Source organism: Escherichia sp. KTE52, assembly GCF_000408325.1.
Taxonomy (GTDB): Bacteria; Pseudomonadota; Gammaproteobacteria; order Enterobacterales; family Enterobacteriaceae; genus Escherichia; species Escherichia marmotae.
The window spans coordinates 753,465-807,409 of the sequence record NZ_KE138677.1 but is presented as its reverse complement, the minus strand read 5'-3'; the positions used below and the strand labels follow the sequence as shown (position 1 = coordinate 807,409).

Sequence of the window (53,945 nt, the reverse complement as noted above, 5' to 3'; positions counted from 1 at the left end):
GGGTATGGAAGGCGGTAATGAGGGGGAGATATGGTGTCCCCTGCAGGCATCTACTTGGCGCGGCAGGGGATTGATAGGAATGGTGTTTTTTTGATGTGAAAAGTATTTTACCCGCTATTTTACCCATTGGCGCGGCTTAAGAGCTTATTTTTGAATTCACAATGGTCACGATATAACCATCTTGCTCGACCGTGGATAACTTTGGCTTTTGGCAGGTCGCCGGACTTAATCCGGTCGTAGATGAAGGTTTTACCAAAGCCAGTATCGGCCATGATGAATTTCAAATCAACCAGTGAATCAGGCTGTAGTTCGTGTTGCATGAGTGCTATCTCCGAATATGGAATCGAACCTGCAAATCAGGCAATAAAAAGCCGCATTGATGCAGCAATGGTAGGTCTGGATATCTTGAGAAATGAACAGGCCTCATCGAGTGTGAGACTGTGGTTAGTCCTTGCGTAGCTCGCTGATTCTTCTGTAAGTCTCTGGTGCTTTGTTTCCGTGTATCTTCATTTCAGACTTCAACAGAGCAACGAGAGAATCCCATTCGTTGAGGATGCCTTTGAATGCCGGAACGCGCTTTGCAACCTTGTCGAATGAATCTCTGATTTCTGGAATCTGCTCAACAAGTGCAACGCATCGCCGGAAATCGGCTGCGTCATGTGGAGCACCGAAGCTATGACCATAGATATTCTTTTTCAGTCCACATGCGATTGAGGCAAGAGTTGCGCTACTGATGCCGACATCGCCAGTCGATTGCCATTTCAAAACCTTCATAGCCAAATCTGACATTTCTTGTCTACAATAAAAAACCGCCATCAGGCGGCATGGTGTTCTTTCAGTTCTTCAATTCGAATATTGGTTACGTCTGCATGCGCTATCTGCGCCCATATCATCCAGTGGTTATAGCAGTCGTTGATGTTCTCTGCTTCGATAACCCTGTTGAATGGCTCTCCATTCCATTCACCTGTGACTCGGAAGTGCATTTATCATCTCCATAAAACAAAACTCGCCGTAGCGAGTTCAGATATAATTTCCACCAAAGGCAGTAGTTGCTTGATGCTAAGAATTATTCAATATCTATTCCTGTAATATCTTTTATCTTTTTCCTTGCAAAGCCTTTTGCTAGTGATTTTGAAACACTCATAAGTGTACTAATTCCCTCATCCTTAAAGTTTGTTTTTATAGCTTGCCAGACATCCTTTTGACGTAAGTCAGCAATAAAATCATGCCCTCTTGCTGTCAACCTCAGTGGTACTTCGATCCAACTATATCCAACACCTTCCCCTAACGCTTTGGACATTATATGACCGAACCCAGGTTTTCCATCAACCCTGACTATTAATTCGTAGTCATATAATAATCGCATATGGAAAATAAAATCTTGGTCATATCTATTAAAGCCATTATCCTCTAGTTCACTAAGCATCGTGTCAGGGCCACGAGTTTTTTCGAATGCGATAAGTAAATCTTTTAGATATTGCTGGTCTAATTTCATTGCCGCCTCCGTGACATGTCACAGAGATTTATATCATTAATTTTGTTTCGTGCCAGCCTTTGGTCACCCAGCATTGTGAGTCACCATTACACGGGCATGAATTAACAGGAACTCTCTCGCCGCACTTACCGCAACGTTTTCTGCTGATCGATTTTATACGCCAGCGCACACGTGCATCATCCTGGCGGCTCAGTAACGCGATGTACTCACCAAACTCGCAAGGCGAATGCCTGAAGCGGCGCGTGGCTCAGTTACGATCCAGCATTTCAATTTCCTGAGCATCAAGTACAAGCTCCAGCTTACGCATACCGGATGATGCTTGCTTGGCTCTCTGATCGGCTTTGCGCTCTGCTGATGATTTAGCCATTCTGCTTTTCCTGCATTAGGAGAAAGACAATCATGGCGGCGCGGATACTTCCGGTATCTTTTTACGCGATATTCCCCATCCAGAGCACATACAAGAAGAGATCCATCAACAGGAGTGAGTGATGAATCGACCACCAGCAATGCACCCTGCAATATTCCCTCACGATGATGGCTATCAGCTGCCCTCAAGAAGTAGGTCGCTGAAGGATGTCTAATTATCTGCTGATCAAGAGAAATACGGCTCTCAGCATAATCCGCCGCAGGAGAAGGGAAGCCCATAATACTCGCCTCTTAATGCTGTATATACATACAGTATATGTTGAAGCTATATATTTTTGAACTCTATCTCTTAAAAAAGATGTTAATAAGATGCTAACTATTGAAAGGCATAAATATATACAATTCCAACAAACGTTATTTTTAACAAATTTTTTCTCTCCGTTGACTTTTGCGAAAGCCTTGTCTGGCCTAAATTGCGCGGAAGCTACTTTTTCCTTCCTGAGTTATCCACAGAGTTATGCACTTGCATGTATAACCTATACACACTATCTTAATTCGCAAGACACTGATGTTGCGGTATTGAAGGTTCATTGGGTTAAAAATAGACATTAAAAAGCCCAGTTGACTAGGCTGGGCTTTTTAAAAGGAAACAGAGTTTGCGGCTCTGTTCCTGAGCCATAAGTATCTGGCGACTGAATTAAGATTAACCGAATGTACTGGATTCATCAAGAAACGTTGAGTGGTCATACCAGGTAATAATGACCATTTACTAAACATCGTTGTTCTCAAAGAAGATTTAAGTCCAGGTTTTTGGTGACTCTAAAACCTTACCTTAACTCGAAATCGTGCCGTAAGTATCTGGCGACTACAGATATTGCAACTGCAAAGGCAAGCCCAAAGGTATTTGCAGCTAGGCGCGATAAAACTAAGTGAGGCCTGTTATGGTTAACTTACTGTTCAAAATCGTGCCGCCGATGTTCGCGATTATCAAAGCGATCATTGAGTACGTAAACCAGCGTCCATAACGCTAGTTGCTACAGGCCCCATCAAGAGCATGGGGCCTCTTTATCGTACTATTGCTTATTTTTTACGGACTGAGTTGTTCACTGCTCTGGCAATCTTCTCCCGCAATTGCTGCGTTCCGTGGTACTGAACCGCAATATCCCTCAACTCGTTCACCAGTTCTCGAATCTGGTGATCTTTAAGCTCATTATTTGGGTGATTGGTAACAACTCTGGTTAATTCACCCTTGTCTTTTGCTCTTACGTATGCAGCTCTTGTGCATTCGACCCATGTATTACCGCCTACATTAACTTCGTAGATTAGGCTGGACTTATCTGTCAATTCGGAACAAATACGGGCCGTGGTCTGGCAACTAGAGCATTCGCAGTTATCGCGGAAACCGTGGTCTACTGGCTTCGGTTTCACATCATCAACTTTTTCTACCCTATTGGAATTTAAATACTTCGAAGCCTTGCTATGCCAATCGCTGGTTTTAGGATCTTGTCCATCCATCAAACGCCAGGCTTCAGCGATTAACTCATAACTAGTGACTGTAGCTTCCTGCGCATCACCAATAAGTCGTGTAATCTCTCTTTCAAGCCGACCGCCTAGCTCTGTTTTAGTGCAATGTTCTGACCAATCGCCAGCCTCAAGCAGCGCGAGAATGCTTAAAATATCGTCCAATAGAACGGTAGTATTATCGACTTCCTTCTGAAACTCACCGGCTACTGATTTATGCATCATTCGTCATCCTCATCCGAGTCATCCTCATCACAGGATGAGAGTAGTGGGTTAGTCATTCGCCCTACTTGAGTGGCGTAGCCACGCCGACAGAGATTGCGCAGCACACTGTATATTTCGAACATCTCGGTTCGTTCATCGCCAACATCAAGCTCAGATGCTATAGCGTGGCATTCAGTCGCGAGAGCCGATATTTTCTGAAATAACTCTGCTTTATTCACTCTTCGACTCCTGTGGCGGTTCTGGTAGTGGCATCCAGTGAGTTGCTTGCTCAATAATGAGTTGCTCTTCGCTTTTCTCCAGTTCAGCAATGCGCTTACTCCCATCCGAGATAACACCTTCGTAATACTCACGCTGCTCGTTGAGTTTTGATTCAAGTTCACCGAACTTACGGACAAGATATTCAGCGTTTGTTTCGTTAACCTTTAAATCTCGTGGGATGCATTTACCTTTCAGAAATCCATCCATCTCAATTAGTGACATTTGTTTCATTTCTTCCCACTCCGCCACATCGCATTCAGATATTTGTTTTGATTTACTGATGGAAAAGAATTTCTCTTAAGCAATTCCTCTCTCGATGGCATTGGCTTTACGCGTTGGCGAATAATCATTTCTGCCGGAAGAATGCCGGGATTGTATGCAAGTCCTCTCATGGTAAATTCCTCAGTCATTACTGATAGCGCCATAGCGTGAGCGGTAATTACGCAGGCGCGGGTCAATTTCAGGGAAGTGGGTATATGTGGCTTTGCGGAATGGTCGGATTGATGTCTGGTAAATTCGCTCGCGTTCTTCTTTCTCTGCAAGCCATATACAATGGCGAAATTCCTTTTCCTCTTTCGTTTCCTGCGGTAGCGACATTATCCGGTTGTAGTTTTTCCTGAATTTATCCAGCACCTCCGATACGGAATTGCCGGAACAGCGGCGCGCGTCATCCGCACCATACAGAGGCGCTGGCATGATTTTCTCCTGATTAAATTGCGTGAATAGCGTGACGAGGGAAGGGGAGAGTTACTGGTGCAAAGGGTATATCGTCGTCAAAATCCATCGGAGGTTCGTTGTGTTGTGCTGGTGATGATTGCTGCTGTGGCTTCTGTGATTGCCTGCTGGCTGCTTGTTGTTTGCTGTCGCCAATGCCGCCAAGCATTTGCATCACGCCATTAATTCCGACATGAACCTCGGTTGTGTAACGGTCTTGCCCTGACTGGTCTTTCCACTTTCTGGTTCTCAGCATTCCCTCGAAATAAATCTGATCACCTTTTTTCACATACTGCCCCACGACCTCAGCCAGTTTCCCGGATACAGCAACACGATGCCATTCAGTCAATTCCTTTTGCTCGCCAGTATTTTTATCTCGCCATTGTTCTGACGTGGCTATTGTCAGGTTAGCGAACGCTGTTCCTGATGGTGAGTATCGAACTTCCGGGTCTTGTCCTACCCGACCAAGGATAATCACCTTATTTACGCCTCTGCTTGCCATTTATGCCGCCTGTTTTAGTTCGTTAACTCTGATGTTCATTACCTGAACGCATTTAGCCTGCGCCTCCTCGTTGCCAGCCATTAATTGCCAGTCACGCTGATAACGCTCGATGAGTTTTTTCTTGTCAGTTTCTGTTGACGCATAATCGCTGAAGTCTTTCAGGATTTGTTCGCAGTCAACCGATGGAGATTTCTGGTTGGTATTTTCTGGTGATGGTTTGTTATCTGATGCTGGGATTGCCCATCCCGGCAGCGATGGAGGGAGCCAGCAAAATCCTGTTCCATCCTTCAGTTTTGCCCTGTGCCACCCCTGCTTTTTATCGAGAGATGTTTGTGCGAAACCTTCCTCAAGGTTATACAGATACCGACCGATTCCCCACTGAACGGCAGCACGCTTCATTGCACCTGAACGACCACCTTTGACGGCTTCTACCTGCGTGTTTTCAGCAGCATCCCATTTGGTTACCCATTCGGAATCAATCTTGATTGATATGCCGCATTCAACTCCGCCGTTGTTGGGAATATCGCGGTATTCATTGCGCCATCCTGCTTTGCCGCAAACATCGTCCAGGCGTTTCATGATTGCCCGGTTCGTGACATAAGCCAGCACCATAGCCCACACCTTGCCATCGCGTGTTTTACCGCTTTGCTGTATTCGCCATTCGATATCTTCAGGGCTGAATGGCTCATCGAATTTGTTCAAATCCATAATTCACCTCAGAATGGACACGGCCCAAGGAAATAACGCTGATTTAATACTTCGACTCGGGACAAATTAAGGCATACCCGCATTCCTTGGCGGTCACCATTATGGCGATACCAGAGAGCTTTCTGCGTGTACATGCGTCTCTGTAACTTGCTCTCCTTCACTGTGGTTGCAAGTGACATGAATATCTCCTTCGTTACCGATTAAATCTTTCATCTGACGAATGAATTCTTCGTCTGACCAGTTATCTGTAAAACTCATTTCCTGCGATACCACGGAAGGTTGATAGCTGATTTCATCGCTTTATTTGCTTCAAGCCACATTTTTGAATCACCAATAAATCTGGCTATTACTGATTTGTTCTGTGCAGCACGAAGCATCTGGTGATTAATGGCTATTTCATTGCGCATAACGCCTCCAGTTGTTTCTTTGCTGCTCTGATTAATTGTTTAACTCGGCGTGATAATTCAGATTCGTGCGGGTAGAAAGCGGACATGACGCCGCTACCCGCGAGCTGAAAGTGCATCATGGGTAACTCCTTATATTTGATTGCATAACGAAAATGCCTCTCGTGAAGCATTATTGGTATGCGGTAAAGCCGCGCTCAGGCGGCTACTCTATTTCTTCTTCGAATGATTTTATTAGTCGGTCAATAACATCATCCGTTTCAATATCATTTCCGTCTGATTGCTTTAATACATCTATTGATTCTGCAGCGGTAAATTCCATCGCTGTGAGAAACTCGACAATTGCACACTCAACGACATATCGTTCTTCATCTGTACGACATGAGATAAAAGAGCATTTAATTGCTGTTATTACTTTTTGTTTAAGCTCTGCAGGGTAATCAGTTTTTATCATCGTTTACTCCGTCAAAAAAAACTGCCCTCACATTGGAGGGCAAAGAAGATTTCCAATAATCAGAACAAGTCGGCTCCTGTTTAGTTACGAGCGACATTGCTCCGTGTATTCACTCGTTGGAATGAATACACAGTGCTTCTCTGTGCTAAATAATTAAATCATATTCTGATTTGGTTAGTTTATAAGTACCTCCTCTGGTGTAATATGCAAATCTGTCTTTGCTTCCATCAGAATTGTATACCCATCCACCAAATGGAAAGATAGTGTCTATTTCTCCAATATCTTTTTCACAACTAAATGTCTTTCCATTTTTAGTTGAATATGACTTTCCAACTGTCAACATCTTCGCCTCTGTTGTTTATGCCAAAAATGAAGGCCACCATCAGGCAGCCTTGTTGTAAATGTTGCAGGTATCAAGTAAGTAATTAGATGGAGCGCCATAAATTATGAATTCATCGTTTGTCGGGTCCATCTCCATCTCTTGGCCTATTGCCATTCTTGCGTCAGTGTCATCAGAGGCGAAGCATAAAACAGCCCACGCACCCATTGTTTTAAAAAGAACTGCAATTGGCTGTGGTTTTACTGAATTTGCGTTAGCGCGAAAATCATAAATCGCACTTTCATGAAATTCCATATATCACCTCAAATAAGTGGTTTGCTGCCTAATTTCATTTTCTGGCGACCAACACAAGTCACACCCATTTCACTGCGTGGCTTGCTGTACCATGTGCGCTGATTCTTGCGCTCAATACGTTGCAGGTTGCTTTCAATCTGTTCGTGGTATTCAGCCAGCACCGTAAGGTCTATCGGATTCAGTGCGCTTTCTACTCGTGATTTCGGTTTGCGATTCAGCGAGAGAATAGGGCGGTTAACTGGTTTTGCGCTTACCCCAACCAACAGGGGATTTGCTGCTTTCCATTGAGCCTGTTTCTCTGCGCGACGTTCGCGGCGGCGTGTTTGTGCATCCATCTGGATTCTCCTGTCAGTTAGCTTTGGTGGTGTGTGGGAGTCGTAGTCCTGAACGAAAACACCCCGCGATTGGCGCATTGGCAGCTAATCCGGATTCGCACTTCCGGCCAATGCTTCGTTTCGTATCACACACCCCAAAGCCTTCTGCTTTGAATGCTGCCCTTCTTCAGGGCTTAATTTTTAAGAGCGTCACCTTCATGGTGGTCAGTGCGTCCTGCTGATGGCTTAAAATTACAAGAAAGATTGTATGCTGCAAACAAGAAATATTGTAAAAATGGGCGTGAAAAACAAACTCCATTGTTTTTAAACGGAAAATAGTTTGTTTTTTGGTTGTCGAAATCGAGGTGAGGATTACTGGTTGCAGGTTCCGACTACATCACCAACAAAGGATTTGGTTGATGTAAGTTGTTGCATACCTGGGATGTTCATTACTTTGGAGTAAAGAGCTTTTTTGTCTGTAGTGATTGACCAGGTTTCAACGGTTATTCCTCCTCCAGACTGGTATTCTCCTACCATAGTGTTCGATGACAAAGCAGTGTATTTCATCTCTGGATAGACGCCAGAAACTGATTCATAAACTGATGATTTATCGCCATTTATTGTTACGTGGAAAACGGAATCTTCCGTGCTGTCTTTTGTAAACTCGTAACGATCGCCATTCATTGCCCCGTACCCGTGCAGGTTTGTGACAATCCAGCATTCAGAATTGGCGCTGGTAGTTAAGAGTATTGAGAGTAGCGCCGCAATCCTGATCATACGAATTTTACCCTCGCTTCCACGACAACACCGATAATCTTGCAGTTCCCGTTGATAGGAGTCATAGGCCATGAAGGATTCAGGCCTTTCAGGTACTTCTGCCCGCCATCTATAACCAGTTTCTTGAATGTTGCTTCGTTCGCATCAGTTAGTTTGGCTACGACAAGGCTTCCATTCACTGGCTCGCGTCCAGTATCTACTAACACCATATGACCTTCAGGGATGCTTTGACCTACAGGTGAGGTCATGGAATCACCTTCAACCTTTAGCCAGAATCCATCGCCTAATAAGTTAACGTCACTGTCATACCATTCATCAATGTCCTTGATATCGTAGGGTTCACAAGCTTCACACCACGAACCAGCTCTAACCATGCTAATCAATGGATATTTCCCTTTGGGCTCAACGTGCCCAACAAATCTAACATTCGAATCAGAGGTGCCATTGAGCAGCCAGTCAACACTTACGCCAAGAGCTGACGCAAGTTCTGGTAAAAAGCGTGGTCGCTTAGTTTTACCGTTTTCGAGCTGCTCTATAGACTGCTGGGTAGTCCCCACCTTTTGAGCAAGTTCAGCCTGGTTAAGTCCAAGCTGAATTCTTTTGCTTTTTACCCTGGAAGAAATACTCATAAGCCACCTCTGTTATTTACCTCCAATCTTCACAAGAAAAACTGTATTTGACAAACAATATACATTGTATGAAAATACAAGAAAGTTTGTTGACGGAGGCGATATGCAAACTCTTTCTGAACGCCTCAAGAAGAGGCGAATTGCGTTAAAAATGACGCAAACCGAACTGGCAACCAAAGCCGGTGTTAAACAGCAATCAATTCAACTGATTGAAGCTGGAGTAACCAAGCGACCGCGCTTCTTGTTTGAGATTGCTATGGCGCTTAACTGTGATCCGGTTTGGTTACAGTACGGAACTAAACGCGGAAAAGCCGCTTAAGACATTCCCGCTCTTACACATCCCAGCCCTGAAAAAGGGCATCAAATTAAACCACACCTATGGTGTATGCATTTATTTGCATACATTCAATCAATTGTTATCTAAGGAAATACTTACATATGCAACTTACAAGTACTCGCAAGAAAGCGAATGCAATTACAAGCAACATCCTGAATCGAATTGCTGTACGTGGTCAGCGAAAGGTTGCCGACGCGTTAGGGATTAATGAGTCACAAATTTCGCGATGGAAAGACAGCTTCATACCCAAAATGGGAATGCTTCTGGCTGTTCTTGAATGGGGTGTTGAAGACGAGGAGTTGGCGGAACTGGCTAAGAAAGTAGCCAGAATGCTGACAAAAGAAAAAGCCCCGAAGAACGGCGAATTCTTCGAGGCCTGATGTAGAAAGACTGGATCAATCCACAGGAGTAATTATGACAAAACGTCGTAAGAAATACCAGGAAAAAGAAGAGATTCGACACCCTGATTCACCTGAGGGATTAGTGGTAGCCGCAGCAAATAACAGGGCGTTCGCAGAGCGCCTTGTTGGTGTTTACAGACTAGCCAAAGCAGGAGTGAAACATGGGCGTCGTTAAGTTAGCTGATTACAGGCCTCAACTGGAGGTCGTGGAGCATCGCGTGGCAGATACCGAAGATGGTTTCATGCGCGTTGCTAACGAGATTACCGACAGTCTGCTGATGGCTGATTTAACCGTCCGGCAGATGAAGGTGATGCTCGCTATCATGCGCAAGACATACGGATTCAATAAGCCGATGGATCGACTCACAAACACGCAGATAGCAGCCATGACAGGTATTCATCACACTCATGTTTGTGCTGCCAAGCGCCAGCTTATCGAGCGTAAATTCCTCATTGCTGATGGCGTGAAAATCGGAGTGAACAAGGTGGTTTCTCAGTGGATTAGCCAGGACAGCTTAACATTAGCTAAAACAGCTAATAAAACATTAGCCAAGTCGGCTAATGGGTATAAGCCAAGTCAGCTAAACACAAAAGACAATATACAAAAGACAATAAATACAAATACCCCCTTACCCCCTAACGGGGATGGCGATGGGCAGGTTAAACCTGAACGTCGCAAGGCAGAACGAATCGACTACGAATCCTTCCTGAACGCCTACAACACCGAAGTCGGTGACAGACTTCCACACGCTGTTGCGGTCAACGAGAAACGAAAACGCCGCCTGAAGAAAATCATCCCGCAACTGAAAACGCCAAACGTGGACGGTTTCAGAGCGTATGTCAGGGCGTTTGTGCATCAGGCCAAGCCGTTTTACTTCGGAGACAACGACACGGGCTGGACAGCTGATTTTGATTACCTGTTGAGGGAAGATTCGTTAACGGGAGTACGGGAAGGGAAGTTTGCAGACAGGGGGATTGCATGAGACAGGATATCGAAGCGAGCGTTATCGGTGGCCTGCTGATTGGTGGATTAACTCCAACCGCCAGCGACGTTCTGGCAACACTGGAGCCGGAAGCGTTTTCAATTCCGCTCTACCGGAAAGCCTTCGAGGTTATCCGCAAGCAGGCGAGAAACAGAAACCTAATCGACGCGCTGATGGTTGCCGAGGCGTGCGGAGAGGAGCATTTCACGTCAATCCTGATGACCAGCAAAAACTGCCCGAGTGCCGCAAACCTGAAGGGATATGCCGGAATGGTCGCGGATAACTATCACCGCCGTCTGGTGCTGGAAATCATGGATGAAATGCGTGAACCAATTCAGAGCGGAACCATCGACGCATCGAGTCAGGCGATGGATGAACTTGTAAAGCGTCTTTCAGCCATCAGAAAGCCCCGTGACGAGGTAAAACCTGTACGGTTAGGGGAAATCATTACTGACTACACTGACACGCTTGACAGGCGTCTGAGGAACGGAGAAGAGTCAGATACCCTGAAGACCGGAATCGAAGAACTTGATGCCATCACCGGAGGGATGAACGCGGAAGACCTGGTGATAATCGCTGCTCGTCCTGGTATGGGGAAAACCGAACTGGCTCTGAAGATTGCCGAAGGCGTTGCAAGCCGCGTTATTCCTGGTTCTGACGTCCGGCGCGGGGTATTGATTTTCTCAATGGAAATGAGCGCATTGCAGATTGCAGAGCGAAGCATTGCCAACGCCGGGAGGATGTCGGTTAGCGTACTGCGAAATCCTGCATCGATGGATGACGAAGGCTGGGCGCGTGTTGCTAACGGCATGAGTCAGCTTGCAGATTTGGATGTATGGGTAGTCGATGCTTCGCGGTTATCGGTCGAAGAAATACGCTCAATCGCAGAGCGGCACAAACAGGAAAATCCAAACCTGTCACTCATCATGGCGGATTATCTTGGCCTGATTGAGAAGCCGAAAGCAGATCGCAACGACCTCGCAATTGCTCACATCTCCGGAAGCCTGAAGGCGATGGCGAAAGACCTGAAAACGCCTGTTATCTCCCTAAGTCAGCTTTCGCGCGATGTTGAGAAGCGACCAAACAAACGCCCGACAAACGCAGATTTGCGTGATTCAGGAAGCATTGAACAGGACGCAGACTCAATCATTATGCTCTATCGGGAAGCGGTATATGACGAGAACAGTAGCGCCGCGCCATTTGCAGAAATCATCGTGACGAAAAACCGTTTTGGCTCGCTTGGTACGGTTTACCAGCGGTTCTGCAACGGACACTTTGTTGCATGTGACCAGGATGAAGCCAGACAGATTTGCACAGCATCAAATGCACCTGCTGCGCGTGGCAGACGATATGCACAAGGGGCTGACGTATGACCATCTACATCACTGAGCTAATAACAGGGGCTATTTACACAGTAGCCCTTTTTTATTGGATTAAGAGCGAGGGGTAAGTACCGATGGTAAATGCATTTATTTGTAGTTTATTTCTTGTCGCGATTTTTCATGGATTCCTTCTGATGATGAGTTTTGTTCTCTGGAATAATGGATATCGCATATTGGGAGTAGGTTTTGTTTTACGGTTTTCAGTTGTCTGCGCGTTGCTACCGATAATTATGGCGACTATCAAATATTATTGGTAACCCAAAAAATCATCGATGGAGAGTGATATGGACGAATCAAGAAAGAAGTTTGAGGAATGGTTTGGTGAAGAGTTCGAGTCTATTAACAACAGCGAAGAACTTCACGTTCAGGCCATCAAGATGATTGCCTGGCAGTCATGGGTTAAGTCTCGCGCAGCTATCGAGATAAAACTCGATGACAAAGTGATGGCTGAGGATGATTTCGACAAAGGACACAACTGCGCTATCGATTATTGCGCTGACGCCATCCGCGCCGCTGGAATCAAAGTGAAGGAGTGAGTATATGCCATTTATAAAATTAACCATGCAATGCAGCATCTATCAGCCACCAAGCACAGGCGTGATAGAAAGCACCAGAAGTGCATATGAGCCCTTGTACGTTAACTCTGACAACATCGAAACCCTATTTGAGGCCGGGATTACGATTGTAAGAATGGCAAGTGGTGAGCGGTTCGATGTTATTGAGAAACCAGAAGCTATTTTGGCGTTAATTAATCCATGCGTGCAGAAGGTGAGCAATGAGGAAACTAACGTTTGAACTAAGAAGCCCCATTCATCAGCAGAACGCCATTCAAGCTATCCAGCAAATCCTTCCAGACCCAACCAAACCAATCGTAGTAACCATTCAGGAACGCAACCGCAGCTTAGACCAAAACAGGAAGCTATGGGCCTGCTTAGGTGACGTCTCTCGTCAGGTTGAATGGCATGGGCGCTGGCTGGATGCAGAAAGCTGGAAGTGTGTGTTTACCGCAGCATTAAAGCAGCAGGACGTTGTTCCTAACCTTGCCGGGAATGGCTTTGTGGTAATAGGCCAGTCAACCAGCAGGATGCGTGTAAGCGAATTTGCGGAGCTATTAGAGCTTATACAGGCATTTGGTACAGAGCGTGGCGTTAAGTGGTCAGACGAAGCGCGACTGGCTCTGGAGTGGAAAGCGCGATGGGGAGACCGGGCAGCATGATGCGATGTTATCGGTGCGGTGAATGCAAAGAAGATAACCGCTTCCGACCAAATCAACCTTACTGGAATCGATGGTGTCTCCGGTGTGAAAGAACACCAACAGGGGTGTTACCACTACCGCAGGAAAAGGAGGACGTGTGGCGAGACAGCGACGAAGTAACACCGACATAATCTGCGAAAACTGCAAATACCTTCCAACGAAACGCTCCAGAAACAAACGCAAGCCAATCCCAAAAGAATCTGACGTAAAAACATTCAATTACACAGCTCACCTGTGGGATATCCGGTGGCTAAGAGAACGTGCGAGGAAATGACCATGGATTATTCACAGTTAAGTGATTTTGAAATTAACAAGCGAGTGGCAATTTGCTGTGGATTTGCTCCCGAAGATTGCGAAATCGCAAAGTTGGGAACATCAATCGTTGGTGTTGAGTGGGATGACGAAACTGGTTATGCAATAAAAACGGTTGATTACTGTAAAAGCCCATCAGACGCAGAGCCGATTATCGTAGAGAACAGAATTGGCATTATTCCAGCGCCAGAAAATGGATTATGGAAGGCAGCGCATAGAAAAGTTGGCAGTGATAGTACCCCATATCATATGACTCAAGATGAAAACCCACTCCGCGCTGCCATGATTGTCTTTCTCATGATGCAGGACGCCAATAATGCTTAGCCCATCCCAATCCATCCAATACCAGAAAGAAAGCGTCGAGCGGGCTTTAACGTGCGCTAACTGCGGTCAGAAGCTACATGTGCTGGAAGTTCACGTGTGCTCCGATTGCTGCGCAGAACTGATGAGCGATCCGAATAGCTCAATGTACGAGGAAGAAGACGATGAATGAGTTAATAAATGGCAATGCCATCAAAATGACAAGCATTGAAATCGCTGAGTTGGTGGGTAAGCGTCATGACAATGTGAAACGTACCATCGAAACGCTGGCTAAAAATGGTGTTATCCGGCTTCCTCAAATTGAGGTTTCCGAAAGAATCAATAACTTAGGGTTCAATGTTCAGTACGAGCATTACGTCTTCGAGGGCGAACAAGGAAAGCGAGACAGTATTGTCGTTGTAGCCCAGTTGTCGCCGGAATTCACCGCTCGTCTTGTTGACCGTTGGCGAGAGCTTGAAGAAACTGCGGTTAATATCCCCAAAACGTTACCGGAAGCGTTGCGCCTTGCTGCTGATCTTGCTGAGCAGAAAATGCAACTGGAAAACCAGCTCGCAATTGCCGCACCTAAAGTTGAGTTTGCCGATCGCGTTGGCGAGGCCAGCGGAATTTTGATTGGAAACTTTGCAAAGGTTGTTGGAATTGGTCCAAACAAACTGTTTGCGTGGATGCGCGATCACAAAATCCTTATTGCTTCAGGTTCCCGGCGCAATGTGCCAATGCAGGAATATATGGATCGCGGCTATTTCACAGTGAAAGAAACAGCGGTCAACACAAATCACGGAATACAGATATCGTTCACCACAAAAATCACCGGGCGTGGTCAACAGTGGCTGACCAGAAAGCTGCTCGATAACGGAATGCTGAAAGTAACAGGGGAGGCTGCTTAATGGCTAACCTACGCAAAGAAGCGCGCGGCAGAGAATGCCAGGTACGTATTTACGGCGTATGCAATGGTAATCCTGAAACTACAGTTCTGGCACATTACCGGATGGCTGGAATTTGCGGAACGGGAATGAAACCTGACGACCTGATCGGCGCATGGGCTTGTAGCGCGTGTCACGATGAAATCGACCGACGCACCCATAATCTCGACAACAAAGACGCCAGACTTTACCACCTCGAAGGCGTGATCAGGACGCAGGCGATACTGCTGAAGGAGGGGAAGATTAAACCATGAACGAATATCAGTTTGTGCTTCCATACCCGCCGTCGCTGAACACCTACTGGCGAAGACGGGGAAGCCAATACTACATCAGCGATAAAGGCCAGAAATACCGAAAAGACGTTCAGCAAATCATCCGCCAACTCAAGTTAGACATTTTCACCAAATCACGACTCCGTATCAAAGTCATCGCAGACGTTCCAGACTCCCGCCGCCGCGACCTCGACAACATCCTGAAAGGTTTACTCGACTCCCTTATCCACGCCGGATTTGCGGAAGACGACGAGCAATTCGATGACATTCGCGTAATTCGTGGCGTGAAAGTACCAGGCGGAAGGCTTGGAATAAAAATCACCGAACTGGAGAACGTATGAACGCCACAATTCAAACGATACCAGAGCTTCTTATCCAGACACGAGGCAATCAGACCGAAGTGGCAAGGATGCTTTCCTGCGCAAGAGGAACAGTGCTCAAGTACAACCGAGACAGCAAAGGCGAGCGTCACGTAATAGTTAACGGCGTCCTGATGGTCAAACAGGGCAAGAGGGGAAGGCCATGAGACTCGAAAGCGTAGCTAAATTTCATTCGCCAAAAAGCCCGATGATGAGCGACTCACCACGGGCCACGGCTTCTGACTCCCTTTCCGGTACTGATGTGATGGCTGCTATGGGGATGGCACAATCACAAGCCGGATTCGGAATGGCTGCATTCTGCGGTAAGCATGAACTCAGCCAGAACGACAAACAAAAGGCTATCAACTATCTGATGCAATTTGCACACAAGGTATCGGGGAAATACCGTGGTGTGGCAAAGCTCGAAGGAAATACTAAGGCAAAGGTACTGCAAGTGCTCGCAACATTCGCTTATGCGGATTATTGCCGTAGTGCCGCGACGCCGGGCGCAAGATGCAGAGATTGCCACGGTACAGGTCGTGCGGTTGATATAGCAAAAACAGAGCTGTGGGGGAGAGTTGTTGAGAAAGAATGCGGAAGATGCAAAGGTGTCGGCTATTCAAGAATGCCAGCAAGCGCCGCATATCGCGCTGTAACGATGCTAATCCCAAACCTTACTCAACCCACCTGGTCACGCACTGTTAAGCCGCTGTATGACGCTCTGGTGGTGCAATGCCACAAGGAAGAGTCAATCGCAGACAACATTTTGAACGCGGTCACACGTTAGCAGCATGATTGCCACGGATGGCAACATATTAACGGCATAATATTGACTTTTTGAATAAAGTTGGGTAAATTTGACTCAACGATGGATAAATGCACTCGTTAAATAAAGCCCTGAGTTAATAGCTCGGGGCTTTTTGCGTTTTAAGCACGACCTTTCTGAAAGCGCATCAAACCAAATACCAGACAGACCAAAATAATCACCTTATCCGCTGTGGCTACGGTGCGGTGTGCTTTGCATAAAAGAAAACCAGCGCAATGGCTGGCTTCGTGAAAGCGGGTGGCAGGAGGTTGCGCTAACAACCTCATGCCGTTTTGCCCGTGCATATCGGTCACGAACAAATCTGATTACTAAACACAGTAGCCTGGATTTGTTCTATCAGTAATCGACCTTATTCCTAATTAAATAGAGCAAATCCCCTCAATGAAGGGGTAGAGCATGTACCGTATGGACAAAATCAGAGAATGGTTCAGTTACAGCTTCGGAGGACTGACTGCGATGGGTGGCATTCTCTCCCTGAATGACTGGGCTGTCATCATTGGTATTCTTTGTACTGTCGGCACATTTGGCATCAACTGGTACTACAAGCGCAAAGAGCGCGAGGACAGATTGAATGGCAATGTCACCGGCACTACGAAATAGCGTAATAGCGGCGATAAGTGGCGGGGCTATTGCTATAGCATCTGTGTTAATCACTGGCCCAAGTGGTAACGATGGTCTGGAAGGTGTCAGCTACATACCATACAAAGATATTGTTGGTGTATGGACTGTATGTCACGGACACACCGGAAAAGACATCATGCTCGGTAAAACGTATACCGAAGCAGAATGCAAAGCCCTCCTGAATAAAGACCTTGCCACGGTCGCCAGACAAATTAACCCGTACATCAAAGTCGATATACCGGAAACAACGCGCGGCGCTCTTTATTCGTTCGTTTATAACGTGGGTGCTGGCAATTTCAGAACATCGACGCTTCTTCGCAAAATCAACCAGGGCGATATCAAGGGCGCATGTGACCAGCTACGTCGCTGGACATACGCTGGCGGTAAGCAATGGAAAGGGCTGATGACTCGCCGTGAGATTGAGCGTGAAGTCTGTTTGTGGGGACAGCAATGAGCAGAGTCACCGCGATTATCTCCGCTCTGGTTATCTGCATCATCGTCTGCCTGTCATGGGCTGTTAATCATTACCGTGATAACGCCATCGCCTACAAAGAGCAGCGCGATAGCAAGGCCAGTGAACTGGAGAAGGTGAACGCTACCATTACTGACATGCAGCAGCGCCAGCGTGATGCTGATGCACTCGATGCTAAATACACGAAGGAGTTAGCTGATGCGAAAGCTGAAAATGATGCTCTTCGGCGCAAGCTTGATAATGGTGGCAGGGTGCTCGTCAAAGGAAAATGCCCTGTGCCATCCTCAGGCGAAACCTCCATCGCCTCCGGCATGGGCAATGATGCCACCGTCGAACTCTCTCCAGTTGCTGGACGAAACGTTCTCGGTATCCGGGACGGAATTATCCGCGACCAAACAGCACTAAGAACGCTTCAGGAATACATCAGGACGCAATGCCTTCGATGATAGCGATAATTTTACTCATCATCCTTCACATCTGGCTCTGTAGGCAGGGTGGTGAACACTTCTGGAGTGAATCCGGATTAAATATCTCATTGCTGATGCTTGATATTGAGCATCTGGCGCGCGGCAAGGGGCTGCGTTGAGATAAGAGCCAGTCATTACAAATACCAGGATTTAGCCTCGCATTTGCGGGGCTTTTTTACATCTGCAGTAAACCGCGCATCGCAGCGCGTAACAATCCCGAGTCTTTCAGAAAGCTGAGCCTGAGAACTGCCGTATATGGTGGCGACCATCTCGGGGCGGCTTTTCTGTGCGAACAGGCTCATCTTTCTAAAAGGTAAGACGCTATGAATATCGTTCCACTAAATTACAAAGGCGAACCTATCCGCTTCAATACTGATGGCTGGATTAATGCCACTGATATTGCAAAACGTTTCGGGAAGCGTCTGGATCACTGGTTGTCCAACGCTGAAACTCTCGAATACGTTAGAGCTCTGGATGAGGTTTATTCAGGTGAACCATCGAAAATTCTACATACCCGTGATTCCGGGTATGTAAAAACAAGCAAGGCACGAAAGGACAGGGGTGGCGGAACATGGCTGCATCCAAAGTTATCAGTTGCCTTTGCAAGATGGTGCGATCCGAAATTCTCCGTATGGTGCGACCTGCACATTGATAGTCTGCTTCGCGGTGAACTGACTGAGCAGCAGAAATATGAGCAAGCATGTCGCATTCGCGATGACCGGAAATCAAAAGTCAGCAATGGGGCAAGAGAGATGGCTCGCTGGCGATGGGATAAGCCGGTTATTGAAGCAAATGTCGAGTACTGGCGCGAGCAACTGCAGTTGACTCTCGATATCGCGTGCTGATGGCAAACGCAAAACTGCGTTATCGAAAAAATCAAAGCATTACGAGAACTGAGCAACGGCTATCCATTACAAATCCCATCTACGGGTGGGCTTGATAATGAAACCGGAGTTAATTTCTGGTCACTAATTAACGGCAGTACAGCGAAACAACCCAAGCCAGTAAGTGGGGAAATAACACTGGCAGCCACTGAAAGATGAACCTCCAGCCTTATGGCAAAAAAGATTCTTTGTGGTGGCGGACTGATGGAAAGACATCGGTTATTGCAGAGACCATTCAATGAATGGTCTCGACAATGGCTTATACCCTACACGGGATAACTTAACTGATATCCCTTTTAACGGATAAACGGAGCCAACAATGGCAGAGATTATTCCCATGACTGAAGAACAGAAATTCCAGTTAGAGATTTACAAACTGGCCATGAACCAGAACGCAGCCGCAGAAGAAGCATTTCAATTCATTGGCACTGACGAGCTGAAGCTTGAGCTATTCAAAATTCACTTCCAGTCAGGCGGCGCTAATTCAGATATCACGACCCGCACTATCGAAGCGGTACGTAAATCGAAGGAAGCGTTAGACCTGTTCACTACCGAAGCGTAAACATGGCAACTCAAGGTTTCGACAACCCATCCAAATTCCGCGATGAATGGGATAAGCAAGCAGAAGGGAAATAATCAATATGGCAGCACCAAAGGGCAACCGATTTTGGGAGGCCCGCAGTAGTCATGGGCGAAATCCTAAATTCGAATCGCCTGAGGCGCTGTGGGCTGCTTGTTGTGAATACTTCGAGTGGGTAGAAGCTAACCCGCTATGGGAGATGAAGGCGTTCTCGTATCAAGGTGAAGTGATACAAGAGCCTATCGCCAAGATGCGAGCGATGACCATTACCGGCCTCACTCTGTTTATTGATGTGACGCTTGAAACATGGCGCACATATCGCCTGCGAGAAGATTTATCTGAAGTCGTTACGCGAGCAGAACAGGTCATCTACGACCAGAAATTCTCTGGCGCAGCCGCTGACCTTCTCAACGCTAACATCATCGCCCGTGATTTGGGCCTCAAAGAGCAGTCGCAAGTTGAAGACGTGACACCTGATAAGGGAGATCGCGATAAGCGACGCTCTCGTATCAAGGAGCTATTCAACCGTGGAACTGGACGCGATTCTTGATAACTTGAGCGACGAAGAGCAAATAGAATTGCTCGAGCTACTCGAAGAAGAAGAGAACTACCGGAACACACACCTGCTATATGAATTTACGCCATACAGCAAACAGCGTGAGTTCATCGACGCCGGGCGTGACTATCCAGAGCGCTGTTTTATGGCTGGTAACCAGCTTGGTAAGTCATTTACTGGTGCTGCTGAAGTCGCGTTTCACCTTACAGGGCGTTATCCGGGCACAAAAGGCTATCCTGCTGATGGTAAATATGGCGGTGAGTGGAAAGGTAAGCGTTTCTATGAGCCTGTTGTATTCTGGATTGGCGGCGAGACAAACGAGACGGTAACCAAAACGACTCAACGCATCCTGTGCGGTCGTATTGAAGAGAATGATGAACCGGGCTACGGTTCAATACCGAAAGAGGACATCATTAGCTGGAAGAAGTCTCCTTTCTTTCCGAACCTTGTTGATCATCTTCTGGTTAAGCATCACACGGCTGATGGCGTTGAAGATGGCATTTCAATCTGCTACTTCAAACCATACTCGCAAGGCCGTGCTCGCTGGCAGGGTGACACAATCCACGGCGTGTGGTTTGACGAAGAACCACCATACAGCATTTATGGTGAAGGTCTTACCCGTACCAACAAATACGGTCAATTCTCAATTCTGACGTTTACCCCGTTGATGGGGATGTCTGACGTTGTTACCAAGTTCCTGAAGAACCCCAGCAAGTCGCAGAAAGTGGTCAACATGACCATCTATGACGCTGAGCACTACACCGACGAGCAGAAAGAGCAAATCATCGCATCCTATCCTGAGCATGAGAGAGAGGCGCGTGCTCGCGGTATTCCTACGATGGGTAGTGGTCGAATCTTCCAGATACCGGAAGAGACGATTAAGTGTCAGCCGTTCGAGTGTCCTGATCACTTCTACGTAATTGGCGGGATGGATTTCGGATGGGATCACCCGCAGGCGCAGGTTCAGCTTTGGTGGGATAAGGACGCAGACACAATCTACGTTTCACGCGTGTGGAAGGCGAAAGAAAAAACAGCCGTTCAGACGTGGGGGGCCGTTAAATCATGGGCGCATAAAGTGCCAACCGCATGGCCTCATGACGGAAACCAGCATGAGAAGGGCGGCGGTGAGCAGCTCAAAGGGCAGTATGCAGACGCTGGTTTTATGATGTTGCAGGAGCATGCGACATGGCCTGATGGCGGTAATGCTGTGGAGCCTGGCATCACTGAATTGCGCGACATGATGCTCGATGGTCGCTTCAAAGTATTCAACACCTGTGAGCCATTCTTTGAGGAGTTCCGCCTCTATCACCGTGATGAAAACGGGAAGATCGTCAAGCTTAACGACGACGTTCTCTCAGCCGTTCGCTATGCATACATGATGCGCCGCTTCGCCAAAATGATGCGCGACATCAAAAAACCAAAAGAGAAAAAGATACCAGCCCCAATCAGGCCCATCGCACGGAGAACTTAAATGGCCGACGAAAACAGACTCAATTCCATTCTGTGTAAGTTTGACGCGGACTGGATGGCGAGCGATGAAGCCAGAACCGAGGCGACAAATGACCTGTATTTTAGCCGAGTGTCGCAATGGGATGACTGGCTATCAAACTACACTACCCTGCAATATCGCGGACAATTCGATGTTGTTCGCCCGGTGGTCAGGAAACTGGTCGCAGAGATGCGCCGGAACCCTATCGACGTTCTCTTCCGACCCAAAGACGGCGCTAATCCTGATGCTGCCGATGTGCTGATGGGGATGTATCGTACTGATATGCGCCATAACACGGCAAAAATTGCCGTTAACGTTGGCGTTCGTGAGCAGATAGAGTCCGGCGTTGGTGCATGGCGTCTGGTCACCCAGTACGAAGACAACGACCCAACAAGCAACAATCAGGTAATCCGACGCCTGCCAATCCATGAAGCCTGCTCACACGTCATATGGGACGCCAACAGCAAGCAGATGGATAAGAGCGACGCTAAGCACTGCACGGTGATTAACGCTTTGTCACGCAATGGCTGGAAAGAGTTCGCAGAGGATTACGGTATTGATCCTGACACCTTGCCATCTTTCCAGAATCCGAACGATACATGGCTGTTTCCGTGGGTATCGAATGATGTCGTCTACGTCGCTGAGTATTACGAGGTCGAAGAGAAGAAAGAGAAAGTCTTCATCTACCGCGACCCGCTGACAGGTGAGCCGGTCAGCTATTACCAGCAGGATATCAAAGACGTCATCGACGACCTGGCTAATCGTGGATTCATTAAGGTAGCAGAGCGTAAGGTGAAGCGTCGGCGTGTGTATAAGTCGATCATCACCTGCACGCAGATACTGAAAGACCGCGAGAAGATAGCCGGAGAGCATATTCCAATCGTTCCAGTGTATGGCGAATGGTCATTCGCTGGTGACAAGGAGTGCTACGAAGGAGTGGTAAGGCTGACGAAAGACGGTCAACGCCTTCGTAACATGATCATGTCGTTCAACGCCGATATTGTTGCTCGTTCACCGAAGAAGAAACCGACCTTCTTCCCTGAGCAAATCGAAGGCTACGAATACATGTACGGTGGAAATGATGACTATCCGTACTATCTGCAGAACAGGACCGATGAAAACGGTAACGACCTGCCGATTGGTCCAATCTCCTACATGGAAAACCCTGAAGTTCCGCAAGCCAACGCTTACATGCTTGAGGCTGCCACCAACGCAGTGAAAGAGGTGGCTAGTCTTGGTGTGGATGCGCAGGCAGCAAACTCTCAGGTCGCTTTCGATACCGTCAATCAACTGAACATGCGGGCAGACCTTGAGACATACGTGTTTCAGGATAACCTGGCTACCGCAATGCGACGTGATGGCGAGATTTATGCCTCAATGGTCAACGATATTTATGACGTTCCTCGTCATGTAACGCTGACACTCGAAGATGGAAGCGAGAAAGACGTTCAACTCTATGCGCAAGTTGTCGATTACCAGTCCGGCAATGTGGTCACACTCAACGACATTCGCGGTCGCTATGAGTGCTATACAGACGTTGGGCCATCCTTCCAGAGCATGAAGGAACAGAATCGCGCAGAGATTCAGGAGTTGCTAACCAAGGTTCCGCAAGGTACTCCAGAGTTCCAGATGCTGATGCTGCAATACTTCACGTTGCTTGACGGTAAAGGCGTCGAGATGATGCGAGAGTACGCGAACAAGCAACTGGTGATGATGGGGCTGAAGAAACCAGAAACACCTGAAGAGATGGAGATGGTGCAGCAGGCACAACAACAGCCGCAGCAGCCATCAGCAGAGCAAATTCAGGCGCAGGGTATCCTTCTGCAAGGTCAGGCTGAATTGCTCAAGGCAGAGAACCAACAGGCGCAGATTCAGGTTGAAGCCGCCAAGGTTGAAGCCCAAAACCAACTCAACGCCGCGAAGATTGCAGAAATCTTCAACAATATGGACCTCGACAAGCAGGCAGAACTGCGTGAGTACCTCAAGCTCGTAGGTCAATTCCAGCAACAGCGCAGCAAAGATGCTCGTGCTAACGCTGAGCTGCTTCTTAAAGATGCAGACCAGACTCATTCACAACGCATGGATTTCGCGAATCTTATGCGTCAAGTTCAAATCCCCTCCGGCGGAGTAGCCGAGACACCTCAATAAGAGAGAGTTAATCATGGACCAAACCACCGACATTCAGGCTTCTGAAGAATTAACCATGCCCGGCAATCATGCAGCGGCATCTGCTGATGGCTTAGTTGTCGATAATGCCAACGACAACGCAGGTCAGGAAGAAGGCTTCGAGATTGTCCTGAAAGACGATGAGAAACCAAAACAAGACCCGGCAACTAATGCTGAATTTGCCCGTCGCCGCATCGAACGCAAACGCCAGCGTGAGCTTGAGCAGCAGATGGAAGCGGTTAAGCGTGGAGAGTTGCCGGAGCACCTGCGGGTGAACCCTGAGTTACCAAAACAACCAGACCCTAACGATTATCTTTCCGAAGATGCACTGGCTAAGTACGACTATGACCAGAGCCGCGCACTGGCTGCCTTCCAGCAGGCAAACAGTGAATGGCAGATCAAGGCTATGGACGCACGAAGCCAGGCTGTCGCCGAGCAGGGTCGCAAAACTCAGGAGTTCACCCAGCAATCAGCGCAATACGTCGAGGCAGCCCGTAAGCACTACGACGCAGCGGAAAAGCTCAATATCCCTGACTATCAGGAGAAAGAGGATGCATTCATGCAACTGGTGCCGCCAGCAGTCGGTGCCGACATCATGCGCCTCTTCCCGGAGAAATCCGCTGCTCTCATGTATCACCTTGGTGCTAATCCTGAGAAAACACGCCAGTTGCTGGCGATGGACGGGCAATCCGCACTGATTGAACTCACTCGACTGTCAGAACGTTTAACTCTCAAGCCTCGAGCCAAGCCTGTTTCAGAAGCCCCGTTACCTGATGAACCCATTCAGGGACATGCTGTTGCTGCAAATATCTCTGCGATTGAAAAGCAGATGGAGGCGGCAGCAAACAAAGGGGATGTAGAGACGTACCGCAAGCTCAAGGCGCAACTGAATAAAGGAATTCGATAATGGCATTAAATGAAGGTCAACTGGTCACGTATGCTCTGGATGAAATCATCGAAACCGTCCAGAACCTGACGCCAATGGCGTCCAAAGTGACAAAATACACCCCTCCGGCAGAATCCATGCAACGTTCAAGCAACACCGTGTGGATGCCTGTTGAGCAGGAAGCGCCAACTCAGACTGGCTGGGATTTAACTGGCAACGCTACCGGTATTCTGGAACTGTCCGTGAAATGCAACATGGGCGATCCGGATAACGATTTCTTCGAGCTTCGTGCAGATGACCTGCGTGATGAGCGTTCTTACCGTCGCCGCATCCAGGCATCCGCCAAAAAACTGGCGAATAACATTGAGTCAGCGATTGCCAAACAGGCAACTGAAATGGGCTCGCTTGTTGTTCACGATACCCGCGCAATTGGTCCATCTACTGGCCTGTCTGGCTGGGATTTTGTGTCTGATGCAGAGCGCCTGATGTTCTCCCGTGAGCTAAACCGCGATATGGGCATCAGTTACTTCCTGAACCCTGACGATTACCGCAAAGCAGGCCGCAACCTGGTAGATGGTGACATCTTTGGTCGCGTTCCTGAAGAAGCGTATCGTAACGGTACTATTCAGCGTCAGATTGCTGGCTTTGATGAAATTCTTCGCTCACCGAAACTTCCGGCAGTTACCAAGTCAACCGCTACTGGTGTAACTGTTTCTGGTGCGCAGAAGTTTAAGCCGCAGGCATACACCCTTGATACCGATGGTAACAAAGAGAACGTCGACAACCGTGTTGCAACGGTGACCGTATCCTCCACCACAGGATTTAAGCGCGGCGACAAAATCAGCTTCACTGGTGTGAAATTCCTGTCTCAGATGGCGAAGAACGTGCTGACTGATGATGCGACTTTCTCAATCACCCGTGTGATCGATAGTACTCACATCGAAATCACGCCGAAGCCGATTGCACTTGATGACGCGTCACTGACAAAAGAAGAGAAGGCTTACGCTAATGTAAACACCTCTCTTGCTGATAACACTCCGGTGAACGTTCTGAACGTGGCAACAACCACCGCTAACGTGTTCTGGGCTGATGACTCAATCCGTCTGCTGTCTCAGCCGATCCCGGTAACCCATGAACTGTTTGCTGGCATGAAAACGTCTTCCTTCAGCATTCCTGGTATTGGTGTTAACGGCATCTTCGCAACGCAGGGTGATATCAACACTCTGTCTGGTAAGTGCCGTATTGCTGTGTGGTATTCAGCATGTGCTGTACGACCAGAGGCAATTGGTGTTGGTCTGCCTAACCAGACCGCGTGATAACCAGAGGGAGCTTCGGCTCCCTTTTTTATCTGGAGACAAGCATGACACACATGATATTTCGCCATGGCAACATGAAGAAGTGGAAAGGCGTTGGCTACGATTTTGAAATTGTGAAAGCCGAAGAGCTTCAGGAATATCTGGATGCTGGTTGGTTTGCACATCCTGATGACCTTTTGAAGGATGTTGCAGAGCCAGAGCCAGAGCCAGAGCCAGAGCCAGAGCCAGAGCCAGAGCCAGAGCCAGAAGAAAAACAGCGTAAAAAGCCTGGTCGAAAACCTAAGGCGGCAGCAGATGAACCTGACAACGAAGGGTGATTTAGTTCTTGCGGCATTACGTAAGCTCGGTGTGGCATCAAATGCCACGTTAACCGATGTCGAACCTCAGTCCATGGAAGATGGTGTCAACGACCTTGAAATGATGATGGCGGAATGGCTTGGCGGTGATGCGTCACCAGGTATCAACGTTGGCTACATTTTCGCTGATGCAGATGTCGCTCCAGATCCTGGCGATGAACACGGTTTATCAAATAACGCTATCAATGCCGTCATTTTCAACCTTGCCTGCCGCATTGCTCCGGATTATGCGCTGGAAGCGTCTGCAAAACTTATAACCACTGCCAGATACGGGAAAGAGCGACTCGTCAAACTGTCTGCAATGGACAGAGCAAAAGCCGCAAAATGTAAGTCCGGTTATCCAAACCGTATGCCTGTTGGCAGTGGAAACCAGTTGGCGAAGTGGAACGGTTGTAATTACTTCCACCGAAAGGAACCTTGCGATAACGGGAGCAAATAATGCCGATTCAGCAACTTCCGCTTATGAAAGGTGTCGGAAAAGACTTCCGAAACGCCGACTATATCGACTATCTGCCAGTGAATATGTTGGCTACACCCAAAGAAATCCTGAACAGCAGCGGATATCTTCGCTCATTCCCGGGCATTGCCAAACGTTCTGATGTGAACGGCGTATCGCGCGGCGTCGAGTACAACATGGCGCAGAATGCTGTTTATCGCGTGTGTGGTGGGAAGCTTTACAAAGGCGAAAGTGAAGTCGGTGATGTTGCCGGAAGTGGTCGCGTATCAATGGCGCATGGTCGGACATCACAGGCGGTTGGCGTTAACGGGCAACTGGTCGAGTATCGCTATGATGGCACGGTTAAAACCGTCTCAAACTGGCCTACAGACAGCGGATTCACACAGTACGAGTTAGGTTCAGTTCGCGACATTACGCGCTTACGTGGTCGTTATGCGTGGTCAAAAGACGGCACTGATTCATGGTTTATCACTGACCTTGAAGACGAATCGCATCCTGACCGTTACAGCGCACAATATCGCGCAGAATCGCAGCCGGACGGCATCATCGGTATCGGCACATGGCGAGACTTCATCGTCTGCTTTGGTTCATCGACGATTGAATATTTCTCCCTGACTGGCGCAACCACCGTTGGTGCTGCTTTGTATGTCGCACAGCCATCGCTGATGGTGCAAAAAGGCATCGCCGGGACTTACTGCAAAACGCCGTTTGCTGATTCCTATGCATTCATCAGCAATCCGGCAACAGGTGCGCCGTCTGTGTATATCATCGGCTCCGGGCAGGAGTCACCAATCGCCAGCGCGAGCATTGAGAAAATCCTCCGCTCCTACACTGCTGATGAACTGGCTGATGGCGTGATGGAATCGCTGCGATTTGATGCGCATGAGTTGCTGATTATCCACCTTCCGCGCCATGTTCTAGTATACGACGCATCTTCAAGTGCCAATGGTCCGCAATGGTGTGTGCTGAAAACAGGCCTGTATGACGATGTGTACCGCGCTATCGACTTCATTTACGAAGGCAATCAGATAACGTGCGGCGATAAGCTTGAATCGATGACAGGAAAATTGCAGTTCGATATCAGCAGCCAGTACGACAAGCAACAGGAACACCTGCTGTTTACTCCGTTGTTCAAAGCGGATAACGCCAGAGTTTTCGACCTTGAAGTTGAATCGTCAACTGGAGTTGCGCAGTACGCCGACCGCCTGTTCCTCTCTGCAACCACTGACGGCATAAATTATGGTCGTGAGCAGATGATTGAGCAGAATGAACCTTTCGTTTACGACAAACGTGTTTTGTGGAAGCGTGTCGGGCGCATCAGGAAAAATGTCGGCTTCAAATTGCGCGTTATCACTAAGTCACCTGTCACTCTGTCAGGCTGCCAGATAAGGATTGAGTAATGGTTGATTCATCACTGAATGATCCTGTCGTGGTTCAGGCTACGCGCCTTGATGCTTCAATTTTGCCACGCAATATATTCAGCCAGTCTTACCTGCTGTATGTCATAAATCAGGGTGCTGATGTCGGCGCAATTGCCGGGAAGGCAAACCAGGCTGGTCAGGGCGCTTACGATGCTCAGGTGAAAAACGATGAACAGGACGCCGAACTGGCAGATCACGATTCAAGAATCACCGCAAACACAAAAGCGATAAATATCCTTGAGGTCAGGTTAACAACTGCCGAAGGGAAGATAGTCGTACTGCGTAGTGATGTTGATTACTTGCTGGATGAGGTTATCGATATTCAGGCGCATCTGGTCACTGTTGACCAAAGACTGGATGACGTAGAAAGCGATGTATCTGACATTAAGAGTGATTACGTATCGAAAACCGTAACCGAATCGCAGTCTCTTGCGTCATCGCTGGATGTAAAAACATCATATTCAGTTGATGGAATTCAGGTTGTTGGAGAAAGAAATACCGGATGGACTGCAGCCACAGGTACGCCACTTCTTGGCTCATTCAACGCTAACCAGTCATACACTGTCGGCACTACGTACACACAATCCGAAGTCGCAGCTCTCGCTACAGGTTTGCAGCAGGCGCGGCAGCGTATTCTGGCGCTTGAAACGGCACTTAGATTACATGGGCTGATTGACTGATGATTACATTCAAACCAACGCGAAACATCGACCTGATAGAAGCAGTCGGAAATCACCCTGACATTATCGCCGGGAGCAACAACGGCGATGGATACGACTACAAACCTGAATGCCGTTACTTTGAGGTGAGCGTGCACGGGCAGTTCGGCGGCATTGTTTACTATCAGGAGATTCAGCCGCTGACATTCGATTGCCACGCCATGTACCTGCCAGAGGTTCGTGGATTCAGCAAGGAAATCGGTCTGGCGTTCTGGCGATACATTCTGACTAACACCACCGTTCAGTGCGTCACATCGTTCGCTGCACGCAAATTCCGCCACGGGCAGATGTACTGCGCAATGATTGGCCTTAAGCGTGTAGGAACCATCAAGAAATACTTCAAAGGCGTGGATGACGTGACTTTTTACAGCGCAACACGCGAAGAACTAATCGACTTCCTGAATCACGGGAGATAGCCATGTTATATGCATTTAAGCTGGGCAGAAAACTGCGCGGCGAGGAACCTTATTGCCCTGAAAAAGGCGGGAAAGGTGGCAGCTCTGATAAAAGCGCAAAGTATGCAGCAGAAGCTCAGAAGTATGCCGCAGACCTGCAAAATCAGCAGTGGCAGACGATCATGAAAAACCTTGCTCCGTTCACGCCTCTTGCGGAGCAGTATGTTAACCAGTTGCAGAATCTTTCCAGTTTAGAAGGTCAGGGGCAGGCACTTAATCAGTATTACAACTCTCAGCAGTATAAAGACCTTGCAGGTCAGGCGCGTTACCAGAGTCTTGCTGCTGCGGAGGCGACGGGTGGACTTGGCTCGACAGCCACAAGCAATCAACTGGCCACGATTGCCCCGACTCTCGGTCAGTCGTGGTTGTCAAACCAGATGAGCAACTACAACAATCTGGCAAACATTGGCCTTGGTGCGCTGCAAGGTCAGGCGAACGCAGGGCAGACATACGCCAACAACATGAGCAGCATTGCACAGCAAAGCGCAGCTCTTGCCGCTGCTAATGCCAACAAACCATCAAGTCTTCAGACAGCAATTAGTGGCGGAACGTCTGGTGCGATTGCCGGTGCAGGTCTTGCCAGCCTTTTGGGAACATCAACACCTTGGGGCGCTGGCATTGGTGCTGGTATCGGATTGCTTGGCTCGTTGTTTTAAGGGGTGATCATGGCTACTTGGCAAGGATCAAATGGCGGATTGTTGGCTGGTATCGGCGGCGTAAACTCAAACGCTCCGAGCGTAAATGACATCGGCAATACGCTTCAGCTTATCAGGCAGAACAATGATATTGAGCGTTCAGGCGCTAACAATGTTGGGCTGACTGCTTTGCAAGGCCTTTCAGGTATTGCGGGGGTGTTTCAGCAGGAAAAGCAGGCTCAGCGGCAGAAAGAATTTCAGCAGGCATACGCTAATGCTTATGCGTCTGGTGATCGCGGTGCTTTGCGTCAGTTGGCTACTCAATATCCAGACCAGATTGAATCCGTTCGTAAAGGCATGGGATTCATTGATGAAGACCAGCGCAATTCTATCGGCACCTTAGCGGCTGGCGCTCGTCTTGCGGCATCGTCTCCAGAAGCAATGCAATCATGGCTGCAAAACAACGCCAAGGAACTGACTCGCGTCGGTGTTGACCCTAATAACGTTGCTCAGATGTATCAGCAGAATCCTTCAGGATTTGGTGAGTTTGTTGATCACCTTGGGATGGCTGCGCTTGGTCCGATTGATTACTTCAATGTTCAGGACAAGATGGCTGGTCGTGAAATTGACCGAGGCAGGCTGGCAGAGACAATCCGCAGCAATCAGGCTGGCGAGGCGCTAACAGCACGAGGTCAGAACATCACGATGCGCGGTCAGGATTTATCTGCTTCTACTGCGCGACGCGGTCAGGATTTGGCAATGCAGCGAGCGTCAACAAGAGGAACCGCTGGGAATGATGAGCGTACAGTTCAGTTATCAGATGGCAGAACTGTAACGGTAGGCGGGAAACTTCACGGCGCTGGGGCTAATGCGTTCTACGAAGGCATCGACAACGAGGGGAATATGGTTCGCGTTCCTGCCAGTTCAATCGCAGCGCCTGCAACATCGTCTGCATCAGCACAAAACTATGCCATGAAGAAGGATATCGACGCGATCGCAAATGCAGACGCTTCTGCTCTCGATTTCATGACAGGAATGACCGGCGGCGCAGGTAACCCGGCAATTGGTGCTGATGTTCGCAGCCGATTAACAGGAAAAGAGCAGCGCCAGTTATATAACTCAGCACAACGTATTCAGGGCAGAATGCAGAATCAGGGTGTGGCGGCAGCAAGGGACATGGGGGCCAGTGGTATTAACACCGTTGCAGAAGCGAAGATGTATTTTCAGGGGATGCCGCAGGTTGACTATTCAAGCCCGGAGGCTATGCAGCAGTCGATTCGTGAGATTCAGGAATACACCAACAATTACAACCAACAATATAACGTTAATGTTGGTAAATCTCAGCGGCAGCAATCTCAACCTGCACAGGTATCACAGCCAGCAGCCAGCAGTAACTTTTCTTCACTATGGGGTGATTAATGGCTAAAGCATGGAAAGATGTTATCGCCTCTCCACAGTATCAGGCGTTAGCACCAGAACAAAAAGCGCAGGCTCAGGAGCAATACTTCAATGAAGTCGTTGCCCCGCAAGCCGGAGAAAATGCAGAGCAGGCTAAGCAAGCTTTCTATGCTTCCTATCCATTGCCATCTGTGTCGCCAGTGGAGACGCCGCAACCAGAAGCACAGCAACAACCACAGCAAAGTGGATTTATGTCTGATCTTGGCGAAGCAGTAAAAGAGACTGGTCGCGGACTGGTGCAGGCTGGCGTGAACGTGGCAAACATACCTGCATCAGTTGCCGATGCTGTAACAAGCGCGGCGACTTGGGCTGGCGGTAAACTCGGAATTGGCGATGGGACATATCACCCAGCGCCACGAGTAACAACGCAGGGATTAGAGCAGGACTTTGGCCTTCAGCAAGGCGCGCTGACTCCACAAACTACAGAGGGAAGGGTATTTGCTGAGGCATTGCCTTACCTCACTCCTGCTGGCATTGAGAGAGCGGCAACACAGGCACCAACACTCGCTGGTAGAATTGCTCAGGGTGCAACTCGCCTTCTCGCTGAAAACGCAGTCGGGTCACTTGCTGCAAATAGTGCGAAAGATGATGCGGAAGCACTCGCTACCGATTTAGGCGTTGGTGTACTTACTGGCGGTGCTATTAACGCTGCCGGACGTGGGTTAGGTGCTGCTTATCGTGGCGTTCGTGGTGCTATCGCGCCAGAAGCGCAGCAGGCTATCAGATTTGCAGAGCGTGAAGGAGTTCCTCTGCACACCACAGACCTGTTACAACCAACTTCCCGCGTCGGAAAAATGGCGCAGACTACAGCAGAAAATATCCCTCTGGCTGGCACAAGCGGAATGAGAGCAACGCAACAGGAAGCGAGAAGCCAGTTGGTGCAGAGATTTGCTGATAAATTCGGTGAGTATGATCCAGCGGTTGTTATTGACAGCCTTAAAGCGAAAACATCAGGAATTCGTCGCGCTGCAGGAAATCGACTGGAGCAGGTTCAGAATGCTATGGCTGGAATAAACATTCAGCCTGCAAGAGCAATTCAGCAGATTGATACAGAAATATCTAACCTGCAGAAGCTTGGTAAGGTTGCTGATAACGAGACTATTTCAAAACTTCAGTCCTATCGTGATGAGCTTGTTCGCAATGCTGGTCCTGATGGTCCGGTAAATCTGGATTTGAAGCAATTAAGCGATCTGCGCAGCCAGTTCAGAATGGACGTGAAGGGGGAGCGACCAGTGTTACCAAACCGTTCCGATGCTGCCATTCAGCGCGTTTACAAGGCAATGACCGACGATATCAATGGTGCCATTGGTCAGAATCTTGGCAACGATACTCTCCGTAAATATCAGCAGGCCAATGCCCTCTACGCTGACGAAGCGGCGAAACTAAAGAATACCAGGCTGAAGAATGTTCTCATGAAAGGCGACCTGACGCCGGAAGTTGTCAACAACATGCTATTCAGCAAGAACAAATCGGAAATTAAGACGCTGTATAACTCAGTTGGTCGTGTTGGCAGGGCGCAAATGCGCAATGGCATCATTGGAAAGGCGATGGAGAAATCTGGCGGATCCCCTGACCAGTTCCTTCGGCAGCTTAACATCCTGCAAAACCAGACTGGCATCACATTTAAAGGTCAGGAAGCCGCTTATCTGAAAGGATTGAAAAACTACCTGCAATCCACGCAGCAGGCTGCAAAAGCGGCAGTAACAACACCAACAGGGCAGCAAACCATCCCGTTCATTATCGGGTATGGGACGGCAATGAACCCGGCGACAACTGGCGCAGCGGTAAGCTACGGACTTCTTACTCGCGCCTATGAGAGCGAACCATTCAGAAATGCAATGCTCCGAATGGCAAACACCCCACGCGGATCAACAGCCTTTGAGAAAGCAATGCAGCAGGCACAAAAGGCAATTAACGCTCTGACGCAGGGGGCTAAGTCTGATGCGTTGTCAGAATAGCTTTGCAAACACCAGGAACGTGCAAAAACCAAATATGTAGAACGCAATGTTCAGCATATCTCTTTGCATAAATCCTCCGTAACTGATGGTTAGCTGCTGTCTTTTTTATATAGCTCCTTGAGCGTATCAAAGACAATTTTCTTAACCATATCAGATTGTTGTTCTGCCATACGCTCTGCATCGTCAATGTAAACTGATGCAGAGCTTTGTTTAGCCAATGATTCTTCAATCGCTGCAATTATCTCTGAGTTCAGCGACCTGTTATTCATCTTCGCACGCTGCTTAATTTTCGCGTGGAGTTCATGCGGAAGTCTCAAGTGAAACTGCGCCTCGTCGTATTTGCTGTACATCCTTGATGCCTCACCAGTTGGGTGGAATGGCATCGTAACCTACTGGATAAACACTCAATAGTACCATTTTGGTATGTAATGAATCTCAATCATATCCACGCTGAGTCTATTACTTGCATTTGGAGCCCTTAAATGTCAGAGACGTCACAGTCAATTCTTGTAAATATGCCAATGAGTCTGTACACAGCATCGCGTTCATTCAAAGCTATTTCAAATGGTAAAATATATGTAGGTATTCCTGACACAGACCCTGTATATCCTGAAAATCAGGTTCCAGTATATATCGTTAATGAGAGTGGAAATAAGATACAGATTCCACAACCGATTGTTATAAACTCCGGTGGTCATCCTGTTTATAATGGTCAAATAATAAATAAAATAATTACAGATGAACAATATAGTCTTGCTGTTTACGACTCTTATGGTTCTCAGGAATATTATTTTGACAATGTGGTAAGGTATGATCCTGAAGCATTAATGCAATTATTGGCTGGCAAGGAAGGTTATTCGTACATAGGGGAGTTGCAATCAGCTGCTGACTTCTTTGGTCTTGTTAAAAACGACGGCGCTCGTGTAAAACTACGTAGTTGGTATGCTGGTTGGAGTGTAACTACATATGGAAAGCCAAAAGGTGGTGGTGAGTTTATCTTCCAGGCTAATGTTCCGAAAGCTAAGCATGACGGCTGCATATACTTCAGCCCGACCGTGCCTTACAGCACAAATCTTTCATCATATGTTACTGGTCAGGGTGAAACTGATCCTACCGGGAGTGGCGTGTGGGTGAGAGATATTGGTGATGCCACACATATTCATACTGATTGGGCTGGTATTGGAGATGGATCAACATCCACATCTTCATCCGCGCATAGTGATGCATTACAAAATGTCTTCAATGCAGCGGCAGCCTTAGGTAAACATGTTCAGCTTGGGTATGGGTTTATCCACTTAGAAAAAGCTGTGAGTATGCCAGCTTTTTTTGACAATACGTCAGCCATGCCGCGGATTGAAGGATACGGCATAAACAGCAGTTACTTTATATGCACCCCGTTGGGTACTGATACATATAACATCACGTGCATGTTGGATAGTTTTACCCAAACTTGGGGTATGAAAGACTTCCAGATTCGAGAGAAAGGCCTTACCAAAACTGGCTATTTAATGAAGTTGGGCCGCCTGACAGGGGCAGTAATTGAGCGTGTCAAATGGGCGGGGGGATACCAACAACTTCTTGCGCAAAGCGTACTGTCATGCACATGGATTGAGCCGTGCTGGTTTAGTGGCTATCGTGGGGCGAAGTTTGAGGCAGGGGGAACGGTTGGTTCTGGTTATGCCAACCCTAACGCTAACAGATTCATTCGCCCACAGATTCTTACTATGGAAAACCAGGGTTTATGGATAGTTAACGCTACACAATTCCAAATTGATGGCGGTAGCATTGAAGGGTGTGGTTCTCCGGGGGACACTACATTCCGTGGGTTCTACGTGCAGGGTGGAGGTTCTGACGGCACCGTCGGGTTAGTAGTAGATGGGTTGTATGTGGAAACTGTTAGTGGATACCCGTTCTACATAACCCATAGCAACAACCGCTCTATCAAGCATGTTATTTCAAATAGTAACTTCAACAATAACGATACGCAGTATCCTGTTAGCCAAGTAATAGTTCTGGGTGGTAATTATAGTTACCCGTCAGGGGTAACTATGACTCTGGAGATGCGTGGTAATACCTGCCTTGGGGTTGGCTATACGGCAAGCGCATCGAGGCCAGATGTTAGTATAAGTGGATATTCCGCCAATGAGCAGGCTATTTTTATCGATTATGATAACTTATGGATCCCATCACAATCACCGGTTGTGGATGCTACTGTTAAATGGAAAAGCTCTCCTGACTTCGCTTTTGGTGTGAGCGTTGTTGGTGCGACTGGAGCAATGGGAAACAGGAGAAATATACTCAGTGTTACAAGGGGAGCGACTGGGGTTTATACAGTAAATGCAAATCATGATATAGCAAACGTGGCTGTAGAAATAACTACTGTAGGGGTACCAGGATACGGAATAATAGGTGGTTATCCTACCGCAAACTCATTCGTTGTAAGGATGTACAATACTGCAGGCGCTCCCACTGACATAGATTTCATAGCATTAGGAAAAGACTATAGAGCAAGATTTAACGCTACATAAAATCCCCCCCCCAGGATAACTGTGGGGGGGATGTTTACTTATAAATTCCTGATGCTACCTTATCCAATATAATTGATAGTACTATAAATATCATTAGGTCAAATGAAAAGTTCATTGCAAAAAGATGCTTGTCTAAATCTCTATATCCTTCGCCAATGAAGCTAATATAAAACTGAGAGATGCTAAAAGCAGATAATGTAAAGATTGCAACAGAATATTTTTTTCGGATAAAAATCAGTGATGCTATCATGGCTATAAATGCAACAGGAATCCTCACAGTTGATAGAGCAGAGTCTTTTATTTTTTGAACTTCATTCAAAAAAACACTCTTACTTATTATTAGCTTATTTTCCTTGAAGACATGGAAGTAATCTTCAGTTAATTGGGTTCGAACTCCAGAATCAAAAGGAAGAAGGAGGAACATGGAAGGTTGCTTTAGCATCAAAAGCAAAGAATCCTTCAATCCCCTTTCTTTATTTTTTGCGAAGCAGGCTCCAGCATCTTTTGTGGTAACAGCTCCCTTATCCAAATCAAATTTATTTCCCCATGCATCAACACCAATGCATTCGTCCACGGCCCACGATGGATTTTCTTTTCCATTGCTTTTATTGTATAGCAAAGTCCCGAAATAAAGGGAGTGATAGCTGTTATTTTTAGTTGCGCTTGGCGAGAAAAATGAAAATGACAATGCAATTATCGTCGCAATTACCATAGCTAAGTGAAATTTTTTATCTCTTATGTCAATAAATATTATTGAAATTAAAGAAATTAAAATGGGAATATAGAAGAACTGAGATTTTGATGTGGCGATTAGCGCTGCGCATGCAACTAGTAATACTTTATCAAACCTTGATATTTCTTTTTTAAGAATTATATAAGTAATTACCGGAAGTAAAGTGATTACTATTTGCTCCTGATAAAATGCTGTGAATTGTGAAAGTATGGAAGGAGTAAATAGCAATAATGCTGATACCGGAAATAAAAGATAAGAATATTTTTTATTGTTTATTTCTACAAATAGTTTATATAACGCACAAATATACACGATTTTGGAAAGAGATGACCATAACCTAAGATCAAATGTGTGTGTGAATATCGATATAACATAAGCGTATAAATAAAGAATATAACTAAATGAGCTTTTATACTCATAGTTCACAATTGAACTGAAATTTTCCTTCAGGGTATAAAGTAATGTGCCATCATGTGAGAACTGTCTGATCCCATTCATGAAAGGTGTTATGGCCCTATCGAAGTCGCCATTATTCATCATCCATATGTCAATTGACTCCTTGCACAGTAATGCACAAAAAATTGCAAGGAATACATACCTTATTCTTTCAGCCATTTTATTTCTCTTTTAACAAGTAGCGAGGTCTCTGTTTAACTTCGGTATAAATCCGGCCAATGTACTCGCCCAAAACTCCGATACCAATGAGCTGCACACCACCGAGAAAAAGTATTGATACCAGCAATGATGGATAACCGCGCACAGGATTCCCGAATGCAAGCGTATCAATGATCATCCAGGCACCGTACAGGAAAGCCAGGCCTGCAACGAACAGGCCAATGTACGTCCACATGCGTAACGGAAATGTTGAGAAGCTGGTAATCCCTTCAAGCGCCAGGTTCCAGAGCTTCCAGCCATTAAACTTAGTGCTGCCAGCAACACGCTCAGCGCGAGCATATTCAACAACATCTGTACTCCCACCAACCCAGCTCAATACTCCTTTCATGAACAGGTTGCGTTCAGGCATGAGTTTGATGTTTTCGACCACCTCGCGAGACATTAGCCTGAAATCTCCAACATTTTCCTCGATCTGCGGGTTGCTGATTTTGTTATGCAGCTTATAGAACCACTCGGCGGTTTTCCTCTTCAGTCTGCCATCAGTTGAGCGGTCAGATCGTTTAGCAAGCACCATGTCAGCACCTGCTAGCCACTTTTCAATCAGATGAGGAATGACCTCAATCGGGTCTTGCAGGTCAACATCAATAGGAATAACGGCATCACCTGTTGCATGGTCTAACCCTGCAAACAATGCTGGTTCTTTACCAAAGTTTCGTGTAAATGACAGCGGAACAACTAGAGGATCTGAAACGGACAGAGCGTTAATTATTGACTCCGTAGCGTCTTTGCTACCATCATTTATAAAAACAATTTCAACTTCATATGGCTTCAACTCTTCGAATTCACGTACCGTTTTATAGAAAATTGGTATCGCTTCTTCTTCATTGAAGACAGGAACGACCAGAGATATCTTCATTTCGCATCCCTAAAGACAATGAACTTTGAATAGACGAAACCGCACACCAAGCTGATGGCGGAGAAAGTGACGAGAGTTACAATTGGAGGAAGTGAACATCTATCAGCAGCCCATCCAACAGTTGCACTCAGTGTTCCCATGAACCCGACATATAACATGTAACGCATCGTTGTAGTTGATGCTTTGAATGTGAATTTTGCATTCGCGAAGAAGCTAAAACTCACAGCCACAACAAAACCTGCGAAGTTTGCCAGAGCCTGATTGGTATGCGCGGCATAGATACATACACCAAAAACCACCCAGTGTATCAGTGTGTTCAGCACACCAATCGAGGTGTACTTTGCAAATAGCTTTAACATTTATGTAATCAATGAGTTCTGAAAGGCATGAAGTCTATCATCCAAGTCTCAATCGATCGATGACTTGCTGTGGTTGATGAGACAAAACTGAGGAACACAAAGCTTTGCACTGTATCGCAAGGCTTTGCGCTCTTCGATAGTGGCTAAGGCGGATCACTCCACTTTTTCATCAATCCAGTCCGCCCACCACTGCATCATTTCTCTGCGCTTATCGAGATACTGCGCATGGTTGTAAATACCGCGCACAGATCCGCCGTTGGCATGTGCCAGTTGCACTTCAATAGCATCAGCAGGCCATTCGTTCTCGTTCATAATCGTGCTGAATTCATGCCTGAATCCGTGACCGCTTTCCAGACCCTCATAGCCGATTTGTTTGATCACAAGCAATACCGCGTTCTCGCAGATTGGCTTCTTCTTATCGTTGCGCCCGGCAAAAACAAACTCTGAGACTGGTTTGGTGATTGAGCTTAGCGTAGTGAGAAGTTCAACTACCTGGTCTGACATAGGAACCACATGAATTTTGCGTCCCTTCATCACACTGGCGTCGATAGTGATAATCCTGTTTTCAAAATCGACGTTCTTCCATAGCATGGAACGAAGCTCTTTTGTTCTGAGGGCTGTGTAGCGTAAAACTTTGGTTGCAATGAGCGATACGATACTTCCTGAAAATGTTGCCAGTGCTTTGTTGAATGCCGGGATCTGGCCTGCAGGAAGAAACGGGAAGTTCTTCTTGCGGTATCCCTTCATGGCGTCAGCAAGGTCAGGTGCCGGGTTATATTTAGCCCTTCCGGTGACAATAGCGTAACGGAAAACCTCGCCGCATCTTCTGCGTGCTTTGTTGGCTCGCTCCATTGCACCGCGATCTTCAAATCTGCGGATTACTTCCAACAGTTGCATCGGCTCAATATCCTGAATCTCAAGACCGCCGATGATGGGTAAAATGTCGTCATCAAACATTTTGGCAAGTTCAGTTGCATAGCCTACTGACCAGACTTGCTTCTTGTGCTCGTACCATTCCTTGTAAATCGCACTAAAGGAATTGTTGTTAGATGAAGCCTTTTTCGCCTTTACCGGATCGATGCCAGCCGAGATGTCTTTCCTCGCAGTCCATGCTTTATCCCTTGCCTCTTGCAAAGTCATAAGCGGATATTTTCCGACGGTCAGGATTTTCTCCTTACCGTTAATCTTGTAGCGAAGCTGCCATACCTTTTTCCCTGACACAGGGACATAAAGGTACAGGCCATTACCATCGAGAAGGCGGTATGGTTTTTCTTTCGGCTTTGCTGCTTCAATCTGCTTAACGGTGAGCATGGGTAAAAATCCGATGGGTAAAATTATTTTATCCACTTTTTACCCGTCATGGAGTGCGGCTGTCAACGATCTGACGCGAACCATTACGAACTGTGAATCTACGGAAGGCTTGATATTCAGGGGATTTTGCGGACTGGTACGGATGGGAGCGAACTGATAAATGGTGTCCCCTGCAGGAATCGAACCTGCAATTAGCCCTTAGGAGGGGCTCGTTATATCCATTTAACTAAGAGGACAATGCGGCATGAGTATAACCGCTATTAAACAGCGGAGTAAGTACACCGCCGCTCGATTGCTTAAACCCTCGCCACTTACACCGGGTTTTTATCATTTTTCTTAATAGTTTCCGCACATTCTGCTTTCTGGCGGGCCTCTTCTTTACGCTTGTTACTCATATCGTTGCGGATCTGTGCATGGCTCATTAACGCGAAGATGAAAGTGCCGCCGCAAATATTCCCCGCCAGAGTAGGTAGCGCAAATGGCCAGATGAAATCGCTCCAGTGCAGCGTGCCGTTAAATACCAGATAGAGGATCTCTACAGAACCCACGACGATGTGAGTGGTGTCACCCAGGGCGATAAGCCACGTCATTAATATAATTACCACAATCTTTGCCGCTCCTGCCGCAGGGAACATCCATACCATTGTGGCTATCAGCCAGCCGGAGATAATCGCGTTGGCAAACATCTCGCTGGGGGTGTTTTTCATTACATCCATGCCGATTTTGACAAACGCATCGCGGGTTTCTTCATTAAAGATAGGCATATACTCAAACGCCCACGCCGCAATACCTGTTCCAAGAATATTACCCAGCAGCACGACGCCCCATAACCGCATCAGTAAGCCGATGTTGCCGATAGTCGGTTTTTGCATTACCGGTAGTACCGCAGTTACGGTATTCTCAGTAAATAATTGCTGGCGTGCCATAATGACGATAATAAAACCAAAGGTATAACCCAGATTCTCCAGCAAAAAACTCCCCGGTACACCTTCCAGTTCGACATGAAATATACCTTTTGCCAGTAGCGAAGCGCCCATCGACAGGCCCGCAGCAATAGCTGACCACAGTAGCGCCATTGCGTCGCGTTCCAGCTCTTTTTCGCCGTCCTGGCGGATATGCTCGTGAATAGCCATCGCTCTGGAGGGGAGTCGGTCTTCATCTATTTCTATTTTTTTCCCGCGTTCTTTTTCTTCACTCTCTACTTCAAGTTCGTCGCTGTGTTTATCTATTTTGTCGTTATCCATGGTGTCGTCTCTTGAATTAGCACGCATAGCTAAAGCGTAGCGGCTTTTTTGCTCGCAACTGGCGGGAGTTACTCTGAAAATGTATAAAAGGCCGCGTTTGCCTTTTTCTGTTTCTACGGAATCAAGTAGCCTACAGGGCGGCGATTACCAGGCTATGATCAAATCAGCATTTCAGGGCGTCTGGACATCAGTTGACGTGCTGCTACAATCGCCCACACCTAAACAGGCGGATACGGTATCGTTCCGTCATGGATGGCAAACTGCATAAGCCATAAAAAGCCATAAAAAACAGGGAGACATTTATGAAGCTTCGCCTGTCGGCGCTTGCTCTGGGAACTACGCTTCTGGTGGGGTGTGCGAGTTCCGGTACAGATCAGCAAGGGCGTTCAGACCCGTTAGAAGGGTTCAACCGCACCATGTACAATTTTAACTTCAATGTGTTAGACCCGTATGTGGTTCGACCGGTAGCTGTCGCCTGGCGTGATTATGTTCCGCAACCGGCGCGTAACGGTTTGAGCAATTTTACCGGCAACCTTGAAGAACCTGCGGTGATGGTTAACTATTTCCTGCAGGGCGACCCTTATCAGGGGATGGTTCACTTTACCCGCTTTTTCCTGAACACCATTTTGGGGATGGGTGGCTTTATTGATGTTGCGGGGATGGCGAATCCGAAACTGCAACGTACTGAACCTCACCGTTTTGGTAGTACGCTCGGTCACTATGGCGTGGGCTATGGGCCGTATGTTCAGTTACCGTTCTACGGTAGTTTCACGCTGCGTGATGACGGCGGTGATATGGCAGATGCTCTTTACCCGGTACTTTCCTGGTTGACCTGGCCGATGTCTGTGGGTAAATGGACGCTTGAAGGGATCGAAACCCGTGCGCAGTTACTGGATTCCGACGGTCTGCTTCGTCAGTCGTCCGATCCTTATATTATGGTTCGCGAGGCTTACTTCCAGCGTCATGATTTCATCGCCAATGGCGGCGAACTCAAACCGCAGGAAAACCCGAACGCGCAAGCGATTCAGGATGATTTAAAAGATATCGATTCTGAATAAGATGCAAATAAAAAAGGTGAGTCGTAAAACTCACCTTTTTTCTTATTAAGCTAACGTGTTATTAGAACGCGTAGTTAAAGTTAGTCCCGAACAGCCAGGCTTTACCTTCAGACTCGAATTGATATGGACCTTCGTTGATCTTCACGCTCTGACCGTGCATATAAGAGACGCCGACATCTACAGAAGCATCTTTATTAAATGCGTAAGTAGTACCTGCGCTCAGCCAGAAACGGTCCTGATCCGGAATGGAGATAGAACGGTTCTGTGCCGGAACTGGGCTGTCATCGAAGGCAATGCCGGTACGGAAGGTCCAGTTATCATCGTAGTAATAAGTTGTACCCAACGCGATGCGGTAAGCATCTTTAAAGCCTTCATGTTTCTGGAACAGCGTATCGCCACCGGTTGAGGTTGCTTTCAGTTGTTGGAACTGACTCCAACTGGTGTAAGCCAGGCTATAGTGAATAGCCCACTGCGGATCAACACGGTTATAACCAGACACTTCCCACATTTCAGGCAGGTTCAGCGTCAGATAACCCGACTGCGTTGCGCCACCTGTAGCACCAGGCAAACCGAGATTGTAGTTATTCAGGCCAATTGGCAAGTCGCTGCTGTAGTTACCTTTGAAGTCAATTTTTACCTCAGAACGGTAGGTCAACGCGTAGCGGTTGTTTTTATCCAGTTCATACAGGATCCCGGCGTTCCAGCCAAAACCCCACTGGTTGCCGTTCAGATGAGCAATTTTGGTGTTACTTTCAATATCATTAGCGGCTGCAGCCAGCGCTTGTCCCTGTGGTGTCCGTCCGGCGGGAGATTGCATAATCTGACCAGCAACCAGTTGCCCCAGATCACCTGCAAAACGTTCAATTTTTGCACGAGCATAGACGGCGTTAAGACCAAGACCGAAACTCCAGGCGTTGTTTAAGCGGTAGGCACCGCTTAAATTCATATTCACGGTTTCGAGGTCGGTTGTACCACCGACAGAACCGCCTGCATAAGTGTCATTAAACTCTGTCGCCAGACCATAGTTAGAGGTAATGGAAGCCCCCCAACCAAATTGGTCGTTAATCGGCGCAACAAAGTGTGCGTTCGGAACCCATGCTGTAGGTGCGATGTTATCCGCGTCGAGGCTACGACCAGACGGAGAAGTTCCGCTGATATTCACATCCGGATCAATATAAACCGCACCCGCAGAAAAAGTCGGGCGGTCAAACATGGTAATCAACGCGGGGTTACGGCTGACATTACCAGCATCATCGGCAATAGCGCCTTCCCCTGAATAAGCCCGACCCAGGCCAGAGGAAGAAAATTCGTTTAACTGAAAGCCTGCCGACCAGGCCTGGGTGGAGATAAGTGCCACTGCGACTGCGAGAGCAGACTTTGTAAACAGGGTTTTCTGGCTCATGACCATAACCTCAATAATTTATTTTTATACAAACTATGTTACGTGCTGTAACAGGAGCGCGAAGTGTAGGGGCTGATGTACATCTTAGAAATCAGACCAGTGGCGAGAGTATAGGTCTGACCAGATGGAATGTTGCAAGTATGTTTCTATATTTTTTCAAATATGATCTAAGAAACGCGATCCAGTTGGCAAAATTTGGAGGTGGCGCACTCATTCATTCAGGTGAATTTTGTTTTAGATCATTTTTAAGTGTGATTTCGGTCACTTATCTGATTTTGCAGAATTAACAACTGGAGCAGCACTTTTCAGAAGCGTAAAATATCCGTAACGTTTATCTGGCACCTTGGGTGCACATACAGAGGAAATCAACGATGAGTAAATGTAGTGCTGATGAAACCCCGGTTTGCTGCTGTATGGATGTTGGCACCATTATGGACAACTCCGATTGCACCGCGTCTTACAGCCGCGTGTTTGCAAACCGCGCAGAAGCAGAACAAACGCTGGCGGCGCTGACTGAAAAAGCCCGTAGCGTAGAATCCGAACCATGCAAAATCACCCCGACTTTCACTGAAGAGTCTGACGGTGTTCGCCTGGATATTGATTTCACTTTTGCCTGCGAAGCTGAAATGCTGATTTTCCAGTTGGGTCTGCGTTAATTCCTCTCGGGTACATACGCCCCTGCCAGGTTGTTGGCAGGGGCGTTTTATTTTCTCTTCTTCTTTTCTCTCTGTGTCATAGCTCCCACTTTCCCTTTTCTCCACTTGGCCAAATGTAAAAAAATAGTTAAGACTATGATCAGGTCAGACCACTTTATGTCTTTTTTTACAGGGGAGTGTTATGGGTCAGGTTTTACCGCTGGTTACCCGCCAGGGCGATCGCATCGCCATCGTTAGCGGGTTACGTACGCCTTTTGCTCGCCAGGCAACGGCTTTTCATGGCATTCCCGCTGTTGATTTGGGGAAGATGGTCGTCGGTGAGCTGCTGGCACGTAGTGAGATCCCCGCCGAAGTGATTGAACAACTGGTCTTTGGTCAGGTTGTGCAAATGCCAGAGGCTCCCAATATTGCGCGTGAAATTGTTCTTGGCACTGGAATGAACGTCCATACCGACGCATACAGCGTCAGCCGAGCTTGCGCTACCAGTTTCCAGGCGGTTGCGAACGTGGCCGAAAGCCTGATGGCGGGAACCATCCGCGCCGGTATTGCTGGCGGGGCCGATTCCTCTTCGGTATTGCCAATTGGCGTCAGTAAAAAACTGGCGCGCGTGTTGGTTGATGTCAACAAAGCCCGCACGCTGAGCCAGCGTCTTAAACTCTTCTCCAGCTTGCGTTTGCGTGACTTAATGCCTGTTCCGCCTGCGGTAGCGGAATATTCCACCGGTTTGCGAATGGGCGATACCGCCGAACAAATGGCGAAAACCTACGGTATCACCCGCGAACAGCAAGATGCACTGGCGCACCGTTCGCACCAGCGTGCTGCCCAGGCATGGTCAGAAGGCAAACTCAAAGAAGAGGTGATGACCGCCTTTATCCCTCCTTATAAACAACCCCTCGCGGAAGACAACAATATTCGCGGTAATTCCACGCTTGCTGATTACGCAAAACTGCGTCCGGCATTTGACCGTAAACACGGAACGGTAACTGCGGCGAACAGTACGCCTCTGACCGATGGCGCGGCGGCAGTGATCCTGATGACCGAATCGCGAGCGAAAGAATTAGGGCTGGTGCCGCTGGGATATCTGCGCAGTTACGCGTTTACCGCTATTGATGTCTGGCAGGACATGTTGCTCGGTCCGGCCTGGTCAACGCCGCTGGCGCTGGAGAGAGCAGGCCTGACGATGGCCGATCTGACATTGATTGATATGCATGAAGCATTTGCCGCCCAGACGCTGGCAAATATTCAGTTGCTGGGTAGCGAACGTTTTGCCCGCGATGTGCTGGGGCGTGCACATGCCACTGGCGAAGTGGACGATAGCAAATTTAACGTGCTTGGCGGTTCCATTGCTTATGGTCATCCCTTCGCGGCAACAGGCGCGCGGATGATTACCCAGACATTACACGAACTTCGCCGTCGCGGCGGTGGATTTGGTTTAGTGACCGCCTGTGCCGCAGGTGGACTTGGTGCGGCAATGGTTCTGGAGGCGGAATAATGGAAATGGTATCGGCTTTTACCCTCAATGTACGTCTGGACAATATTGCCGTCATCACCATTGACGTTCCCGGCGAAAGAATGAATACCCTGAAGGCAGAGTTTGCCTCGCAGGTGCGCGCCATTATTAAACAACTCCGCGAAAATAAAGAACTTCGAGGCGTAGTGTTTATCTCCGCTAAACCGGACAACTTTATTGCCGGTGCAGACATCAACATGATTGGCAACTGCAAAACCGCGCAAGAAGCGGAAGCACTGGCGCGGCAGGGCCAACAGTTGATGGCGGAAATTCATGCTTTGCCAGTTCCTGTTATTGCCGCCATTCACGGCGCTTGCCTGGGCGGTGGTCTGGAGCTGGCACTGGCGTGCCACGGTCGTATCTGTACAGACGATCCTAAAACCGTGCTCGGTTTGCCGGAAGTACAACTTGGGTTGTTACCTGGTTCAGGCGGCACCCAGCGTTTACCGCGCCTGATCGGCGTCAGCACAGCACTAGAGATGCTCCTCACTGGCAAGCAACTACGGGCAAAGCAGGCGTTAAAGCTGGGGCTGGTGGATGACGTCGTTCCGCATTCTATTTTACTGGAAGCCGCTGTAGAGCTGGCGAAGCAGGAGCGTACAGTTTCTCGGACTCTCCCGATTCGTGAACGAGTGATGGCCGGGCCATTAGGTCGTGCGCTGTTATTCAAAATGGCAGGCAAGAAAACAGAACAGAAAACCCAGGGCAACTACCCGGCGACAGAACGCATTCTTGAGGTTATCGAAACAGGATTAGCGCAGGGCTCCAGTAGCGGTTATGACGCTGAAGCACGGGCCTTTGGCGAACTGGCAATGACATCGCAATCACAGGCTCTGCGTAATATCTTTTTTGCCAGTACCGACGTGAAGAAAGATCCTGGCAGCGATGTTGCCCCCGCCCCATTAAATAGCGTGGGGATATTAGGTGGTGGCTTGATGGGCGGTGGTATTGCTTACGTTACAGCCGGTAAAGCGGGGCTACCTGTAAGAATTAAAGATATCAACGCCCAGGGCATAAATCATGCTTTGAAATACAGTTGGGATCAGTTGGAGGGGAAAGTGCGCCGCCGGCATATCAAAGCCAGTGAACGCGACAAACAATTGGCGCTGATTTCAGGTTCTATGGATTATCACGGTTTTTCCCATCGCGATCTGATTATTGAAGCAGTGTTTGAAAATCTCGAATTAAAACAACAGATGGTGGCGGAAGTGGAGCAAAACTGCGCCCCTCATACAATTTTTGCCTCCAATACCTCATCTTTACCGATTAGCGATATTGCCGCTCACGCCTCACGACCAGGGCAGGTTATCGGCCTGCATTTCTTCAGCCCGGTAGAAAAAATGCCGCTGGTAGAAATCATTCCTCACGCCGGGACATCGGCGCAAACCCTCGCCACTACGGTAAAACTGGCGAAAAAACAGGGCAAAACGCCAATCGTGGTGCAGGATAAAGCCGGATTTTACGTTAATCGCATTCTGGCACCTTACATTAATGAAGCTATCCGCATGTTGACCGAAGGTGAGCGTGTTGAGCACATTGATGCCGCACTGGTTAAATTTGGTTTTCCGGTGGGACCAATCCAACTTTTGGATGAGGTAGGAATCGACACAGGGACTAAAATTATTCCTGTACTGGAAGCAACTTATGGAGAACGTTTTAGTGCGCCTGCAAATGTTGTTTCTTCAATTTTGAACGACGATCGCAAAGGTAGAAAAAATGGCCGGGGTTTCTATCTTTACCGCCAAAAAGGGCGTAAAAGCAAAAAACAGGTTGATCCCGCCATTTACCCGTTGATTGGCGCGCAAGGGCAGGGGCGACTGTCCGCACCGCAGGTTGCTGAACGGTGTGTGATGTTGATGCTGAATGAAGCAGTACGTTGTCTGGACGAGCAGGTTATCCGTAGCGTGCGAGATGGGGATATTGGCGCAGTATTTGGAATTGGTTTTCCGCCATTTCTCGGTGGTCCGTTCCGCTATATCGATTCTCTCGGCGCGGGCGAAGTGGTTGCAATAATGCAACGACTGGCCGCGCAATATGGTTCCCGTTTTACCCCTTGCGAGCGTTTACTTGAGATGAGTGAGCATGGGGAAAGTTTTTGGAAAACAACTGCAACTGACCTGCAATAAGAAGGTCAAAGCTATATGAATCCGCGCTGAATGGTGGAGTCCTGGTTAAAATGTAAACGCATATTGACTATACTTACGCCATTGAGGTAAAAAACAGCGTTTCATTCGGTGAATGGATAAGGCACAATGCCGGCCACCGTCTTCTTTCTCTGGTTTCAGATGAAAGAAGACGGGTGAATCTGGTTAACAAAAGCGGTGCAATATGCAAGTTTTTATCATGCGTCACGGCGACGCAGCCCTCGATGCCGCCAGTGATTCGGTTCGTCCTCTGACCACTAACGGTTGTGACGAATCTCGCCTGATGGCGAACTGGCTGAAAGGTCAAAAAGTGGAAGTCGAACGTGTTCTGGTGAGCCCGTTCCTGCGAGCCGAGCAAACTCTGGATGTCGTAGGTGATTGTATGGAACTGCCATCCAGTGTCGAAGTTCTGCCAGAATTGACGCCCTGCGGCGATGTCGGTCTGGTTAGTGCTTATCTTCAGGCATTGACCAACGAGGGAGTCGGGTCGGTACTGGTTATCTCTCACTTACCCTTAGTCGGTTATCTGGTAGCCGAGTTATGTCCGGGCGAAACGCCGCCTATGTTTACCACTTCAGCTATTGCCAGCGTAACGCTTGATGAAAGCGGAAAAGGCGAATTTAACTGGCAGATGAGCCCGTGTAATTTGAAAATGGCAAAAGCGATATAATTACGCAACGTTTATATCGCATATCAACTTTCAGAGAGCCACTTAAGTGGCTCTTGTTGTATTGAATGTCAGGGAAGTTCTGGCGGCAGCCACTCTTCCACTTCAATCAATACCAATAACGCCGCGTCGCCGCCGTACTCTTTTGGTGCCTGGTGAAATGCCATCACATGCGGATGCTGTGCCAGCCACAGCGGTGTTTGTTGCTTCAAAATATGCTTACCGTGCCCATGCATCACACAGGCGCAAAACACATGTTCACGGCGACAGGCGGCAATTAATGCGCCCAGTTCCTGTTTGGCTTGTAGCTGCGTCAGGCCGTGCAAATCAAGAAACAACTCCGGCGAATAATCACCGCGTCGCAGTTTCTTCGCCTCAAAATGACTGACATCCGGGCGGACATATTTAACCGGGCCTTCGGTATTTAATAACGGCTGAAATTCATCAGAGAAATAATGGCTGGCATCAGCCTGCTCCTGAATCAACCGCTTGACCGGCACTTCGCTGACTTTTTTTCGTTGTGGTCGATGGACAATCGTGTCCTGCTTAATCTTGCGAGTACCCGCCATCAACTGGCGAAACAGGGCCTGATCCTCCTCGCTGAGAGTTGTTTTCTTTTTCATCTATGCATCTCTATTTTATTTTTCCTACAGTTTACCCGACTCGTAGCGCAATCGATCGGCCAAAACATAATTTTCCTGCGTCATTGCCGCGTGAATGCTGATTTATCGTCATCTTCATGGCAAACTAGCCGCCGAAATTAATGCGACCATGCCCTGGAGGAATACGTGGATAAAATTTTCGTTGATGAAGCAGTAAATGAACTGCAAACCATTCAGGACATGTTGCGCTGGTCGGTTAGCCGCTTCAGCGCGGCAAATATCTGGTACGGCCATGGCACCGACAACCCGTGGGACGAAGCGGTGCAACTGGTATTGCCGTCGCTCTACCTGCCGCTGGATATTCCGGAAGATATGCGCAACGCCCGCCTGACCTCCAGCGAAAAACACCGTATTGTTGAGCGCGTGATCCGCCGCGTCAACGAGCGCGTTCCGGTTGCCTATCTGACCAACAAAGCCTGGTTCTGCGGCCATGAATTTTACGTCGATGAACGCGTGCTGGTGCCGCGTTCACCGATTGGTGAACTGATCAACAATAAATTTGCCGGACTTATCAGCAAGCAACCGCAACATATTCTGGATATGTGTACCGGTAGTGGCTGCATTGCTATTGCCTGCGCTTATGCCTTCCCGGAAGCGGAAGTCGACGCGGTGGACATCTCTCCCGACGCGCTGGCGGTAGCCGAACAGAACATTGAAGAACATGGTCTGATCCACAACGTCATACCGATTCGTTCCGATCTGTTCCGTGATTTGCCGAAAGTGCAGTACGACCTGATCGTCACCAACCCGCCGTATGTCGATGCGGAAGATATGTCCGACCTGCCAAACGAATACCGTCACGAGCCGGAGCTGGGGCTGGCGTCTGGCACTGATGGCCTGAAACTGACACGTCGCATTCTCGGCAACGCGGCGGATTATCTTGCTGATGATGGTGTACTGATTTGTGAAGTCGGCAACAGCATGGTACATCTGATGGAACAATATCCGGATGTTCCGTTCACCTGGCTGGAGTTTGATAACGGTGGCGATGGTGTGTTTATGCTCACCAAAGCGCAGCTTATTGCGGCACGAGAACATTTTGGTATTTATAAAGATTAAATTTACTCGTCATTCTTCAAGTTGCATGTGCTGCGTCTGCGGGTTATTCGGCTCATCCATGGGCCTCCCCCTTTACGGGGCCGCTGCAAGTAGCGTTCAAATCCGCTCCATGCGGATTTGTCGTTCACCCCAGTCACTTACTTCTGTAAGCTCCAGGGGATTCACTCACTTGTCGCCTTCCTGCAACTTGAATTATTTAGAGTAAAAAATGCAAACACAACAATAACGGAGCCGTGATGGCTGGAAACACAATTGGACAACTCTTTCGCGTAACCACCTTCGGTGAATCGCACGGGCTTGCGCTCGGTTGCATCGTCGATGGTGTTCCGCCAGGCATCCCGCTGACGGAAGCAGACCTGCAACACGATCTCGACCGGCGTCGCCCGGGGACATCGCGCTATACCACACAGCGTCGTGAACCGGATCAGGTCAAAATTCTTTCCGGCGTTTTTGAAGGCGTCACCACCGGCACCAGTATTGGCTTGTTGATCGAAAACACCGACCAGCGCTCTCAAGATTACAGCGCAATTAAAGACGTTTTCCGTCCGGGTCATGCTGATTACACCTACGAACAAAAATACGGCCTGCGCGATTATCGCGGCGGCGGACGTTCTTCCGCCCGTGAAACCGCCATGCGCGTTGCGGCTGGAGCAATTGCTAAAAAATATCTCGCCGGAAAATTTGGCATCGAAATTCGCGGCTGCCTGAGCCAGATGGGCGACATTCCACTGGAAATCAAAGACTGGTCGCAAGTTGAACAAAATCCGTTCTTCTGCCCGGACCCGGATAAAATCGACGCGTTAGATGAGTTGATGCGCGCGCTGAAAAAAGAGGGCGACTCCATCGGTGCGAAAGTGACTGTTGTTGCCAGTGGCGTACCTGCCGGACTTGGCGAACCGGTATTTGATCGCCTGGATGCTGACATCGCCCACGCGTTGATGAGCATTAATGCGGTGAAAGGCGTGGAAATTGGCGACGGTTTTGACGTGGTGGCGCTGCGTGGCAGCCAGAACCGTGACGAAATCACCAAAGAAGGTTTTCAGAGCAACCATGCGGGCGGTATTCTCGGTGGTATCAGCAGCGGGCAGCAAATCATTGCCCATATGGCGCTAAAACCGACCTCCAGCATTACCGTGCCTGGGCGTACAATTAACCGCTTTGGCGAAGAAGTTGAGATGATCACCAAAGGCCGTCACGATCCTTGTGTCGGGATCCGCGCGGTGCCGATCGCTGAAGCGATGCTGGCAATCGTTTTGATGGATCACCTGTTACGACAACGGGCGCAAAATGCCGATGTGAAGACTGATATTCCACGCTGGTAAAAAATGAACAAAACTGCGATTGCGCTGCTGGCCCTGCTTGCCAGTAGCACCAGCCTGGCAGCAACGCCGTGGCAAAAAATTACCCAACCTGTGCCGGGTAGCGCACAATCGATAGGCAGTTTTTCCAATGGCTGTATCGTCGGCGCTGACACGCTGCCGATACAGTCCGAACATTATCAGGTGATGCGTACCGATCAGCGTCGCTATTTCGGTCATCCGGATCTGGTGATGTTTATCCAGCGTCTGAGTAGCCAGGTGAACAATCTGGGTATGGGGACGGTGCTGATTGGCGATATGGGGATGCCCGCAGGTGGGCGTTTCAACGGCGGCCACGCCAGCCACCAGACCGGACTGGATGTCGATATCTTCCTGCAACTGCCGAAAACTCGCTGGACCGCCGCGCAACTTTTGCGTCCGCAGGCGCTGGATTTGGTTTCCCGTGATGGCAAGCATGTCGTTCCAACGCTGTGGAAGCCGGAAATTTTCAGTCTGATCAAACTTGCTGCGCAGGACAAAGACGTGACGCGCATTTTTGTTAATCCGGCGATTAAACAACAACTTTGCCTTGATGCAGGCACCGATCGTGACTGGTTGCGGAAAGTGCGACCCTGGTTCCAGCATCGCGCACATATGCATGTACGATTACGTTGTCCTGCCGATAGCCTGGAGTGTGAAGACCAACCTTTACCACCGCCGGGCGATGGTTACGGGGCAGAACTGCAAAGCTGGTTTGAACCACCAAAACCGGGAACAACAAAGCCTGAGAAGAAGACACCGCCTCCGTTGCCGCCTTCCTGCCAGGCGCTACTGGATGAGCACGTGATCTAATGGAAACGTTTAATAGCCTGTTTATGGTTTCCCCGCTGTTGCTGGGAGTTCTCTTTTTTGTCGCGATACTGGCGGGATTTATCGACTCGATTGCCGGTGGTGGTGGGTTACTCACTATTCCGGCATTGATGGCGGCGGGGATGTCTCCGGCTAACGCGCTGGCAACTAACAAACTGCAAGCCTGCGGTGGCTCTATTTCCGCCACCATCTACTTTATTCGCCGCAAAGTCGTCAGCTTAAGCGATCAGAAACTCAATATCGTCATGACCTTTGTCGGCTCGATGAGCGGCGCACTGCTGGTGCAGTATGTTAAAGCTGATGTGCTGCGGCAAATTTTACCGATTCTGGTGATTTGTATCGGTCTTTATTTCTTACTGATGCCCAAACTGGGAGAAGAAGATCGCCAGCGTCGGATGTATGGGCTGCCATTTGCGCTGGTCGCAGGGGGCTGCGTTGGTTTTTACGACGGATTCTTTGGCCCGGCAGCCGGATCGTTTTACGCACTGGCCTTCGTTACGCTGTGCGGCTTTAACCTCGCCAAAGCCACCGCCCATGCCAAATTACTTAACGCAACGTCAAACATCGGCGGTCTGCTGCTGTTTATTCTCGGCGGCAAAGTGATTTGGGCGACAGGATTCGTGATGCTGGTGGGGCAGTTCCTCGGCGCGCGTATGGGTTCAAGACTGGTGTTGAGCAAAGGACAAAAACTGATCCGCCCGATGATCGTTATCGTCTCGGCGGTGATGAGTGCCAAATTACTTTATGATAGCCATGGACAGGAGATCCTCCACTGGTTGGGGATGAACTAATGAACAGTACACACCACTACAAGCAGTTGATTGAAATTTTTAATAGCTGCTTTGCCGATGAATTTAATACCCGTCTGATTAAAGGCGACGACGAACCGATCTATCTTCCTGCTGATGCGGAAGTTCCATATAACCGAATCGTCTTTGCTCATGGCTTTTACGCCAGTGCTATCCACGAGATTTCGCACTGGTGTATTGCCGGGAAAGCGCGCCGTGAACTGGTTGATTTTGGTTACTGGTATTGCCCTGACGGACGCGATGCCCGGACGCAAAGCCAGTTTGAAGATGTTGAAGTTAAGCCGCAGGCGCTTGACTGGTTGTTCTGCGTGGCGGCGGGATATCCGTTTAACGTCAGTTGCGACAACCTGGAAGGCGACGTCGAACCGGATCGTGTGGTATTCCAACGACGGGTTCATGCGCAGGTGATGGATTATCTGGCGAACGGTATTCCTGAACGTCCGGCACGCTTCATAAAAGCATTACGAAATTATTATCACACGCCGGAACTTACGGCGGAACAGTTTCCGTGGCCGGAAGTGCTCAACTGAAGCCAGCGCCACGTTTACAATGAGGAAAGAAGATGATCGCGGAGTTTGAATCACGCATTCTGGCATTAATCGACGGTATGGTTGACCATGCCAGTGATGATGAGTTGTTTGCCAGTGGGTATTTGCGTGGCCACCTGACGTTAGCCATCGCAGAACTGGAAAGTGGTGATGACCACTCCGCCCAGGCGGTGCATACAACCGTTAGCCAGAGTCTGGAGAAAGCGATTGGTGCGGGTGAATTGTCGCCACGCGATCAGGCGCTGGTGACCGATATGTGGGAACACCTGTTTCAGCAGGCTTCACAGC

74 protein-coding genes, 1 tRNA gene and 3 pseudogenes (1 of these 78 only partly in view) are annotated in these 53,945 nt (G+C 48.3%); 49 read left to right on the top strand and 29 right to left on the bottom strand.

The genetic code is table 11. The annotated features are described in order from the left end of the window. Positions 1-18 carry the final stretch of a YfdY family protein gene (locus A1SC_RS13250; RefSeq protein WP_000639873.1) on the top strand. It extends 225 nt beyond the left edge of the window, so only the last 18 of its 243 coding nucleotides appear in the window; its start codon lies beyond the left edge, outside the window; its stop codon occupies positions 16-18. A 101-nt stretch (positions 19-119) separates the two neighbouring features. Here the strand turns inward: A1SC_RS13250 and torI are convergent, their stop codons facing one another. From torI to A1SC_RS13335, 20 genes and pseudogenes are all read right to left on the bottom strand, one after another. Continuing rightward, entirely contained in the window at positions 120-320 is a 201-nt protein-coding gene (gene torI, locus A1SC_RS13255) for a response regulator inhibitor TorI (RefSeq protein ID WP_001163428.1), read from the bottom strand. 124 nt (positions 321-444) lie between these two features. Beyond that, positions 445-789 (bottom strand): hypothetical protein, encoded by a 345-nt coding sequence (locus A1SC_RS13260; RefSeq protein ID WP_001281200.1) that lies wholly within the window; start codon positions 787-789, stop codon positions 445-447. A 26-nt stretch (positions 790-815) separates the two neighbouring features. Continuing rightward, positions 816-983 carry a hypothetical protein gene (locus A1SC_RS13265; protein WP_016262221.1) on the bottom strand — a complete coding sequence of 56 codons (168 nt, stop codon included), beginning with the start codon at positions 981-983 and terminating at the stop codon, positions 816-818. 83 nt (positions 984-1,066) lie between these two features. Further along, positions 1,067-1,495 (bottom strand): DUF2513 domain-containing protein, encoded by a 429-nt coding sequence (locus A1SC_RS13270; protein ID WP_016262220.1) that lies wholly within the window; start codon positions 1,493-1,495, stop codon positions 1,067-1,069. Positions 1,496-1,523: 28 nt separating this feature from the next. Further along, positions 1,524-1,862, bottom strand: a pseudogene (locus A1SC_RS25435) (hypothetical protein). Positions 1,863-1,894: 32 nt separating this feature from the next. Then, positions 1,895-2,140, bottom strand: a pseudogene (locus A1SC_RS25630) (S24 family peptidase); the annotation flags it as partial. A gap of 801 nt (positions 2,141-2,941) precedes the next feature. Further along, positions 2,942-3,607, bottom strand: a complete 666-nt coding sequence (locus A1SC_RS25045; RefSeq protein WP_016262218.1) for a hypothetical protein — start codon at positions 3,605-3,607, stop codon at positions 2,942-2,944. After that, positions 3,604-3,825, bottom strand: a complete 222-nt coding sequence (locus A1SC_RS13280; protein ID WP_001683865.1) for a hypothetical protein — start codon at positions 3,823-3,825, stop codon at positions 3,604-3,606. The genes A1SC_RS25045 and A1SC_RS13280 overlap by 4 nt, the downstream gene beginning before the upstream one ends. Positions 3,826-3,883: 58 nt before the next feature. Beyond that, positions 3,884-4,096, bottom strand: a pseudogene (locus tag A1SC_RS26215) (hypothetical protein); the annotation flags it as partial. Continuing rightward, entirely contained in the window at positions 4,093-4,257 is a 165-nt protein-coding gene (locus A1SC_RS0121590) for a DUF2737 family protein (RefSeq protein WP_001214456.1), read from the bottom strand. The pseudogene A1SC_RS26215 and the gene A1SC_RS0121590, both read right to left, overlap by 4 nt. 10 nt (positions 4,258-4,267) lie before the next feature. Next, positions 4,268-4,561 carry a phage anti-RecBCD protein gene (locus tag A1SC_RS13290; RefSeq protein WP_015980123.1) on the bottom strand — a complete coding sequence of 98 codons (294 nt, stop codon included), beginning with the start codon at positions 4,559-4,561 and terminating at the stop codon, positions 4,268-4,270. 13 nt (positions 4,562-4,574) lie between these two features. Then, entirely contained in the window at positions 4,575-5,081 is a 507-nt protein-coding gene (gene ssb / locus A1SC_RS13295; protein ID WP_000168274.1) for a single-stranded DNA-binding protein, read from the bottom strand. Continuing rightward, entirely contained in the window at positions 5,082-5,789 is a 708-nt protein-coding gene (locus A1SC_RS13300; RefSeq protein ID WP_000365275.1) for a Rad52/Rad22 family DNA repair protein, read from the bottom strand. 254 nt (positions 5,790-6,043) lie between these two features. Beyond that, a complete protein-coding gene (gene kil / locus A1SC_RS13305; RefSeq protein ID WP_016262215.1) occupies positions 6,044-6,196 on the bottom strand; it encodes a host cell division inhibitory peptide Kil in 153 nt (50 codons plus the stop codon). Next, on the bottom strand, positions 6,181-6,315 hold the full coding sequence (locus tag A1SC_RS25040; protein ID WP_000972063.1) for a hypothetical protein: 135 nt from the start codon (positions 6,313-6,315) through the stop codon (positions 6,181-6,183). The genes kil and A1SC_RS25040 overlap by 16 nt, the downstream gene beginning before the upstream one ends. Before the next feature lie 83 nt (positions 6,316-6,398). Next, entirely contained in the window at positions 6,399-6,647 is a 249-nt protein-coding gene (locus tag A1SC_RS13315; RefSeq protein WP_000597940.1) for a hypothetical protein, read from the bottom strand. Between the two features lie 382 nt (positions 6,648-7,029). Beyond that, positions 7,030-7,281, bottom strand: a complete 252-nt coding sequence (locus A1SC_RS13320; protein ID WP_000394306.1) for a hypothetical protein — start codon at positions 7,279-7,281, stop codon at positions 7,030-7,032. Positions 7,282-7,289: 8 nt separating this feature from the next. Then, positions 7,290-7,616, bottom strand: a complete 327-nt coding sequence (locus A1SC_RS26210) for an antitermination protein N (RefSeq protein ID WP_000340008.1) — start codon at positions 7,614-7,616, stop codon at positions 7,290-7,292. A 351-nt stretch (positions 7,617-7,967) separates the two neighbouring features. Next, positions 7,968-8,279, bottom strand: coding sequence for a hypothetical protein (locus A1SC_RS13330; protein WP_001379071.1), 312 nt, complete (start codon positions 8,277-8,279; stop codon positions 7,968-7,970). 89 nt (positions 8,280-8,368) lie between these two features. Then, positions 8,369-9,001, bottom strand: coding sequence for a LexA family protein (locus tag A1SC_RS13335; RefSeq protein WP_000028392.1), 633 nt, complete (start codon positions 8,999-9,001; stop codon positions 8,369-8,371). Positions 9,002-9,104: 103 nt separating this feature from the next. Between A1SC_RS13335 and A1SC_RS13340 the strand changes: the two genes are divergently transcribed. The 36 genes from A1SC_RS13340 to A1SC_RS13500 all read left to right on the top strand — a co-directional run bounded on the left by A1SC_RS13340 (position 9,105) and on the right by A1SC_RS13500 (position 33,268). Then, positions 9,105-9,320: a helix-turn-helix domain-containing protein gene (locus A1SC_RS13340; RefSeq protein ID WP_001194218.1), complete on the top strand. Its 216-nt coding sequence runs from the start codon at positions 9,105-9,107 to the stop codon at positions 9,318-9,320. Between the two features lie 119 nt (positions 9,321-9,439). After that, positions 9,440-9,718: a CII family transcriptional regulator gene (locus A1SC_RS13345; RefSeq protein ID WP_001177653.1), complete on the top strand. Its 279-nt coding sequence runs from the start codon at positions 9,440-9,442 to the stop codon at positions 9,716-9,718. A gap of 34 nt (positions 9,719-9,752) precedes the next feature. Next, complete coding sequence (locus A1SC_RS25430) at positions 9,753-9,914, top strand: hypothetical protein (protein ID WP_000166961.1); 162 nt, start codon at positions 9,753-9,755, stop codon at positions 9,912-9,914. Next, positions 9,901-10,722 (top strand): replication protein, encoded by an 822-nt coding sequence (locus tag A1SC_RS13350; RefSeq protein ID WP_016262213.1) that lies wholly within the window; start codon positions 9,901-9,903, stop codon positions 10,720-10,722. The genes A1SC_RS25430 and A1SC_RS13350 overlap by 14 nt, the downstream gene beginning before the upstream one ends. Beyond that, on the top strand, positions 10,719-12,095 hold the full coding sequence (locus tag A1SC_RS13355; protein WP_001248388.1) for a replicative DNA helicase: 1,377 nt from the start codon (positions 10,719-10,721) through the stop codon (positions 12,093-12,095). The genes A1SC_RS13350 and A1SC_RS13355 overlap by 4 nt, the downstream gene beginning before the upstream one ends. A gap of 293 nt (positions 12,096-12,388) precedes the next feature. Then, entirely contained in the window at positions 12,389-12,640 is a 252-nt protein-coding gene (locus A1SC_RS13360; protein ID WP_016262212.1) for a phiTE_015 family protein, read from the top strand. A 4-nt stretch (positions 12,641-12,644) separates the two neighbouring features. Then, complete coding sequence (locus A1SC_RS13365) at positions 12,645-12,899, top strand: flagellar FlbD family protein (RefSeq protein ID WP_016262211.1); 255 nt, start codon at positions 12,645-12,647, stop codon at positions 12,897-12,899. Further along, complete coding sequence (locus tag A1SC_RS13370) at positions 12,880-13,320, top strand: recombination protein NinB (protein WP_016238076.1); 441 nt, start codon at positions 12,880-12,882, stop codon at positions 13,318-13,320. The genes A1SC_RS13365 and A1SC_RS13370 overlap by 20 nt, the downstream gene beginning before the upstream one ends. After that, positions 13,299-13,490 (top strand): protein NinD, encoded by a 192-nt coding sequence (gene ninD / locus A1SC_RS23400; protein ID WP_311019736.1) that lies wholly within the window; start codon positions 13,299-13,301, stop codon positions 13,488-13,490. The genes A1SC_RS13370 and ninD overlap by 22 nt, the downstream gene beginning before the upstream one ends. Next, positions 13,457-13,633 carry a NinE family protein gene (locus A1SC_RS0121565; protein ID WP_024214598.1) on the top strand — a complete coding sequence of 59 codons (177 nt, stop codon included), beginning with the start codon at positions 13,457-13,459 and terminating at the stop codon, positions 13,631-13,633. Before ninD ends, A1SC_RS0121565 begins: the two co-directional genes overlap by 34 nt. Before the next feature lie 2 nt (positions 13,634-13,635). After that, positions 13,636-13,995 (top strand): phage protein NinX family protein, encoded by a 360-nt coding sequence (locus A1SC_RS13375; protein ID WP_001363895.1) that lies wholly within the window; start codon positions 13,636-13,638, stop codon positions 13,993-13,995. Next, positions 13,988-14,164 carry a protein NinF gene (locus A1SC_RS13380; protein WP_016262210.1) on the top strand — a complete coding sequence of 59 codons (177 nt, stop codon included), beginning with the start codon at positions 13,988-13,990 and terminating at the stop codon, positions 14,162-14,164. Before A1SC_RS13375 ends, A1SC_RS13380 begins: the two co-directional genes overlap by 8 nt. Next, entirely contained in the window at positions 14,157-14,879 is a 723-nt protein-coding gene (locus A1SC_RS13385; protein ID WP_001003989.1) for a phage antirepressor KilAC domain-containing protein, read from the top strand. The genes A1SC_RS13380 and A1SC_RS13385 overlap by 8 nt, the downstream gene beginning before the upstream one ends. After that, on the top strand, positions 14,879-15,169 hold the full coding sequence (locus A1SC_RS13390; RefSeq protein ID WP_000002243.1) for a DUF1364 domain-containing protein: 291 nt from the start codon (positions 14,879-14,881) through the stop codon (positions 15,167-15,169). Before A1SC_RS13385 ends, A1SC_RS13390 begins: the two co-directional genes overlap by 1 nt. Beyond that, positions 15,166-15,528 (top strand): RusA family crossover junction endodeoxyribonuclease, encoded by a 363-nt coding sequence (locus A1SC_RS13395; RefSeq protein ID WP_001008180.1) that lies wholly within the window; start codon positions 15,166-15,168, stop codon positions 15,526-15,528. The genes A1SC_RS13390 and A1SC_RS13395 overlap by 4 nt, the downstream gene beginning before the upstream one ends. Then, positions 15,525-15,713, top strand: coding sequence for a protein ninH (locus tag A1SC_RS13400; RefSeq protein WP_000994515.1), 189 nt, complete (start codon positions 15,525-15,527; stop codon positions 15,711-15,713). The genes A1SC_RS13395 and A1SC_RS13400 overlap by 4 nt, the downstream gene beginning before the upstream one ends. After that, positions 15,710-16,333, top strand: a complete 624-nt coding sequence (locus A1SC_RS13405; protein ID WP_001235459.1) for an antitermination protein Q — start codon at positions 15,710-15,712, stop codon at positions 16,331-16,333. The genes A1SC_RS13400 and A1SC_RS13405 overlap by 4 nt, the downstream gene beginning before the upstream one ends. A gap of 435 nt (positions 16,334-16,768) precedes the next feature. Beyond that, positions 16,769-16,972, top strand: coding sequence for a phage holin family protein (locus A1SC_RS13410; RefSeq protein WP_000286100.1), 204 nt, complete (start codon positions 16,769-16,771; stop codon positions 16,970-16,972). Further along, positions 16,950-17,447 (top strand): lysozyme RrrD, encoded by a 498-nt coding sequence (gene rrrD / locus A1SC_RS13415; RefSeq protein WP_001504512.1) that lies wholly within the window; start codon positions 16,950-16,952, stop codon positions 17,445-17,447. Before A1SC_RS13410 ends, rrrD begins: the two co-directional genes overlap by 23 nt. After that, positions 17,444-17,911, top strand: a complete 468-nt coding sequence (locus A1SC_RS13420) for a lysis protein (protein WP_016262209.1) — start codon at positions 17,444-17,446, stop codon at positions 17,909-17,911. The genes rrrD and A1SC_RS13420 overlap by 4 nt, the downstream gene beginning before the upstream one ends. Further along, a complete protein-coding gene (locus A1SC_RS13425; protein ID WP_016262208.1) occupies positions 17,899-18,051 on the top strand; it encodes a hypothetical protein in 153 nt (50 codons plus the stop codon). Before A1SC_RS13420 ends, A1SC_RS13425 begins: the two co-directional genes overlap by 13 nt. Positions 18,052-18,255: 204 nt before the next feature. Next, the gene (locus tag A1SC_RS13430; protein ID WP_016262207.1) at positions 18,256-18,777 is read left to right on the top strand and encodes a KilA-N domain-containing protein; all 522 of its coding nucleotides are present in this window, start codon (positions 18,256-18,258) and stop codon (positions 18,775-18,777) included. 358 nt (positions 18,778-19,135) lie between these two features. Further along, a complete protein-coding gene (locus A1SC_RS13435; RefSeq protein ID WP_016262206.1) occupies positions 19,136-19,378 on the top strand; it encodes a DUF2560 family protein in 243 nt (80 codons plus the stop codon). Between the two features lie 79 nt (positions 19,379-19,457). Continuing rightward, a complete protein-coding gene (locus A1SC_RS13440) occupies positions 19,458-19,946 on the top strand; it encodes a DNA-packaging protein (RefSeq protein WP_000729922.1) in 489 nt (162 codons plus the stop codon). Continuing rightward, positions 19,924-21,423, top strand: coding sequence for a terminase large subunit domain-containing protein (locus A1SC_RS13445; RefSeq protein WP_016262205.1), 1,500 nt, complete (start codon positions 19,924-19,926; stop codon positions 21,421-21,423). Before A1SC_RS13440 ends, A1SC_RS13445 begins: the two co-directional genes overlap by 23 nt. Then, the gene (locus tag A1SC_RS13450) at positions 21,424-23,589 is read left to right on the top strand and encodes a portal protein (RefSeq protein WP_000752843.1); all 2,166 of its coding nucleotides are present in this window, start codon (positions 21,424-21,426) and stop codon (positions 23,587-23,589) included. 13 nt (positions 23,590-23,602) lie between these two features. Further along, complete coding sequence (locus A1SC_RS13455; RefSeq protein WP_000373014.1) at positions 23,603-24,514, top strand: scaffold protein; 912 nt, start codon at positions 23,603-23,605, stop codon at positions 24,512-24,514. Next, on the top strand, positions 24,514-25,809 hold the full coding sequence (locus tag A1SC_RS13460; protein ID WP_016262204.1) for a P22 phage major capsid protein family protein: 1,296 nt from the start codon (positions 24,514-24,516) through the stop codon (positions 25,807-25,809). Before A1SC_RS13455 ends, A1SC_RS13460 begins: the two co-directional genes overlap by 1 nt. 44 nt (positions 25,810-25,853) lie before the next feature. Then, on the top strand, positions 25,854-26,126 hold the full coding sequence (locus A1SC_RS13465) for a hypothetical protein (protein WP_016262203.1): 273 nt from the start codon (positions 25,854-25,856) through the stop codon (positions 26,124-26,126). Beyond that, a complete protein-coding gene (locus A1SC_RS13470) occupies positions 26,104-26,604 on the top strand; it encodes a packaged DNA stabilization gp4 family protein (protein ID WP_016262202.1) in 501 nt (166 codons plus the stop codon). The genes A1SC_RS13465 and A1SC_RS13470 overlap by 23 nt, the downstream gene beginning before the upstream one ends. Continuing rightward, positions 26,604-28,022: a packaged DNA stabilization protein gp10 gene (locus A1SC_RS13475; RefSeq protein ID WP_016262201.1), complete on the top strand. Its 1,419-nt coding sequence runs from the start codon at positions 26,604-26,606 to the stop codon at positions 28,020-28,022. The genes A1SC_RS13470 and A1SC_RS13475 overlap by 1 nt, the downstream gene beginning before the upstream one ends. Next, complete coding sequence (locus A1SC_RS13480; RefSeq protein WP_016262200.1) at positions 28,022-28,723, top strand: hypothetical protein; 702 nt, start codon at positions 28,022-28,024, stop codon at positions 28,721-28,723. Before A1SC_RS13475 ends, A1SC_RS13480 begins: the two co-directional genes overlap by 1 nt. Next, complete coding sequence (locus tag A1SC_RS13485) at positions 28,723-29,178, top strand: DUF2824 family protein (protein WP_016262199.1); 456 nt, start codon at positions 28,723-28,725, stop codon at positions 29,176-29,178. Before A1SC_RS13480 ends, A1SC_RS13485 begins: the two co-directional genes overlap by 1 nt. Before the next feature lie 2 nt (positions 29,179-29,180). After that, on the top strand, positions 29,181-29,873 hold the full coding sequence (locus A1SC_RS13490; RefSeq protein WP_016262198.1) for a DNA transfer protein gp7: 693 nt from the start codon (positions 29,181-29,183) through the stop codon (positions 29,871-29,873). A gap of 9 nt (positions 29,874-29,882) precedes the next feature. Continuing rightward, complete coding sequence (locus A1SC_RS13495; RefSeq protein WP_016262197.1) at positions 29,883-31,271, top strand: phage DNA ejection protein; 1,389 nt, start codon at positions 29,883-29,885, stop codon at positions 31,269-31,271. Further along, positions 31,271-33,268, top strand: a complete 1,998-nt coding sequence (locus tag A1SC_RS13500) for a hypothetical protein (RefSeq protein WP_016262196.1) — start codon at positions 31,271-31,273, stop codon at positions 33,266-33,268. Before A1SC_RS13495 ends, A1SC_RS13500 begins: the two co-directional genes overlap by 1 nt. Before the next feature lie 89 nt (positions 33,269-33,357). Here A1SC_RS13500 and A1SC_RS13505 read toward each other — a convergent pair whose 3' ends face one another. Beyond that, positions 33,358-33,618, bottom strand: coding sequence for an Arc family DNA-binding protein (locus tag A1SC_RS13505; RefSeq protein WP_000287053.1), 261 nt, complete (start codon positions 33,616-33,618; stop codon positions 33,358-33,360). A gap of 132 nt (positions 33,619-33,750) precedes the next feature. On the opposite strand from A1SC_RS13505, the gene A1SC_RS22725 reads away from it, so the two are divergent. After that, a complete protein-coding gene (locus A1SC_RS22725; RefSeq protein WP_000005464.1) occupies positions 33,751-35,796 on the top strand; it encodes a phage tailspike protein in 2,046 nt (681 codons plus the stop codon). Between the two features lie 34 nt (positions 35,797-35,830). On the opposite strand, the gene A1SC_RS13510 is transcribed toward A1SC_RS22725, so the two are convergent. From A1SC_RS13510 to A1SC_RS13530, 6 genes are all read right to left on the bottom strand, one after another. Further along, a complete protein-coding gene (locus tag A1SC_RS13510; protein WP_000840802.1) occupies positions 35,831-37,144 on the bottom strand; it encodes a hypothetical protein in 1,314 nt (437 codons plus the stop codon). Between the two features lies 1 nt (position 37,145). Continuing rightward, complete coding sequence (locus A1SC_RS13515; RefSeq protein ID WP_016262195.1) at positions 37,146-38,060, bottom strand: glycosyltransferase family 2 protein; 915 nt, start codon at positions 38,058-38,060, stop codon at positions 37,146-37,148. After that, positions 38,057-38,419 carry a bactoprenol glucosyl transferase gene (locus A1SC_RS0121550; RefSeq protein WP_000915536.1) on the bottom strand — a complete coding sequence of 121 codons (363 nt, stop codon included), beginning with the start codon at positions 38,417-38,419 and terminating at the stop codon, positions 38,057-38,059. Before A1SC_RS0121550 ends, A1SC_RS13515 begins: the two co-directional genes overlap by 4 nt. Positions 38,420-38,572: 153 nt before the next feature. Further along, positions 38,573-39,730 (bottom strand): prophage integrase IntS, encoded by a 1,158-nt coding sequence (intS, locus tag A1SC_RS13520; protein WP_016262194.1) that lies wholly within the window; start codon positions 39,728-39,730, stop codon positions 38,573-38,575. A 161-nt stretch (positions 39,731-39,891) separates the two neighbouring features. Beyond that, positions 39,892-39,966 (bottom strand) — tRNA-Arg (locus A1SC_RS13525). Positions 39,967-40,041: 75 nt separating this feature from the next. Beyond that, positions 40,042-40,974 (bottom strand): formate/nitrite transporter family protein, encoded by a 933-nt coding sequence (locus A1SC_RS13530; protein WP_000368110.1) that lies wholly within the window; start codon positions 40,972-40,974, stop codon positions 40,042-40,044. Between the two features lie 302 nt (positions 40,975-41,276). On the opposite strand from A1SC_RS13530, the gene mlaA reads away from it, so the two are divergent. After that, positions 41,277-42,032 carry a phospholipid-binding lipoprotein MlaA gene (gene mlaA, locus A1SC_RS13535; RefSeq protein WP_000776778.1) on the top strand — a complete coding sequence of 252 codons (756 nt, stop codon included), beginning with the start codon at positions 41,277-41,279 and terminating at the stop codon, positions 42,030-42,032. Positions 42,033-42,093: 61 nt separating this feature from the next. Here mlaA and fadL read toward each other — a convergent pair whose 3' ends face one another. Further along, positions 42,094-43,434, bottom strand: a complete 1,341-nt coding sequence (gene fadL, locus A1SC_RS13540) for a long-chain fatty acid transporter FadL (protein WP_001516804.1) — start codon at positions 43,432-43,434, stop codon at positions 42,094-42,096. Positions 43,435-43,805: 371 nt separating this feature from the next. On the opposite strand from fadL, the gene A1SC_RS13545 reads away from it, so the two are divergent. The 4 genes from A1SC_RS13545 (at position 43,806) to sixA (ending at position 48,414) form a co-directional block, all read left to right on the top strand. Continuing rightward, a complete protein-coding gene (locus tag A1SC_RS13545; protein ID WP_001296261.1) occupies positions 43,806-44,090 on the top strand; it encodes a YfcZ/YiiS family protein in 285 nt (94 codons plus the stop codon). Positions 44,091-44,271: 181 nt separating this feature from the next. Further along, positions 44,272-45,582 (top strand): acetyl-CoA C-acyltransferase FadI, encoded by a 1,311-nt coding sequence (gene fadI / locus A1SC_RS13550; protein ID WP_001516803.1) that lies wholly within the window; start codon positions 44,272-44,274, stop codon positions 45,580-45,582. After that, complete coding sequence (gene fadJ, locus A1SC_RS13555) at positions 45,582-47,726, top strand: fatty acid oxidation complex subunit alpha FadJ (RefSeq protein WP_016262193.1); 2,145 nt, start codon at positions 45,582-45,584, stop codon at positions 47,724-47,726. Before fadI ends, fadJ begins: the two co-directional genes overlap by 1 nt. A gap of 202 nt (positions 47,727-47,928) precedes the next feature. After that, entirely contained in the window at positions 47,929-48,414 is a 486-nt protein-coding gene (gene sixA, locus A1SC_RS13560; RefSeq protein ID WP_001195823.1) for a phosphohistidine phosphatase SixA, read from the top strand. Positions 48,415-48,482: 68 nt separating this feature from the next. Here the strand turns inward: sixA and smrB are convergent, their stop codons facing one another. Further along, positions 48,483-49,034 (bottom strand): endonuclease SmrB, encoded by a 552-nt coding sequence (smrB, locus tag A1SC_RS13565; RefSeq protein ID WP_000730816.1) that lies wholly within the window; start codon positions 49,032-49,034, stop codon positions 48,483-48,485. Between the two features lie 165 nt (positions 49,035-49,199). On the opposite strand from smrB, the gene prmB reads away from it, so the two are divergent. From prmB to A1SC_RS13595, 6 genes are all read left to right on the top strand, one after another. Continuing rightward, a complete protein-coding gene (prmB, locus tag A1SC_RS13570) occupies positions 49,200-50,132 on the top strand; it encodes a 50S ribosomal protein L3 N(5)-glutamine methyltransferase (RefSeq protein WP_001516801.1) in 933 nt (310 codons plus the stop codon). 236 nt (positions 50,133-50,368) lie between these two features. Then, positions 50,369-51,454: a chorismate synthase gene (aroC, locus tag A1SC_RS13575; protein WP_016249027.1), complete on the top strand. Its 1,086-nt coding sequence runs from the start codon at positions 50,369-50,371 to the stop codon at positions 51,452-51,454. A 3-nt stretch (positions 51,455-51,457) separates the two neighbouring features. Then, positions 51,458-52,282: a penicillin-insensitive murein endopeptidase gene (mepA, locus tag A1SC_RS13580; protein WP_016262192.1), complete on the top strand. Its 825-nt coding sequence runs from the start codon at positions 51,458-51,460 to the stop codon at positions 52,280-52,282. Continuing rightward, positions 52,282-53,091, top strand: a complete 810-nt coding sequence (locus tag A1SC_RS13585) for a sulfite exporter TauE/SafE family protein (protein WP_016262191.1) — start codon at positions 52,282-52,284, stop codon at positions 53,089-53,091. Before mepA ends, A1SC_RS13585 begins: the two co-directional genes overlap by 1 nt. Beyond that, complete coding sequence (epmC, locus tag A1SC_RS13590) at positions 53,091-53,639, top strand: elongation factor P hydroxylase (RefSeq protein WP_016262190.1); 549 nt, start codon at positions 53,091-53,093, stop codon at positions 53,637-53,639. The genes A1SC_RS13585 and epmC overlap by 1 nt, the downstream gene beginning before the upstream one ends. Positions 53,640-53,671: 32 nt before the next feature. Then, the coding region (locus A1SC_RS13595) for a YfcL family protein (RefSeq protein WP_016262189.1) at positions 53,672-53,945 on the top strand (274 nt) is incomplete at its 3' end.

Bases quoted from the DNA above. Each gene is read 5' to 3' on its own strand.
- torI (WP_001163428.1), bottom strand. From the start codon at position 320: ATGCAACACGAACTACAGCCTGATTCACTGGTTGATTTGAAATTCATC.
- A1SC_RS13260 (WP_001281200.1), bottom strand. From the start codon at position 789: ATGTCAGATTTGGCTATGAAGGTTTTGAAATGGCAATCGACTGGCGAT.
- A1SC_RS13265 (WP_016262221.1), bottom strand. From the start codon at position 983: ATGCACTTCCGAGTCACAGGTGAATGGAATGGAGAGCCATTCAACAGG.
- A1SC_RS13270 (WP_016262220.1), bottom strand. From the start codon at position 1,495: ATGAAATTAGACCAGCAATATCTAAAAGATTTACTTATCGCATTCGAA.
- A1SC_RS25045 (WP_016262218.1), bottom strand. From the start codon at position 3,607: ATGATGCATAAATCAGTAGCCGGTGAGTTTCAGAAGGAAGTCGATAAT.
- A1SC_RS0121590 (WP_001214456.1), bottom strand. From the start codon at position 4,257: ATGAGAGGACTTGCATACAATCCCGGCATTCTTCCGGCAGAAATGATT.
- A1SC_RS13290 (WP_015980123.1), bottom strand. From the start codon at position 4,561: ATGCCAGCGCCTCTGTATGGTGCGGATGACGCGCGCCGCTGTTCCGGC.
- ssb (WP_000168274.1), bottom strand. From the start codon at position 5,081: ATGGCAAGCAGAGGCGTAAATAAGGTGATTATCCTTGGTCGGGTAGGA.
- A1SC_RS13300 (WP_000365275.1), bottom strand. From the start codon at position 5,789: ATGGATTTGAACAAATTCGATGAGCCATTCAGCCCTGAAGATATCGAA.
- kil (WP_016262215.1), bottom strand. From the start codon at position 6,196: ATGCGCAATGAAATAGCCATTAATCACCAGATGCTTCGTGCTGCACAG.
- A1SC_RS25040 (WP_000972063.1), bottom strand. From the start codon at position 6,315: ATGATGCACTTTCAGCTCGCGGGTAGCGGCGTCATGTCCGCTTTCTAC.
- A1SC_RS13315 (WP_000597940.1), bottom strand. From the start codon at position 6,647: ATGATAAAAACTGATTACCCTGCAGAGCTTAAACAAAAAGTAATAACA.
- A1SC_RS13320 (WP_000394306.1), bottom strand. From the start codon at position 7,281: ATGGAATTTCATGAAAGTGCGATTTATGATTTTCGCGCTAACGCAAAT.
- A1SC_RS26210 (WP_000340008.1), bottom strand. From the start codon at position 7,616: ATGGATGCACAAACACGCCGCCGCGAACGTCGCGCAGAGAAACAGGCT.
- A1SC_RS13330 (WP_001379071.1), bottom strand. From the start codon at position 8,279: ATGAATGGCGATCGTTACGAGTTTACAAAAGACAGCACGGAAGATTCC.
- A1SC_RS13335 (WP_000028392.1), bottom strand. From the start codon at position 9,001: ATGAGTATTTCTTCCAGGGTAAAAAGCAAAAGAATTCAGCTTGGACTT.
- A1SC_RS13340 (WP_001194218.1), top strand. From the start codon at position 9,105: ATGCAAACTCTTTCTGAACGCCTCAAGAAGAGGCGAATTGCGTTAAAA.
- A1SC_RS13345 (WP_001177653.1), top strand. From the start codon at position 9,440: ATGCAACTTACAAGTACTCGCAAGAAAGCGAATGCAATTACAAGCAAC.
- A1SC_RS25430 (WP_000166961.1), top strand. From the start codon at position 9,753: ATGACAAAACGTCGTAAGAAATACCAGGAAAAAGAAGAGATTCGACAC.
- A1SC_RS13350 (WP_016262213.1), top strand. From the start codon at position 9,901: ATGGGCGTCGTTAAGTTAGCTGATTACAGGCCTCAACTGGAGGTCGTG.
- A1SC_RS13355 (WP_001248388.1), top strand. From the start codon at position 10,719: ATGAGACAGGATATCGAAGCGAGCGTTATCGGTGGCCTGCTGATTGGT.
- A1SC_RS13360 (WP_016262212.1), top strand. From the start codon at position 12,389: ATGGACGAATCAAGAAAGAAGTTTGAGGAATGGTTTGGTGAAGAGTTC.
- A1SC_RS13365 (WP_016262211.1), top strand. From the start codon at position 12,645: ATGCCATTTATAAAATTAACCATGCAATGCAGCATCTATCAGCCACCA.
- A1SC_RS13370 (WP_016238076.1), top strand. From the start codon at position 12,880: ATGAGGAAACTAACGTTTGAACTAAGAAGCCCCATTCATCAGCAGAAC.
- ninD (WP_311019736.1), top strand. From the start codon at position 13,299: ATGGGGAGACCGGGCAGCATGATGCGATGTTATCGGTGCGGTGAATGC.
- A1SC_RS13375 (WP_001363895.1), top strand. From the start codon at position 13,636: ATGGATTATTCACAGTTAAGTGATTTTGAAATTAACAAGCGAGTGGCA.
- A1SC_RS13380 (WP_016262210.1), top strand. From the start codon at position 13,988: ATGCTTAGCCCATCCCAATCCATCCAATACCAGAAAGAAAGCGTCGAG.
- A1SC_RS13385 (WP_001003989.1), top strand. From the start codon at position 14,157: ATGAATGAGTTAATAAATGGCAATGCCATCAAAATGACAAGCATTGAA.
- A1SC_RS13390 (WP_000002243.1), top strand. From the start codon at position 14,879: ATGGCTAACCTACGCAAAGAAGCGCGCGGCAGAGAATGCCAGGTACGT.
- A1SC_RS13395 (WP_001008180.1), top strand. From the start codon at position 15,166: ATGAACGAATATCAGTTTGTGCTTCCATACCCGCCGTCGCTGAACACC.
- A1SC_RS13400 (WP_000994515.1), top strand. From the start codon at position 15,525: ATGAACGCCACAATTCAAACGATACCAGAGCTTCTTATCCAGACACGA.
- A1SC_RS13405 (WP_001235459.1), top strand. From the start codon at position 15,710: ATGAGACTCGAAAGCGTAGCTAAATTTCATTCGCCAAAAAGCCCGATG.
- A1SC_RS13410 (WP_000286100.1), top strand. From the start codon at position 16,769: ATGTACCGTATGGACAAAATCAGAGAATGGTTCAGTTACAGCTTCGGA.
- rrrD (WP_001504512.1), top strand. From the start codon at position 16,950: ATGTCACCGGCACTACGAAATAGCGTAATAGCGGCGATAAGTGGCGGG.
- A1SC_RS13420 (WP_016262209.1), top strand. From the start codon at position 17,444: ATGAGCAGAGTCACCGCGATTATCTCCGCTCTGGTTATCTGCATCATC.
- A1SC_RS13425 (WP_016262208.1), top strand. From the start codon at position 17,899: ATGCCTTCGATGATAGCGATAATTTTACTCATCATCCTTCACATCTGG.
- A1SC_RS13430 (WP_016262207.1), top strand. From the start codon at position 18,256: ATGAATATCGTTCCACTAAATTACAAAGGCGAACCTATCCGCTTCAAT.
- A1SC_RS13435 (WP_016262206.1), top strand. From the start codon at position 19,136: ATGGCAGAGATTATTCCCATGACTGAAGAACAGAAATTCCAGTTAGAG.
- A1SC_RS13440 (WP_000729922.1), top strand. From the start codon at position 19,458: ATGGCAGCACCAAAGGGCAACCGATTTTGGGAGGCCCGCAGTAGTCAT.
- A1SC_RS13450 (WP_000752843.1), top strand. From the start codon at position 21,424: ATGGCCGACGAAAACAGACTCAATTCCATTCTGTGTAAGTTTGACGCG.
- A1SC_RS13455 (WP_000373014.1), top strand. From the start codon at position 23,603: ATGGACCAAACCACCGACATTCAGGCTTCTGAAGAATTAACCATGCCC.
- A1SC_RS13460 (WP_016262204.1), top strand. From the start codon at position 24,514: ATGGCATTAAATGAAGGTCAACTGGTCACGTATGCTCTGGATGAAATC.
- A1SC_RS13465 (WP_016262203.1), top strand. From the start codon at position 25,854: ATGACACACATGATATTTCGCCATGGCAACATGAAGAAGTGGAAAGGC.
- A1SC_RS13470 (WP_016262202.1), top strand. From the start codon at position 26,104: ATGAACCTGACAACGAAGGGTGATTTAGTTCTTGCGGCATTACGTAAG.
- A1SC_RS13475 (WP_016262201.1), top strand. From the start codon at position 26,604: ATGCCGATTCAGCAACTTCCGCTTATGAAAGGTGTCGGAAAAGACTTC.
- A1SC_RS13480 (WP_016262200.1), top strand. From the start codon at position 28,022: ATGGTTGATTCATCACTGAATGATCCTGTCGTGGTTCAGGCTACGCGC.
- A1SC_RS13485 (WP_016262199.1), top strand. From the start codon at position 28,723: ATGATTACATTCAAACCAACGCGAAACATCGACCTGATAGAAGCAGTC.
- A1SC_RS13490 (WP_016262198.1), top strand. From the start codon at position 29,181: ATGTTATATGCATTTAAGCTGGGCAGAAAACTGCGCGGCGAGGAACCT.
- A1SC_RS13495 (WP_016262197.1), top strand. From the start codon at position 29,883: ATGGCTACTTGGCAAGGATCAAATGGCGGATTGTTGGCTGGTATCGGC.
- A1SC_RS13500 (WP_016262196.1), top strand. From the start codon at position 31,271: ATGGCTAAAGCATGGAAAGATGTTATCGCCTCTCCACAGTATCAGGCG.
- A1SC_RS13505 (WP_000287053.1), bottom strand. From the start codon at position 33,618: ATGTACAGCAAATACGACGAGGCGCAGTTTCACTTGAGACTTCCGCAT.
- A1SC_RS22725 (WP_000005464.1), top strand. From the start codon at position 33,751: ATGTCAGAGACGTCACAGTCAATTCTTGTAAATATGCCAATGAGTCTG.
- A1SC_RS13510 (WP_000840802.1), bottom strand. From the start codon at position 37,144: ATGGCTGAAAGAATAAGGTATGTATTCCTTGCAATTTTTTGTGCATTA.
- A1SC_RS13515 (WP_016262195.1), bottom strand. From the start codon at position 38,060: ATGAAGATATCTCTGGTCGTTCCTGTCTTCAATGAAGAAGAAGCGATA.
- A1SC_RS0121550 (WP_000915536.1), bottom strand. From the start codon at position 38,419: ATGTTAAAGCTATTTGCAAAGTACACCTCGATTGGTGTGCTGAACACA.
- intS (WP_016262194.1), bottom strand. From the start codon at position 39,730: ATGCTCACCGTTAAGCAGATTGAAGCAGCAAAGCCGAAAGAAAAACCA.
- A1SC_RS13530 (WP_000368110.1), bottom strand. From the start codon at position 40,974: ATGGATAACGACAAAATAGATAAACACAGCGACGAACTTGAAGTAGAG.
- mlaA (WP_000776778.1), top strand. From the start codon at position 41,277: ATGAAGCTTCGCCTGTCGGCGCTTGCTCTGGGAACTACGCTTCTGGTG.
- fadL (WP_001516804.1), bottom strand. From the start codon at position 43,434: ATGAGCCAGAAAACCCTGTTTACAAAGTCTGCTCTCGCAGTCGCAGTG.
- A1SC_RS13545 (WP_001296261.1), top strand. From the start codon at position 43,806: ATGAGTAAATGTAGTGCTGATGAAACCCCGGTTTGCTGCTGTATGGAT.
- fadI (WP_001516803.1), top strand. From the start codon at position 44,272: ATGGGTCAGGTTTTACCGCTGGTTACCCGCCAGGGCGATCGCATCGCC.
- fadJ (WP_016262193.1), top strand. From the start codon at position 45,582: ATGGAAATGGTATCGGCTTTTACCCTCAATGTACGTCTGGACAATATT.
- sixA (WP_001195823.1), top strand. From the start codon at position 47,929: ATGCAAGTTTTTATCATGCGTCACGGCGACGCAGCCCTCGATGCCGCC.
- smrB (WP_000730816.1), bottom strand. From the start codon at position 49,034: ATGAAAAAGAAAACAACTCTCAGCGAGGAGGATCAGGCCCTGTTTCGC.
- aroC (WP_016249027.1), top strand. From the start codon at position 50,369: ATGGCTGGAAACACAATTGGACAACTCTTTCGCGTAACCACCTTCGGT.
- mepA (WP_016262192.1), top strand. From the start codon at position 51,458: ATGAACAAAACTGCGATTGCGCTGCTGGCCCTGCTTGCCAGTAGCACC.
- A1SC_RS13585 (WP_016262191.1), top strand. From the start codon at position 52,282: ATGGAAACGTTTAATAGCCTGTTTATGGTTTCCCCGCTGTTGCTGGGA.
- epmC (WP_016262190.1), top strand. From the start codon at position 53,091: ATGAACAGTACACACCACTACAAGCAGTTGATTGAAATTTTTAATAGC.